This window comes from Streptomyces sp. NPDC044984 (assembly GCF_040646935.1).
Taxonomy (GTDB): Bacteria; Actinomycetota; Actinomycetes; order Streptomycetales; family Streptomycetaceae; genus Streptomyces.
The window spans coordinates 57,672-112,693 of sequence record NZ_JBEZBE010000024.1 but is presented as its reverse complement, the minus strand read 5'-3'; the positions used below and the strand labels follow the sequence as shown (position 1 = coordinate 112,693).

Genomic DNA, 55,022 nt, shown 5'->3' with positions numbered 1-55,022 from the left:
CCCCTGCCGTCCATCAGCCAGAACACGCTCAGCGCCGCCAGATAGCGGATCGCGAAACTCACCACCGCCGCCAGCAGCAGCGTCACCGCGAACGCCGCCCACGCGGTGACCTCCGCCGGCAGCGCCATCGGGAAGAACAGCCAGCCGAACACGAACGGCACCACCCCCCGCCCCAGCATCTGGAACGCCGCCCGCCCCACGTCACCCGCCAGCCACCACACCTGCAGATCCACCGGCCGGTACAGATCGACGGCGATCTCACCCGTACGGATGCGTTCCATCAGGTCCTTCTCCGCACCCCCGCCCTGGATCGCCAGCGTCGCGTACAGACACTGCCCCAGCCACACGTACGTGACCGCCTGCGCCTGGTCGTACCCGCCCAGACCCGGCCGCTCCTCCCACAGCGCCAGATACGTGTACACGAGGATCAGCCCGAACACCGTATTGGTGAACACCCCGGCCGCCGTCGCCACCCGGTACGACGCGTACCGCCGGAAACCCCCCACCGCGACGGCCAGGTACAACCGCGCCGAGCCCACGCCCCGCCCCCTCCCGCATCCGGCACCGAAGCGCAGGAGCCTAGTGCGCCCGCCGTACCCCCTGCCACGCATTTTCGTTGGGGCCATGTGTGTGACAAGCCGCGTGCGCGCGCCCCGCACGGCGTCAACGGGGACGCGTCACCGGAAGGGACGGTCTTGAATAAGACGCACACACCATGGCGCAGTGGAACGAACCAGGCGAAACGGGAGTCCGTGCACGACATGAGCGACGAGCCGCAGCCGCAGCAGCCCGGAAAGGGCTGGGCACCGAGAAGACCCCCGGCGGCCACCACCCCGAAGCGGCCCGGACGCACCGGACGGCACCGACTGCTCCCCATCTGGCGGATGCTCCTCGGCGGCCTCCTCCTCACCGCCGCACTCGTCGTCGGCGGCTTCCTCCTCGGCTACCACCTCGTCCAGATCCCCGCCGCCAACGCCCTCGCCACCCAGCAGGCCAACGTCTACCTCTACGCCGACGGCACCGTCATCGCCCGCGACGGCGAGGTCAACCGGGAGAACGTCGCCCTCTCCCAGATCTCCAAGGACGCCCAGCACGCCGTCCTGGCCGCCGAGGACCGCGACTTCTACACCGAGTCCGCCATCGACCCCCAGGCCATGGTCCGCGCCGCCTGGAACACCGCCACCGGCAAGGGCAGACAGTCCGGCTCCACCATCACCCAGCAGTACGTGAAGAACTACTACCTCCGCCAGGAACAGACCGTCACCCGCAAGGTGAAGGAGTTCTTCATCGCCATCAAACTCGACCGCGAACAGAGCAAGGACCAGATCCTCGAGGGCTACCTCAACACCAGCTTCTTCGGCCGCGGCGCCTACGGCATCCAGTCCGCCGCCCACGCCTACTACGGCATCGACGCCTCCGACCTCGACGCCGCCCGCGCCGCCTACCTCGCCGCCCTCGTCAACGCCCCCAGCCAGTACGACGTCATCACCCACCCCGAGAACCGCGACACCGTCGAACGCCGCTGGAACTACGTCCTCGACGGCATGGTCGACGAAGGCTGGCTCAGCGCCACCGAACGCGCCGGCCTGACCTTCCCCGTGCCCCAGCGGACCACCGTCTCCACCAGCCTGTCCGGACAGCGCGGCTACATCGTGAACATCGTCAAGAACCAGCTGATCGAGAAGAAGATCGTCGACGAGGCGGCCCTCGACGCCGGCGGCTACCGCATCACCACCACCCTCCACAAGGACAAGCAGGACGCCTTCGTCGACGCCGTCAACGACAAACTCATGGACCGGCTCGACCGGGAGAACCGCGAGGTCGACACCTACGTCCGCGCCGGCGGCGCCTCCATCGACGTCAAGACCGGCAAGGTCGTCGCCATGTACAACGGCATCGACTACGTCAAGCAGTACACCCCCAACGCCACCCGCCGGGACTTCCAGGTCGGCTCCAGCTTCAAACCGTTCGTCTTCACCGCCGCCGTCGAGAACGGCTCCCGCACCCGCGACGGCCGCCCCATCACCCCCAACACCGTCTACGACGGCACCAGCGAACGCCCCGTCCAGGGCTGGCCCGGCGACCGCTACGCCCCCGAGAACGAGGACCACCGCGACTACGGCGACATCACCGTCCGCGAGGCCACCGACAAGTCCGTCAACGCCGTGTACGCGCAGATGGCCGTCGACGTCGGCCCCGACAAGGTCCGCCGGACCGCCATCGACCTGGGCCTGTCCGAGAACACCCCCAGCCTCGACGACGCCGGACCCTCCATCGCCCTCGGCGTCGCCACCGCCAGCGTCCTCGACATGGCCGAGGCGTACGCCACCCTCGCCAACCACGGCAAACACGGCGACTACACCATGATCGAGAAGGTCACCCAGAACGGGCGGAACGTCGAACTGCCCGAACGCCACACCCGCCAGGCCGTCAGCCGCCAGGCCGCCGACACCACCACCTCCGTCCTGCGCGGCGTCGTCGAGAGCGGCACCGCCATCGCCGCCCAGACCGCCGGCCGCCCCGCCGCCGGCAAGACCGGCACCGCCGAGGAGGACACCGCCGCCTGGTTCGCCGGCTACACCCCCGACCTCGCCACCGTCGTCGCCGTCATGGGCCAGGACCCCGTCACCGCCGGCCACAAACCCCTCTACGGCGCCATGGGCCTGCCCCGCGTCAACGGCGGCGGCGCCCCCGCCGAGATCTGGGGCCAGTACACCCGCGAAGCCCTCGAAGGCGCACCGGTCACGGCCTTCACCCTCCGCCTCCAGCCCGGCGCCTGGAAGACCCAGCCGCCCCCCGGCGACGCCGACACCACCCCGTCCTCCTCGACCGGCGACCCGGGCGACGGCGACAGCGGAGACGGCGGAGACGGCGGCGAGACACCGGGCGAGACGGGGACGGGCGACGAACCCACCGGCCAGGACGGAGCGGAACCGCCCCAGGGACAGACCGACGGCGGCACCACCACCGGCGGCGACACCGGGGACGACAACGGAACGACCGACGGCTCGGGAACCACCGACGACACCGACGAGGGCGACACCAACGGGGACGACGACCCCGGCCCGGGCGGCCTCACCGGCGCCCTCACCCAGAACGGCCGCTGGGACTAGCCACCGGGACCAACCGCCGGGATCAGCCGCCGGGATCAGCCGCTGGAATCAAGGAACACCCGCGGCTCAGTGCCCGGACGTCGCCTTCAGCCCCACCACCGCCACCAGCAACAGACAGATGAAGAAGATCCGCGCCGCCGTCACCGGCTCACCCAGCACCAGCATGCCCAGCACCGCCGCCCCGGCCGCACCGATCCCCACCCACACCCCGTACGCCGTACCGATCGGCAACGTACGAGCCGCGTACGACAGCAGCAGCATGCTCGTCACGATGCCCGCACCGGTGAGCAGACTCGGAACCAGCCGGGTGAAGCCGTCGGTGTACTTCATCCCCACCGACCAGCCGACCTCCAGCAGACCGGCGACCACCAGCAGAACCCAGGCCATGACAGGCACCTCCGGGACACGAACGGAAACGGGGGTGCGTCGTCTTTGCCTTCACCCCGGTACGGCGCGTCTCGTCGGGGCCCTCTCGGGTCCCTCCACCCTAGCCCGAAAACAGGAAAAGGGCCGGTGACAACGGCCACCAGCCCCTTCCACCAACGAACTACAGGTACAACCCGGTCGAATCCTCGGAACCTTCGAAACGGTCCGCGGCCACGGCGTGCAGATCACGCTCCCGCATCAGCACGTACGCCGTCCCCCGCACCTCGACCTCCGCCCGGTCCTCCGGGTCGTACAACACCCGGTCACCCGGCTCCACGGTCCGGACGTTCTGCCCCACCGCGACCACCTCGGCCCAGGCCAGCCGACGACCCACCGCCGCCGTCGCGGGAATCAGGATGCCGCCCCCCGAACGCCGCTCGCCCTCACTCGTGTCCTGCCGCACGAGTACGCGATCGTGCAGCATCCGGATGGGCAGCTTGTCGTCATGGGAACCGTGCTCGTGTCTCTTGGCGCTCACGTCCTGAAACCTACCTGCATCCGCCCCGAACGCACGCGCCCGGGGTCATCGCCCGCGCCGACGGGACCCCAGGGCCAGCAGCCCCACGACCCCCACCACCAGCGCCACCACCGGAACCACCCGCTCCAGCCGGGGCGCACCCTCCTCGTCCACGAACTGCGCCTTCACGTCACTCACCACACCGTTGACCCGGACGTACGCCCGCCCCAGCGTGTGATCCACGTTCGAGACGACCCGGGCCCTGGCATCCCCCACGATCGTCTTCGGATGCACCCGCACACCGATCTCGTCCAGGGTCTCGGCCAGCACCGCACGACGGCGCCTGATGTCCGCCTCGATCTGCGCCGGGGTCCTGGGGTCCGCCGTGTCCGCCACCGTGCCGCCTCCGAAATCCACTGACACCTGTTGTGTACCTGTGCCGGACAGTCTGTCAGCTCCACGCCGCCGCGCACGGCCAGGACCCCCGGTTACCCTCGATCCCGGCACCCGATCCACGCAGCGCGCACGCACGAGGAGACCAGACCGATGAGCGACCGCCTCCAGCCCGGGGACGAGGCCCCCGCCTTCACCCTGCCCGACGCCGACGGCAACGAGGTGTCCCTGGCCGACCACAAGGGCCGCAAGGTCATCGTCTACTTCTACCCCGCCGCCCTCACCCCCGGCTGCACCAAGCAGGCCTGCGACTTCACCGACAACCTGGAGCTGCTCGCGGGCGCCGGCTACGACGTCATCGGCATCTCCCCCGACAAGCCGGAGAAGCTCGCCAAGTTCCGCGAGGCGGAGTCCCTGAAGGTCACCCTCCTCGCCGACCCCGACAAGACGGTCCTGGACGCGTACGGCGCCTACGGCGAGAAGAAGAACTACGGCAAGACCTACATGGGCGTCATCCGCTCCACGATCGTCGTGGACGAGGAGGGCAAGGTCGAACGCGCCCTCTACAACGTCCGCGCGACGGGCCACGTGGCCAAGATCATCAAGGATCTGGGCGTCTGACCGGGCTGCCCGGCCGCTAGCATGGCCGGGCAGCATCAGGCGGCCGTGGTGGAACTGGCAGTCACGCTGGGTTTAGGTCCCAGTGGGGTAACTCCCGTGAGGGTTCGAGTCCCTCCGGCCGCACCAGTGTTCAGTCGAGCAGTTCCCGCACCACCGGTACCAGCGCCCGGAACGCCTTCCCGCGGTGGCTGATCGCGTTCTTCTCGGCCGGTGTCAGTTCCGCGCACGTGCGCGTCTCGCCCTCCGGCTGGAGGATCGGGTCGTAGCCGAAGCCGCCCGTGCCGGCGGGGGTGTGGCGGAGGGTGCCCCGCAACTGGCCTTCGACCACGCGCTCCGTGCCGTCGGGGAGTGCCAGGGCCGCCGCGCAGGCGAAGTGGGCGCCCCGGTGTTCGTCGGCGATGTCGGAGAGCTGGGCCAGGAGGAGGTCCAGGTTGGCCTTGTCGTTGCCGTGGGTGCCGGACCAGCGGGCGGAGAAGATGCCGGGGGCGCCGCCCAGGACGTCGACGCAGAGGCCGGAGTCGTCGGCGACGGCGGGGAGGCCGGTGGCCTGGGCGAGGGCGTGGGCCTTGAGGAGCGCGTTCTCGGCGAAGGTGACGCCGGTTTCCTTGACGTCGGGGACGTCGGGGTAGGCGTCGGCGCCGACGAGGTCGTGGGGCAGGCCCTCGTCGGCGAGGATCGCGCGCAGTTCGGTGATCTTTCCGGCGTTGCGGGTGGCGAGGATCAGGCGGGTCATGGGCCCAGTATCCCGGCCTCGCCGACCGGTTCCTTACGGGGTGCAGACCTTGGTGAGTTCGCCGGCGGCGTCGGTGACGGGGCTGATGTCGGGGGTCTCGTCGCCGTTCTGGATGGAGGTGCGGACGTTCTGCACGGCCTTTTCGAGGTCGTCGACGGCCTTGCTGACGTCGGCGTTGTCGGTCTTGTCGCCGATGTCGGTGAGGTTCTTGTCTATGGATTCGAGGGATTCCTCGAGTTGGGTGACGTCGTTGCCGGCGTTCTCGACGGCCTGCTGCATGTCGGTGACGCTGTCGGCGATGGCGTCGGCGGTCTGGACGCAGTCCAGTGCCTTGTCGACGGCGGCGCAGCCGGTGGTGAGTCCGGCGGTCAGCGCGACGGCCGCCAGGGTGGCGGCGACGGCTGCGGTGCGGCGTCGGCGGCTCGCGGCCATGGAACGGTCCCTCCCCTTGTCGGGCCGGTGTGCGGCCCTGGTCGTTGGCCGGGCGCTCGGGGGTGAGCCGTGCGCCCGTACCTCTTCAGACGCGGCGGCGGCCGGTGCGGTTGCCCGCGTCGGCCGGTTGTCTTGGTGTGTCCTTTACCTTTCGAGGACGGTGTCAAGTGCGGCGCGCTGGGCGGCGGCGAGTTCGGTGCAGCCGGTGACGGCGAGGTCGAGGAGGGCGTTGAGTTCGTCGCGGGCGAAGGGTTCGGCCTCGGCGGTGCCCTGGACTTCGACGAAGCGGCCGTCGCCGGTGCAGACGACGTTCATGTCGGTGTCGGCCTTGACGTCTTCCTCGTAGCGGAGGTCGAGGAGGGGGACGCCGGCGACGATGCCGACGGATACGGCGCTGACGGTGCCGGTGAGGGGTTTGCGGCCGGGCTTGACGAGTTTCCTGCCCTGGGCCCAGGTGACGGCGTCGGCGAGGGCGACGTAGGCGCCGGTGATGGCGGCGGTGCGGGTGCCGCCGTCGGCCTGGAGGACGTCGCAGTCGAGGACGATGGTGTTCTCGCCGAGGGCCTTGTAGTCGATGACGGCGCGGAGGGAGCGGCCGATGAGGCGGCTGATCTCGTGGGTGCGGCCGCCGATGCGGCCGCGGACGGATTCGCGGTCGCCGCGGGTGTTGGTGGCGCGGGGCAGCATCGCGTATTCGGCGGTGACCCAGCCCTCGCCGCTGCCTTTGCGCCAGCGGGGGACGCCTTCGGTGACGGAGGCGGTGCAGAGGACTTTGGTGTCGCCGAAGGAGACGAGGACGGAGCCTTCGGCGTGCTTGCTCCAGCCGCGTTCGATGGTGACCGGGCGGAGTTGTTCGGGGGTGCGGCCGTCGATTCGAGACATGGCGTTGAGCCTAGCGTCAGCGGTGTGTGGGGAAGCGCCGCATGTGGAAGGGGCCCCTCCCGTGGTGGGAGGGGCCCCGGGGTGAAGCGGGGGGCTTCACATCATGTCTTCGATTTCGGCGGCGATGGGGTCGGCGTCGGTGCCGATGACGACCTGGATGGCGCTGCCCATCTTGACGACGCCGTGGGCGCCGGCGGCCTTGAGTGCGGCTTCGTCGACCTTGGCGGGGTCGACGACTTCGGTGCGGAGGCGGGTGATGCAGCCTTCGACCTCTTCGATGTTGTCGATGCCGCCGAGCCCGGCAACGATCTTCTCAGCCTTGGTGGCCATGTTCGTTCTCCCTGATCCGAACCGCTTTGTCGCAGTAACCCACAGTTGGCCCATCTTTGCGAGCGGTCCTGTCGTGGGGGCCGGATGATGGCGTCACGACAGTGGGACCGTCCTGCCTGACTGGTCTACACCACCGGGTGGACTGCCGCCAAACCCGCTGTCGCCGCTTCGCCAGACTGCTCTCCAGGGAGGGGGACCGGATGAGTGCCGGGAGTGCCGCCGGCGCCGGGAGTACGGCCTCTCCCGCGCGTGAACGCTGGAACCGTCTGTTCCAGGGTCTGCAGAAGATGGGGCGGAGCCTGCAGTTGCCGATCGCGGTGCTGCCGGCGGCGGGCATCCTGAACCGGCTGGGGCAGCCGGACGTGTTCGGGGACGAGGGTCTGGGCTGGACGAACGTCTCCAAGGTGATGGTGGGCGCGGGTGGCGCGCTGCTGGACGGTTCGCTGGGGTTGCCGCTGCTGTTCTGCGTGGGTGTGGCCATCGGGATGGCGAAGAAGGCGGACGGGTCGACGGCGTTGGCGGCGGTGGCGGGGTTCCTCGTCTACTACAACGTGCTGCGGCAGTTCCCGGAGGACTGTCCGGAGGGGTCGGAGGCGGTGCCGCAGGTCGGGTGCCGGCTGACCGACGGGTCGGGGACGGTGACCGCGTTCACGTACCAGAATCCGGGGGTCTTCGGCGGCATCGTCATCGGGTTGCTGGCGGCGTACTTCTGGCAGCGGTTCCACCGCACCAGGCTGGTGGACTGGCTGGGCTTCTTCAACGGCCGCCGGCTGGTGCCGATCCTCATGGCGTTCGTGGCGATCCTGTTCGCGGCGCTGTGCCTGTGGATCTGGCCGCCGATCGGCGGCGCGCTGGAGAGTTTCAGCGACTGGCTCAACGGCCTGGGCGCGTGGGGCGCGGGTGTGTTCGGGATCGCGAACCGGGCGCTGCTGGTGATCGGGCTGCACCAGTTCCTGAACGTGCCGATGTGGTTCCAGTTCGGCAGTTACACCAGGCCGGACGGCACGGTGGTGCACGGCGACATCAACATGTTCCTGGCGGGCGACCCGACCGCGGGCCAGTTCACCACCGGTTTCTTCCCGATCATGATGTTCGCGCTGCCGGCCGCCGCGCTGGCGATCACGCACTGTGCGAAGCCGCACCGCCGCAAGGAGGTGGGCGGTCTGATGCTGTCGGTGGGGCTGACGTCGTTCGTGACCGGCATCACCGAGCCGCTGGAGTACTCCTTCCTCTTCATCGCGCCGGCGCTGTACGTGGTCCACGCGGTGCTGACGGGCGTGTCGATGGCGGTGACGTGGGGGCTGGGGGTGAAGGACGGGTTCAGCTTCTCGGCCGGGCTGATCGACTACGTCATCAACTGGAACCTGGCGACCCGGCCGTGGCTGATCGTTCCGATCGGGTTGTGCTTCGCGGCGGTGTACTACGTGGTCTTCCGGTTCGCGATCACGCGGTTCGACCTGAGGACTCCGGGGCGGGAGCCGGAGGAGGAGGTGGAGGACGCGGCGAAGGCGTGATCTCGTAGGCTGGTGGTGGCTGTTCGAGCCCTCGGACCGTGGGGTCCGGGGGCTTTTCGGTGCGCCCTGGGGAGGGTCCCGTTCAGCGGTTCCGGGCGGGCACGGTGGGTAGCCCGGCGGTAGCAGGAATCATGGGTTCCTTATGCGGCCTTCATCGTGCTACAACAGGTCTACACCAGTAGTGGTGTAGACCACCACCGATGGAGGAAGTATGAGCACCGCCACCGCCTCGGCGGCCCCCGCAAAGAAGCGGGGATCCGGCCTGTTCCAGGGCCTGCAGAAGGTCGGCCGCAGCCTTCAGCTCCCGATCGCCGTCCTGCCCGCCGCGGGCATCCTGCTGCGCCTCGGCCAGCCGGACGTCTTCGGCAAGGACGGCCTGGGCTGGGGCAAGGTGGCGGACGTGTTCGCCACCGCCGGTGACGCCGTCTTCGCGAACCTGCCCCTGCTGTTCTGCGTCGGCATCGCCATCGGGTTCGCCAAGAAGGCCGACGGCTCCACCGCCCTCGCCGCGCTGGTGGGCTTCCTCGTCTACAAGAACGTCCTGACCGCCTTCCCGATCACCGAGGCCAAGGTCACCAAGGGTGCCGACGTCGCCGCCACCTACAACGACCCGAAGGTCTTCGGCGGCATCATCATGGGCCTGATAGCCGCGGTCGTCTGGCAGCGCTACCACCGCACCAAGCTCCCCGACTGGCTGGGCTTCTTCAACGGCCGCCGCCTCGTGCCGATCCTGATGGCGTTCATCGGCACCGCCGTCGGTGTCGTGTTCGGCCTGGTGTGGGAGCCCATCGGCGGTGTCATCACCGACTTCGGCGAGTGGATGACCGGGCTCGGCGCGGTCGGCGCGGGCATCTTCGGCGCGATCAACCGCGCGCTGCTCCCGGTCGGCATGCACCAGTTCGTCAACACGGTGGCCTGGCAGGAGATCGGTTCCTTCAAGGACGCCGCCGGTGCCGTCTGGCACGGTGACCTGCCGCGCTTCTTCCACGGCGACCCGACCGCCGGCCAGTTCATGACGGGCTTCTTCCCGATCATGATGTTCGCCCTGCCGGCCGCCGCCCTGGCCATCACCCACTGTGCCCGTCCCGAGCGCCGCAAGGCCGTCGGCGGCATGATGGTCTCCCTCGCGCTGACCTCGTTCGTCACCGGCATCACCGAGCCGATCGAGTTCGCGTTCATGTTCATCGCGCCGGTGCTGTACGTCATCCACGCCGTGCTGACCGCCATCTCGATGGCCGTCACCTGGGCGCTGGGCGTGCACCACGGCTTCAGCTTCTCGGCCGGCGCGATCGACTACTTCCTCAACTGGAACCTGGCGACCAAGCCATGGCTGATCATCCCGATCGGTCTGGTGTTCGCGGCGATCTACTACGTGGTCTTCCGCTTCGCCATCGTCAAGTTCAACCTGACCACCCCGGGCCGCGAGCCCGAGGAGGAGGTCGAGGACCTCACCAAGGCGTGAGCGGTCCCCGTACGAAGGGGAGGGCCCCGGAACCGAGTCGGTTCCGGGGCCCTCCCCTTCGCGCCGTGGGCGCTCAGATCACGTACGTCGCCCCCGGCGCCGCCAGCCCCACCGGGCCGTCGTACACCGCGCGGGCGTCGGTGAGGTTGACCTGCGGGTCGGTCCACGGGGGGATGTGGGTGAGGATCAGGCGGCGGGCGCCCGCGCGGGCCGCCGTCTCACCCGCCTCGCGGCCGTTGAGGTGCAGGTCGGGGATGTTCTCCTTGCCGTGCGTGAAGGCGGCCTCGCACAGGAAGAGGTCGGCGTCGCGGGCGAGGTCGTCGAGCGCGGGGCTCACGCCCGTGTCGCCGGAGTACGTCAGTGTCTTCCCGCCGTGTTCGATGCGGATGCCGTACGCCTCGACCGGGTGCGCGACGCGCTCGGTGTGGACGAGGAACGGGCCGATCTCGAAGGTGGACGGCTTGACCGTGTGGAAGTCGAAGACCTCGCTCATGGAGGAGGCCGAGGGGGTGTCGGCGTAGGCGGTGGTGAGCCGGTGCTCGGTGCCCTCGGGGCCGTAGACCGGGAGGGGGGCGCAGCGGCCGCCGTCGTGCCGGTAGTAGCGCGCGACGAAGTAGCCGCACATGTCGATGCAGTGGTCGGCGTGCAGGTGGCTGAGGAAGATCGCGTCGAGGTCGTAGAGACCGCAGTGGCGCTGCAGCTCGCCCAGGGCGCCGTTGCCCAGGTCGAGGAGCAGCCGGAAGCCGTCGGCCTCGACGAGGTAGCTCGAGCAGGCCGATTCCGCGGACGGGAACGACCCCGAGCAGCCGACGACGGTGAGCTTCATGAAGCAGAAACCTCCGCTGGCGGGTGTGGAGAGACGGGGGTCGTGCGGTTTGTCGAGCGTAAGGCGCAAAACCTTTGGTCGCTCCTCCGCCAGGGGCCGTTGTGGGCGAACTCACCTGTGGTGTCACCGGTTCGGCTGGAAGCGGCGCGTGCCGGGGCCGGAGGGGGCGCTCGGTGGTGGCTCGCGCCGGTACGGTCGGGGCATGGACACGGCCTGGTGGCTCGCGCTCGCCGCGGTGGTGCTGCTCGCCCTCGTCACCGCGCTCGTCGACGGGTGGGGGCGGGGGCACCGGTCCCGGAGGGGGCGGGGGTCCGGGCGGAGTGGCGGGCGGGGTGGTTCCGGGAACGCGTGAGGGGCCGGAGACGCTGGTCTCCGGCCCCTTGTCGTGCGTGGGTGCGACGCCGCGTCACGCCCAGAGCTGGCCCTGGAGGGTGTCGATGGCCTCTTCCGTCGTCGCGGCGGTGTAGACGCCGGTCGACAGGTACTTCCAGCCGCCGTCGGCGACGACGAAGACGACGTCGGCGCTCTCGCCGGCCTTGAGCGCCTTGGTCGCGACGCCGATCGCCGCGTGCAGGGCGGCGCCGGTGGAGACGCCGGCGAAGATGCCCTCCTGCTGGAGGAGTTCACGGGTGCGGGTGACGGCGTCGGCGGAGCCGACGGAGAAGCGGGTGGTGAGGACGGAGGCGTCGTACAGCTCGGGGACGAAGCCCTCGTCGAGGTTGCGCAGGCCGTAGACGAGGTCGTCGTAGCGCGGTTCGGCGGCGACGATCTTGACGTCGGGCTTGTTCTCGCGCAGGTAGCGGCCGACGCCCATGAGGGTGCCGGTGGTGCCGAGGCCGGCCACGAAGTGGGTGATGGACGGCAGGTCGGCGAGGATCTCGGGGCCGGTCGTCGCGTAGTGGGCGCCGGCGTTGTCCGGGTTGCCGTACTGGTAGAGCATCACCCAGTCGGGGTGCTCGGCGGAGAGTTCCTTGGCGACGCGCACGGCGGTGTTGGAGCCGCCGGCGGCCGGGGAGGAGATGATCTCCGCGCCCCACATGCCGAGCAGGTCACGGCGTTCCTGCGAGGTGTTCTCGGGCATCACGCAGACCATGCGGTAGCCCTTGAGCTTGGCGGCCATGGCGAGGGAGATCCCGGTGTTGCCGCTGGTCGGCTCGAGGATGGTGCAGCCGGGGGTGAGGCGGCCGTCCTTCTCCGCCTGCTCGATCATGAACAGGGCGGGGCGGTCCTTGACCGAGCCGGTGGGGTTGCGGTCCTCCAGCTTCGCCCAGATCCGGACGTCGGCGGACGGCGACAGCCGCGGCAGGCGCACCAGGGGGGTGTTGCCCACCGCGGCCAGCGGGGAGTCGTAGCGCATCGCCGATCAGGCCATACCGCCGGCCACGGCCGGCAGGATCGTGACGCTGTCGCCGTCGGACAGCTTGGTGTTGATGCCGTCCAGGAAGCGGACGTCCTCGTCGTTGAGGTAGACGTTGACGAAGCGGCGCAGCTGCTCGCCGTCCACGATGCGGGCGTGGATGCCCGTGTGCCGGGTCTCGAGGTCGGTGAAGAGCTCGGCGAGGGTGTCCCCGGTGCCCTCCACCGCCTTCTGACCGTCGGTGTACTGGCGGAGGATGGTCGGGATGCGGACCTCGATGGCCATGGCTGAGGGCTCCTGTCGGAAGTGTCTGTCGTGGGTTCGTCAGGGCGCGCGGCGGCGCGCGGCAGTTCGCCGCGGCTCACGGCCCACGGCGGCAGCGGAAGATCAACAGATGGCGCTGTTCAGCCTGCACAGGTCGACGTGCAGCCGCGCCACGAGCAGTGTGCCCGGCGCCGTTTCGCTCACGTCGTGGAGAACCATGGGGTCATCGTATCGATTCCCGGACCGGTCTCCGGAGTGTGATCTCACGCTTCGGACACCTTTCTTCCACGATACGAGATCTGGGTCTGTTCCCGGGGTCAGTAGGCCTCGACGACCTTCACTTCCTCCTCGGTGACCTCGCCCTCCAGGATGCGGAAGGAGCGGAACTGGAACTCGCCGGCGCCGTCGGTGTCGGCGGTGGAGACCAGGACGTAGTGGGCGCCGGGCTCGTTGGCGTAGGAGATGTCGGTGCGGGAGGGGTAGGCCTCGGTCGCGGTGTGGGAGTGGTAGATGACCACCGGCTCCTCGTCGTTGTCATCCATCTCGCGGTACAGCTTCAGCAGGTCCTGGGAGTCGAACTCGTAGAAGGTGGGCGAGCGGGCCGCGTTCAGCATGGGGATGAAGCGCTCGGGGCGGCCGGCGCCCACCGGGCCCGCCACCACGCCGCACGCCTCGTCGGGGTGGTCCTCGCGGGCGTGGGCGACGATCTGGTCGTACAGGGCCTGGGTGATGGTCAGCATGGGGCTCAGGATAAGCAGACGGGCCGTTCCGTACCGAGGGGTGGTACGGAACGGCCCGTATGCCGGACGCCTTGAGCGGAGGGGCGCAGGGGGTGCCACGAGTACCCCCTGCGGCCCGGCGTCCCGGGGGAGGTCAGCCGATCTTCTCGAGCCGGGGTTCGTTGCGCCGGGTGACCTGCGGGTTGCGGAGCCAGAGGAAGAACCAGCCGACACCGAGGGCGACGGCCCAGCAGACCATCACGTACAGGCAGATCCTGGAGTCCGCGTCGATCGCGATCAGGGCGGTGACGAAGAGCAGGAACGCGATGGCGATCCAGGAGCAGACGGAGCCGCCGGGCGCCGGGAAGGAGGAGGCGGGCAGCCGGCCCGCGACGACCTTGCGGCGGTAGAGGACGTGGCTGATCAGGATCATCAGCCAGGTCCAGATGCCGGCCGCGGTGGCGACGGAGGTGACGTAGCCGAAGGCCTTCTCCGGGACGGTGTAGTTCAGGACGACGCCGATGCCCATGAAGATCACCGAGGTGAAGATGCCGAGCGCCGGGGTCTTGGTGGAGGACAGCTTCTTGAAGACCTTCGGGGCCTCGCCGTTGTCGGCGAGGTTGCGCAGCATGCGGCCGGTGGAATACATGCCGGAGTTGCAGGACGACAGGGCGGCGGTGAGGACGACGAAGTTGACGATGCCGGCGCCGGCCGGGATGCCGATGACCGCGAACGCCTTCACGAAGGGGCTGACCCCCTCGGAGAACTCGGTCCACTTGACCACGCACAGGATGACGGTGAGGGCGCCGACGTAGAAGAGGGCGATGCGCCAGGGCAGGGTGTTGATCGCCTTGGGCAGGGTCTTCTCGGGGTTCTCGGACTCGCCCGCGGTGACGCCGACGAGCTCGACGGCGAGGTAGGCGAACATGACGCCCTGCAAGGTCATCAGGGACGAGCCGATGCCCTTGGGGAAGAAGCCGTCGAAGGCCCAGAGGTTGGAGACGGCGGCGGTGTCACCGGCCTGGCTGAAGCCGAGGGTGAGCACGCCGAGACCGATCACGATCATGCCGATGATGGCGGTGACCTTGACCATGGAGAACCAGAACTCGATCTCGCCGAAGAGCTTCACCGAGATCAGGTTGGCGCCGAACAGGATGACCAGGAAGACCAGGGCCGAGGTCCACTGCGGGATCGCCGGGAACCAGTAGTTGATGTAGATGGCGGCGGCGGTCAGCTCGGCCATGCCGGTGACCACCCACATGAGCCAGTAGGTCCAGCCGGTGAAGTAGCCGAAGAACGGGCCGAGGAATTCGCGCGAGTACTCGGCGAACGAGCCCGAGACGGGACGGTAGAGCAGGAGCTCGCCGAGGGCCCGCATGATGAAGAAGATGATGACGCCAGCGAGGGCGTACATGACGATCAGGCTGGGTCCGGCCTTGGCGATGTTCGCCCCGGCTCCCAGGAAGAGCCCGACGCCGATGGCGCCGCCGATCGCGATCATCTGGACCTGGCGGCTGTTGAGGCCGCGCTCGTACCCCTCTCCGGGTGCGGACTCCGTGCCGACCTGCGGTGAGGCCATGTGTGGTGCGCCTTTCTCCATGCCGACCCGGGCCGCTGTCGGCCTCGGATCGGGTCTCGATCCCCCCGGACTGATGGAGTTGGGCGGGCTCTGGGAGTCCGCCCGTGCCTGGCCGGCGGTCGCCGGCTCGGTGGCGCACCCGGCGGAACATACGGGTGGTGTTCGCCGGGCGGTCGTGAAGATCTATCACGGCCGCCATACTGATAACACCGGCGGTTTGTGGTGCGCTTCACAGAGAGAAGCGGACAAAAGGCACCTGAAAAGCCCATAGGCGGCGGGCTCTTTGACGCGATCGTTACCCGGATTTGAGTGTCCTCTGAGCGAACACGTCAGCGGACTTTTCCGGACATTCGACGCCGACTCATGGCATGAGGGTCACGGCGCGTGGGTCACGGCGCGTGGGTCACGGCGCGTGGGTCACGGCGCGTGGGTCACGGCGCGTGGGTCACGGCATGAGCGTCGAGACGAGGGTCTCCTGGAGTCCGCCGAGCCACAGGTACGCCATCACCATCGGCTTGCGCGGGTCCTCGGCGGGGAGGTGGAAGAGGAGGTCGCTGTCGTCCTCGTCGCTGATCTCCAGGCGGGAGCCGATCGCGAGGCGCAGGTCGTTGAGGGTGCCGAGCCACCGGCGGGACTCGTCCGGCGACAGTTCCAGCACCGCGCCGCCCTCGCCGGCCGGGGTGAGCGCGTCCAGGGAGCGGATCACCGCGAGGGCGTTGTCGCGCTTGCCGGCCCGCAGGTCGTTCTCGGTGTAGCGGCGGAACTCGGCGGAGTAGGCCCGCTGCTTCTCGGCCTCCTCGGCGCGCGGGGTGGCCTCGGGGTCGCCGTAGGCGTCCGGGAAGAGGCGGCGCAGCACGGGGTCGGAGGGGGGTTCGCTCGGCCCCTCGGTGAAGAGGCCGGCGAACGGGTCGCCGGAGGCGTCCTCGGCGGGCCCGGGGCCGATGAGCTCCGTCAGCTGTACGGCGAGGGACCGGATGATGGAGATCTCGACCTCGTCGAGGGCGACGGCCGCGCCGCCGCCGGGGAGCGGTTCGAAGGTTCCTGGCATGGCGGCGATTGGCTGCTTCCGGTCCTGCGGGCGGGGGCGGGTCATGTCCGGATCGGTCACTTCCGGTCGTGCTGGAGGGTGGCCCACAGTCCGTAGCCGTGCATGGCCTGGACGTCGCGTTCCATCTCCTCGCGGGTGCCGCTGGAGACGACCGCCCGGCCCTTGTGGTGGACGTCGAGCATGAGCTTGGTGGCCTTGTCCTTGCTGTAGCCGAAGTACGACTGGAAGACGTACGTCACGTAGCTCATGAGGTTGACCGGGTCGTTGTGGACGATGGTCACCCACGGGACGTCGGGCTCGGGTACGGCGAAGACCTCCTCCGCCGATTCGGTGCGTTCGATCTCCAGGGGCGCGGGTGACGTCACACAGCCCATGCTGCCACCGCAGGGGGGTGGTCGCACAAACCGGCCCGCTGTTCCGGTGCCCGGACCCGAAATCGTCAAAGTGACGAAATGGGGGTAGCATCCCTGCCATGAACACAGCGGACCTTGGGCTGCCGGTGGATGTCCCCTCGACAGCGCTCTTCACTGACCAGTACGAGCTGACGATGCTGCGGGCCGCGCTGAAGGCCGGCACGGCCGGGCGGCGCAGCGTGTTCGAGGTCTTCACCCGGCGGCTGCCCGACGGCCGCCGCTACGGCGTGGTGGCCGGCACCGGGCGGGTGCTGGACGCGGTGGAGAACTTCCGTTTCGACCCGGGCGTCCTCGGGTTCCTGCGCGAGAAGGACATCGTCGACGAGGAGACCCTGGACTGGCTGGCCGGCTACCGCTTCTCCGGTGACATCTGGGGCTACCCCGAGGGGGAGGTGTACTTCCCGGGCTCGCCGATCATGCGGGTCGAGGGCAGCTTCGCGGAGTGCGTGCTCCTGGAGACGGTGATCCTGTCGATCCTCAACCACGACTCCGCGATCGCCGCCGCGGCCTCCCGGATGTCGTCCGCCGCCGGCGACCGGCCGCTGATCGAGATGGGTGCCCGGCGCACCCACGAGCTGGCCGCGGTGGCCGCCGCCCGGGCCGCGTACGTCGGCGGCTTCGCCTCCACCTCCGACCTGGCGGCCGGCTTCCGCTACAACATCCCGACCGTGGGCACCTCCGCCCACGCCTTCACCCTGCTGCACGACAGCGAGCGGGACGCCTTCCGGGCCCAGGTGGACTCCCTCGGCGGCGGTACGACGCTGCTGGTGGACACCTACGACGTGGCCGAGGCGGTCCGCACGGCCGTGGAGATCGCCGGTCCTGAGCTGGGTGCCGTGCGGATCGACTCCGGTGACCTGCTGCTGGTGGCGCACCGGGTGCGGCAGCAGCTGGACGAGCTGGGCGCCACCGGCACGAAGATCATCGTGACCTCGGACCTGGACGAGTACGCCATCGCCTCGCTGGCGGCGGCGCCCGTGGACGCGTACGGGGTGGGCACCCAGCTGGTGACCGGCTCCGGGCACCCGACGGCCTCCATGGTGTACAAGCTGGTCGCCCGCGCGGAGTCCGCCGATCCGAAGGCGCCGCTGGTGCCGGTGGCGAAGAAGTCCACCGGCGGCAAGACCTCCGTCGGCGGCCGCAAGTGGGCCGCGCGGCGGCTGGACGAGCACGGGGTCGCCGAGGCCGAGGTGGTCGGCACCGGTGCGGTGCCGGGCGACCTGGCCGACCGGCAGCTCCTGGTGAAGCTGGTCGAGGGCGGCGGGGTGATCGCCCGGGAGCCGCTGGACGTGGTCCGCGACCGGCACGCGGCGGCCCGCGCGGGTCTGCCGCTGTCCGCCACACAGCTCTCCCGCGGGGAACCCGTCCTTCCGACGGAGTACGCGCACGGGCCGTCGGGTAGCTGAAAGCGTGCCCCCCGTGCGCGGGGCGGGGCTTCCGGTACGCGGGTGGGGGCTCCCGCCCGCCCTGCCGTGCCCCTGTCCGCGTCGTCCGTAATTCAATAGGCTCGGAGGTTCACCCGGCCGGGCCGTCCCCACCCGACCCCATAGCCGAAGGACACCGACCATGCGCCGCGCACTGATCGTCGTCGACGTGCAGAACGACTTCTGCGAGGGGGGCAGCCTCGCCGTGGCCGGCGGTGCGGATGTGGCCGCCGCCATCACCGAGCTGATCGGGCAGGCCCCCGCCGGTTACCGGCACGTGGTGGCCACCCGGGACCACCACATCGCGCCCGGCGGGCACTTCGCCGACAACCCCGACTACGTCCGGTCCTGGCCCGCGCACTGCGTCGCCGGGACGGAGGGGGTCGGCTTCCATCCGAACTTCGCCCCCGCGGTGACGTCGGGCGCGGTCGACGCCGTGTTCGACAAGGGGGCGTACTCGGCCGCTTACAGCGGGTTCGAGGGGGCCGACGAGAACGGGACGTCGCTGGCGGAGTGGCTGCGGGAGCGGGGGGTCGACGAGGTGGACGTGGTGGGGATCGCCACGGATCACTGTGTGCGGGCGACTGCGTTGGACGCGGCGCGGGAGGGGTTTCGCACCCAGGTGCTGCTTGATCTCACCGCGGGGGTGGCGGCGGAGACCACCGAGCGTGCGCTGGAGGAGCTGCGCTCGGCGGGGGTGGAGTTGTCGGGCAAGCCGGTTGTGCAGTAGCCCGGTGCCGGGGTGGGCCGGGGGGTGTGTCAGCTCGCGGCGCTGAGCCGGTGCCTCCCCCACTCTCGGCTCCGCTCGAGCGGAGGGACCCCCATCGCCCACCCGTGCCGCCCTGGGGGCACCTCCCGGGCCCTTGAGGCACTTGGGGGAGGCACGACTGCCCGCAGTTGCGTCTATGCCCGCGTGGGGGGTCTGAGCAGGGCTCTTATGGGGTGCCAGAGTTCCAGGGTCAGGGTGTCGGCGGTGGGGGCCGTGCGCCATATGAGGCCGTCGGGGTGGTGGAGGACCGCCGTGATCTCGTCGGGGGTGGGTGGGGCGGCGTTGCCCCGCAGGTAGATCGCTCGCAGGCCCAGGTTGCGGAGCCTGGTCAGGGCTCGTGCGCGGTTCTGGGCGTGGACGAGGACGCGGACTCCGGCCGGTGCGTCGGCGGCGGGGCTGGGCAGGTTCAGCGCCACCACCACCGTGCCGTTCGGCAGCTTGCAGAAACCTCCTGCGGCCATGTGGTCACATCCCCGTGTCAGCCGGTGTCAATAAGCGGGTCACAGGAGGCACCTAAACACGGATCGGCGGTGACCCGCCAGGGGGTCACCGCCGATCATGCTCTGACCTGCGAAGATGCTATTTACCTGCCCGCAGGGCCGACCTCGAGCTCGATCGTCGAGCCGTCCCTGGCCTCCTTGAGGATCTTGATCTTCGTGTTGGTGTCAGTGACCTTGACGCCGGCGGTCGGGTTCGACTCGTCGTAGTAGGTGCTGGTGCGGTCGTTGAAGACCGGCACGCCCTTCGACGACGGGATCCAGGTCGCCACGTCCGCCTTGTGCAGCGTCATGCCGTCGGTGCGGTACTTGCTGAACGGCGCGTCGTAGGTCTGGATGCGGTTGCGCATCAGCGTGCCGTCGGACCACTTCAGCGCGGTCGGGTGCGAGTCGATCGGCAGGACCAGACCGGCGCCCGGGTGCTGGCTGGTGTTGTTGTCCGCCTGGGAGGTGTCCCACTTCCAGATCAGCAGGCCGTTCTGGTACGCGTAGTGCTCGACCCAGTCCGGGCGGGACGTGAAGCCGAAGTTGTACGGGCCGACCTCGAGGGTCTTGTCGTACGACACGTACTGGCGGTTCTCGGCGATGTAGTACTGCGCGTAGTCCTTGGTGAAGGACGCGCCGACGCGGGAGAAGCCGGTCGCCGTCCAGGCGGCGTCCGCGCTCTCGGCGTTGTCGGAGAAGACCGGGGCGCCGTCCGCCGTCACGGTGATCGCGTCGGCCGTGAAGCCCTTGAGGGCCACGCCGCCGTCGCTCTGGTAGCGGAAGCGCAGGTCGATCTTCTGGCCGGCGTAGGCGTCGAGGGAGTACGCGAACTTCTTGTAGCCGTCGAGCGTGCCGTGCAGGGCGGGCTTGTCGCTGCCGTCGCGCGGGACCGGCTGGCCGTCGACCGTGCCGTCGATGGCGGTCCAGTTGGCGCCGCCGTCGGTGGACACCTCGGTGTAGAGGTAGTCGTAGTTGGCCTCGATGTCGTACCAGCCGTCGAAGGTGAGGGCGGCGGACGTCTTGCCGGTCAGGTCGACCGAACGGCTCAGGGTGTTCTTGAGGTTGTCACCGCTGCCGCTCCACCACTGGGTGCTGCCCTCGGCCGGCGGGACGATCTCGGTGGTCACGGCCTTCTTCGGCAGCGTGACGACCAGCGCCTGCTTGTTCTTGGTGTTGTACTCGGCGACGCCCAGCTTGTGCCAGGAGTTGACGCCGGCCTTGGCCGTGTCGTAGTTCAGCCAGCCGAGCTGCAGCTTGTCCCAGGCGGTCATGTCGCCGGGCAGGTCGCCGATCTCCTTCTTCCCGGTGCCGAGCCAGGAACCGGAGGACATCAGCGTCCAGAAGCCGGTGGAGTTCTCGCCGCCGGCGGTGTCGTAGTGGTCCGGCAGACCGAGGTCGTGGCCGTACTCGTGGGCGAAGACGCCGAGTCCGCCGTTCTCCGGCTGGACGGTGTAGTCGCCGACCCAGATGCCGGTGGAGCCGATCTGCGCGCCGCCGAGCTTGTTCTGCTCGGGGCCGGTGGCGCCGGCGTCGGTGCCGAAGGCGTACCAGCGGTGGGCCCAGATCGCGTCCTCGCCCTGGGCGCCGCCGCCGGCGGACTCGTCCTCGCCGGCGTGCACGATCTGGAAGTGGTCGATGTAGCCGTCGGGCTCGTTGAAGTCGCCGTCGCCGTCGAAGTCGTAGCGGTCCCACTCGTCGAACCGGGCCGCGTCCGCCTTGATCTGGGCGTCGGTGCGGCCGGCCGCCTTCTGCTGGGCGACCCAGGCGTTCAGGCCGTCGCTGACGACGTTCCACACGCTGGGGCAGTTGGTGTCGCCGCAGGCGTTGTTGCCGTAACGGGCCTCGTTGTACGGGACCTTGACCCAGTCGGAGACCTCGCCCTCGACCGAGTAGCGGCCGGAGGACTGCTTCTCGTAGTAGGTCTTGACCGAGTCGACGCCCTTGCCGGACCCGAAGTACAGGTCCTCGAAGTGCTGCTGGTCGTAGTCCTCCTGCCAGGCCGTGGAGTTGTCCGTCGCGCGGTCCGGCTCGGCGATCTGGTTGTGCAGCGGGCCGGCGTCGCCGCCGTAGCGGCTGTCGACCTTGTCGCCGAACTCGACCAGGATCGTGAAGATCTTGTCGGTCTTCTCGCGGCCGAGCTCTACGTACTTGCTGTCGCCCTTCTTGCTCTTCAGCTGGACGACCTTCGAACCGTCACGGTCCTTGACCGATGCCTTACCGGATATGACCTGGTTGAGGGCTTCCTCGCGCTGGGCCTCCTGCGTCTTGGTGAGCGGGCCCGCGAGGTCGTGCTCGACGTGGTCGTGGTCGGCCGGATCGTGCCGGTCCACGGCGCCGGGACGGTCGGCCTTGTCGGCCGGGTCGGCCTGGGCCACGGTGAACGCAGAGCAGGTGGCGGTGACCGCCGCGAGGGCCACGCCTGTCGCGGCCGCTCTGAACGTCCAGGGTCTACTGGTCACTTGAGATCCCCTCCCGCGTGCGTGCGCGCGGCCGAAGGAGGTTCCGTCTATGGAAGGTCCCGCACGCACGTGATCAACGCGTGTAGTCAAGTGACGACATTTGACTAGAGGTTCGCAAGAAAAAACAGTCCTTGACTTGAACAGTTCAATTGCATTATGCGGAGCCGGCGTCCGCTTACCGGACACACCCGGGCGAAACCCCGCGGGCGCGCACGACCGTCCACTTGATGGACGCCATGAATCCGTGCGCCCCCTGTGCACCGGCCCTGTCGGTCAGGTCACGCTTACCGTCCGTTCCGCTCGGGCACGCTCGCGGTTAGAGTCGTTTGGTGAAACCGCCCTGAACCGGTGGAAAGCCAGGCGGACAGCTCCCGACTCCCGAGGACACGATGGCCATGCCCCGTCCGACTGTCGCTCAGCTCGTTTACGGTTCGTGCACCGTGATCTTCTCGACGTTCGTCATGCTGCTGTTGTCCGGAGCGAGTTCGGTCGTGGGCGTCGCGCTCGTCGCCGTCTCGGCGCTCACCCTCGGACTGCTGGTGGCCATGACGGTTCCGTCCTTCGGGCCCCGGCGGCCCGCCGTGGCGGAACGGCCCGCGGCCCCGGAGCCGGTACGGCCGGTCCAGCCGGCGCAGCCGGTACGGGCCACCGTCGTCCCTCCGGCCCGCGAGCCGGTGCGGGAGCGCGCGGCGTCCTGACCGGGCGCCGCCCTCATCCGGTGCCGACCACCACGGTCTTGGCCGCCTTGTCGTGCAGGCCCTGCTTGTAGGGCCGGTCGAAGAAGCTCCAGCCGCCCGCGATCACGGTCCACACGCAGGCGCAGCAGAACGCGAACGGCAGCCACAGCACGAGGGCGCGGATCAGCGCGGTCTGCACGGAGGGGGTGGAGCCGTCGGCGAGGTCGGCCACCCGCATGCGCAGCCATTTCTTGCCCAGGGTCTGGCCGCCTCGGGCGGTCATGAAGGTGTCGTAGGCGATGTAGAGGACCGCGGCGACGACGGACTGCGCGAAGGAGTTGCCGACGTTGATCTCGTCGCCGTCGACGTTGTACTCGCTGACCCCGAACGGCCAGGTGAGCAACCAGACGACGATGCCGACGAGGATCATGTCGATGACGCGGGCGAGCGTGCGCCTGCCGCTGTCGGCGAGCGGGGGCATGCCGGCGAGGGGGTCGGAGGGGCCGGGGGGACCTCCGTAGGGGCCGCCGCCGCCACCGCCGTAGGGGCCGCCGCCGTACGGCCCGTCACCGCCTCCGGGTGGCGGGGGCGGGCCGCCGGGAGTGTCGTACGGGGAGCCCGGCCCCGGGGTCTCGGGGCCGCCCGGCGGGGGGTGCTTCTTGAACGGGTCGTCGTCCGGCGGCTGCCGACCGGAGCCGGGGGGCGGTTCGGTGGTCATGCCCCGAGTCGACCGTGAACCCTCCGGCCCCGCATCCGGCGAGCGGCCGTCCGGAGTAGCGGCGGTACGGGTGACGCGGACTCAGCCGGCGGCGACGAACGTGTGCGCGGCCTTGTCGTGCCAGCACTGGCGCCAGGGCTTGTCGAACAGGCACCACAGGACGCCGACGACACCGACGACGAGCAGCCCGGGCACGCTGTAGACGAGCCAGCGGCGCAGGGCCGCGCCGAAGGACGGCGCCTCGTGCCCCTCGATGTCCCGCACCTCGATGCCCAGCAGCCTCTTGCCCAGGGTGCGGCCCCACTTGACGGTCGGCAGCACCTCGAGGAGGACACCGGCGAGGAGGAGGACGGCGAGGACGATGCCCAGGTGCACGGAGGTGGTGCCGTCGAGCAGCCAGACGGTGACGGTCTCGCCGGACAGTTTGGCCGCGTCGATCTTCGCGTCGATGTGGTCCATGGCCTTGATGCCGAGCGGCACGGCGGCCACCGCGGTGACGGCGCCGAGGACGACGGTGTCCAGCAGCCGGGCGGCCAGCCGCCTGCCGAGCGCGGCGGGGCGGGCCGCGGCCTGACGCCGGGCGGCGGCCTGGAACACGTCCTCGACCGGCGGCTTCCAGGGCGCGACGGGCGGCTCCTCGCCGCCGGCCAGCCGGTGCACCTGCTGCGCCCAGGAGGACTGGCCCCCGCCGGCACCGCTCGACAGGGGCGCGGCGGCGGCAGCGGCCTGCGGGGGTACCGCGCCCGCCGCGTGCCCCGCCCCCGCCGGGCCCGCGGTCTGCGGGGGGACGGCCGGGGCGGTGGCCTGCTGGGGTCCGGACGGCGCCGTGGCGGCGGCCGTGGCGGCGCGGGCGGCCGCCGCCTTGCCGGCCCCGAACCCGGGCCGTCCGGAGGCGGTGGAGCCCGCCTGCTGCCCCGCGGCGTCCTGTCCCGCGCGCGGGGTGACGGCGCGGAAGGTCATGGTGCCCTCGTCCGCGTGTTCTCCGTCGGGGGCCCCGGCCTCCTGCCGCGGCTTCGGCGCCGGCCTGCGGAACACGAAGGTGTTGCCCGAACCGGCCGCGGTCCGCTCGTCCGGGGCGTCCGCGCCCGCGGGCCCGCCCTCCGGCGCGGAGGGCGCGGAGGGCGCGGAGGGCGCGGAGGGCGTGGACGGCGGGGCCGTGTGCGGCACCCTCGGGTCGGCGCCCCAGGACACCTTGCGGTCCTGGTCGCCGCCGAAGCCGGTCTGGTGGGAGCGGTCGGCGCCCCACGCCGAGGCGGGCTCGGGCCGGCTGCCGTGCTGGGACTCGGCCTGGGGCTGGGCCGGGGACCGCTCCTCGAGGGGGTCCTCGTCGAAGAAGTGCGGTCCGGTCTCCTCGACGGAGGGCCGCGCCGGGCCCGCGCCGGGCGGTGGTGCGAGCGACTCGCCCTCCTTGGGCGCCGGACGGCTCGTGCCCGGTACCCAGGAGGCACCGTTCCAGTACCGGACATATCCGGGAATGGACGGGTCCGGGTAGTACCCTTCGCGGGGCCTGTCGTCGCCGGGGGCCGGGGTTGGGGCACTCATTCCGTCGTCCCGTATCTGCTCGGTGGGGTGGGTCGGGGGGAACCACATCTATCAGACGGGCGGGGACCTGACCGCCCGTCCGGCCGGACCCCACCCCTTTCGGGCATCTTCTCGTTCAGAAGAGCTTGCCCGGGTTGAGGATGCCCAGCGGGTCGAAGACCTGCTTGACGGCCCGCTGCATCTCCAGTCCCACGGGGCCGATCTCGCGCGCCAGCCACTCCTTCTTCAGCACGCCGACCCCGTGTTCGCCGGTGATGGTGCCGCCGAGTTCCAGGCCGAGCGCCATGATCTCGTCGAAGGACTCCCTCGCCCGCCGCGACTCCTCGGGATCGGACGCGTCGAAGCAGACCGTCGGGTGGGTGTTGCCGTCGCCGGCGTGGGCGACGACGCCGATGGTGAGCCGGTGCTTCTCGGAGATCCGCTCGACGCCGTCGATGAGCTCGCCGAGCCGGGAGCGGGGCACGCACACGTCGTCGATCATCGTCGTGCCCTTGACCGCTTCGAGGGCGACCAGGGACGACCGCCGTGCCTGGAGCAGCAGTTCGGACTCGGCGGCGTCCTCGGCCGGCACGACCTGGGTGGCGCCGGCGGCCTCGCACAGCGCGCCGACGGCGGCGAGGTCGGCGGCCGGGTCGGTGGTGTCGAAGGCGGCGAGCAGCAGGGCCTCGGTGGACTCCGGGAGGCCCATGCGGGTCATGTCGTTGACGGCCTTGACCGTCGTACGGTCCATCAGTTCGAGGAGTGAGGGGACGTGCCCGCCGGCCATGATGCGGCACACGGCGTCGCAGGCGGCGGCGCCGGAGGAGAACTCGGCGGCCAGCACCAGCTGCCCGGGCGGTTTGGGCCGCAGGGCGAGGACCGCGCGGACGACGACGCCGAGGGAGCCCTCGGAGCCGACGAAGAGGCGGGTCAGGTCGTACCCGGCGACGCCCTTGGCGGTGCGGCGGCCGGTGGACATCAGGCGGCCGTCGGCCAGGACGACGTCGAGGCCGAGGACGTACTCGGCCGTCACCCCGTACTTCACGCAGCACAGCCCGCCCGACGCGGTGCCGATGTTGCCGCCGATGGTGCACATCTCCCAGCTGGAGGGGTCCGGCGGGTAGGAGAGGCCGTGTTCGCCGACGGCCCGGGAGAGGGTGGCGTTGACGACGCCGGGTTCGACGACGGCGATCCGGTCGACCGGGTTGATCTCCAGGACGCGGTCCATCCTGGTCAGGGAGAGGACGATGCAGCCGTCGGTGGCGTTGGCGGCGCCGGACAGCCCGGTGCGGGCGCCCTGCGGGACGACGGGGACGCGCAGTTCGGTGGCGGTGCGCATGACGTGCTGGACCTGTTCGACCGTGCGCGGCAGGACCACCACCGCGGGGCTGCCGGCCGGGCAGAAGCTCGCCATGTCGGTGGCGTAGGAGGCCGTGACGTCGGGGTCGGTGAGGACGGCCTCGGGCGGCAGGCCGCCGAGCAGCCGGTCGACGAGGGGGCCGGCCGCCACCGTGTCTTCATCGCGTCGCGCTTCGATACGGCTCATGATCACAGCGTGGCACCGGGGGCCATCGGTGTGAACCCCGCGTACGGCAGCCGCGTCACACCGGAGTGTGATCATCGTACGGACATGGGGTGGGGCGCACAGTGTGCGCCATGACTGTGTGCGCCACGGACGACAAGCCACATGAGCCCCGGCGGCGGGTCCGCCGGCGGGCGCTGCTCGCCTCGGCCACCGGGTGCGCGGTGCTGGGCGGGGTGCTGGTGCTGCTGCCCCGGTGGCAGCAGGCACCGCCCGCACCGGATCCGGGGGCGCGGGCACTGGTGGCGGTCACCAGCGGGGTGCCGGCCGCGCTGCCCGACCTGCAGGCACTGGTCGAGGAGCGCGAGCGGCGGGTGCGGAGGCATCCGGGGGACGCGGAGTCCTGGGCGGTGCTCGGGGCGGCCCGGGTGGAGCAGGGGCTGCGGCTGGCGGACCCGGCGTACTGGCCGCGGGCCGAGCAGGCGCTGCGCACCTCGCTGAAGGTGCGGGCGAAGAAGAACGCCCCGGCGCTGCGGGGGCTGGCCGCGCTGGCGAACGCGCGGCGGGACTTCGCCGGGGCGCGGAAGTGGGGTGAGGCGGCGCGGAGGCTGGAGCCGGAGCGGTGGACGACGTATCCGCTGCTGATCGAGGCGTCCGCCGGGCTCGGTGACGACGAGGAGGCGGGGAAGCTGCTGGAGAAGCTGCAGGACCTGCGCTCCGGCCCCGCCGTGATGGCGCGGGCGGCGGCCGTGTACCGGGACCGGGGGTGGCGGGAGGACGCGGCGGCGAAGCTCGCCGACGCGGTGTCGGCCGCCGGGGAGCCGGCCGAGCGGGCGGCGTACCTGGAGCGGGCCGGGCAGCTCGCCTGGGAGCGCGGCGACCGTCAGGACGCGCTGCGGCACTTCCAGGAGGCGGTGCGGATCGACCCCGATCAGCGGGCGGCGCAGGCCGGGCAGGGCAGGGCGCTGGCGGCGCTGGGGCGGATGACGGAGGCGCTGAGCGCGTACCGGATGGCGCTGGCGAAGCAGCCCCGGCCGGAGTACGCGCTGGAGCTGGGTGAGCTGTACGAGTCGTTGGGGCTGAAGCGGGCGGCGGAGGTGCAGTACGGGGTGCTGCGGGAGCGGGTGCGGCTGGCCGCGGCGCACGGGGGTGACGAGGAGGTGGTGCTGGGGCGGTTCGAGGCGGATCACGGGGACGCGGAGGGTGCCGTGCGGCGGCTTCGGGCGGAGTGGGAGCGGCAGCCGTCGACGGAGGTGGCGGACGCGCTGGGGTGGGCGCTGCACCGGGCCGGGGAGGACGAGGAGGCGTTGCCCTTCGCGGTGCGGGCGACCGAGGGGACGGAGGGCGGGGGTGTGCGGAGCGCGTTGTACGTGTTCCACCGGGGGGTGATCGAGCGGTCGCTGGAGCGGTACGGGGCGGCGCGGCGGCACTTGACGGAGGCGTTTCGGATCAACCCGTGGTTCTCGCCGTTGTGGGTGCCGCGGGCGAAAGCGGCGCTGGCCCGCCTGGGCGAGCCTTCCGCCCAGGCGGGGCCTGAGTCTTCCTGAGCCGGGGGGGTGGGTCGCGCGGCCCGGCGCTTACGGGGTGCCTCCCCCACTCTCGGCTTCTCCCCCACTCTCGGCTTCGCTCGAGCGGGGGGACCCCCATGAGCGGGGGGACCCCCATCGCCCACCCGTGCCGCCCTGCGGCACGACTGCCCGCGGGAGCGAGAGGGGCGTTACAGGTTGCCGCGCTTGGCCTGCTCCCGCTCGATCGCCTCGAAGAGGGCCTTGAAGTTGCCCTTGCCGAAGCCCATCGAGCCGTGGCGTTCGATGAGTTCGAAGAAGACCGTCGGGCGGTCCTGGACCGGCTTGGTGAAGATCTGGAGCAGGTAGCCGTCCTCGTCGCGGTCGACGAGGATCTTCAGCTCGCGCAGCGTCTCGACCGGCACCCGGGTCTCGCCCGCCCACTCGCCGAGGGTGTCGTAGTACGAGTCGGGGGTGTCCAGGAACCGGACGCCGGACGCGCGCATCTGGCGGACCGTCTGCACGATGTCGTTGGTGTTCAGCGCGATGTGCTGGACGCCGGCGCCGCCGTAGAACTCCAGGTACTCGTCGATCTGGGACTTCTTCTTGGCAATGGCGGGCTCGTTGATCGGGAACTTGACCTTGAGCGTGCCGTCGGCCACCACCTTCGACATCAGCGCGCTGTACTCGGTGGCGATGTCGTCGCCCACGAACTCCTTCATGTTCGTGAAGCCCATGACCTTGTTGTAGAACTCCACCCACTCGTTCATCCGGCCGAGTTCGACGTTGCCGACGCAGTGGTCGATCGCCTGGAAGGTGCGCCGGGCCGGCGGCTCGACGATCGGGTCGGCGGCGACGTACCCGGGCAGGTAGGGACCGTCGTAGCCGGAGCGCTCGACCAGCGTGTGGCGGGTCTTGCCGTAGGTGGCGATCGCGGCCAGGACGACGGTGCCGTGCTCGTCCTTGAGCTCGTACGGCTCGGCGACGGAGCGGGCGCCGTGCTCGACGGCGTAGGCGTACGCGGCGCGCGCGTCCGGAACCTCGATGGCGAGGTCGACGACGCCGTCGCCGTGCGCGGCCACGTGGTCGGCGAGGAAGGCGCCCCACTCGGTGGACTGCTTGATCACCGAGGTGAGGACGAAGCGGGCGGAGCCGCTCTCCAGGACGTAGGCGGCGGTCTCGCGGTTGCCGTTCTCCGGTCCGGAGTAGGCGACCAGCTTCATGCCGAAGGCGGTGGAGTAGTAGTGCGCCGCCTGCTTGGCGTTGCCCACGGCGAAGACGACCGCGTCCATTCCCTTGACCGGGAAGGGGTCGGCCTGCCGGGCGGTGTCGGGAGCGTGGTGTGTGGTCTGCGTCATAGGGGCAGGGTGGTGCAGCCCTGCAAGGTGCGCAATAGTTCGCCAGTTCACTGGGCAATGTGTCCAGTCGTATGCCCGTACCATCGGGCTTTCTGTACAGGATGACCACCGGGGAGGCCGGTATGGCGATCGATCATCTGGACGGGCGGATCATCCTGCTGCTGGCGCGGGAGCCGCGGATCGGGGTGCTGGAGATGTCGCGGCGGCTCGGGGTGGCGCGCGGGACCGCGCAGGCCCGCCTGGACCGGCTTCAGTCGAACGGAGTCATCCGCGGATTCGGCCCCCAGGTGGATCCGGCGGCCCTCGGCTACCCGGTCACGGCGTTCGCCACGCTGCAGATCCGGCAGGGTCAAGGAGCCGACGTGCGGGCCCACTTGGCGACCGTGCCGGAGATGCTGGAGCTGCACACCACGACCGGCACCGGGGACATGCTGTGCCGCCTCGTGGCACGCTCCAACGCCGACCTCCAGCGGGTGATCGACCGCGTCGTCGGTTTTGATGGCATCGTCCGGGCCTCCACGGCGATCGTCATGGAGAACCCCGTTCCGCTGCGGATCATCCCGCTGGTGGAGCAGGCCGCGCTCGGCGAGTGAACCGACCTGGCCGAGCTGGGGTGAGCCGCTGTGAACTTCTGGGAGTACCTGGGGAGCCGGCATCAGCAGCTGCTCGTCGACGCGTACCAGCACGCCAGTGTGGTCTTCCAGTGCATGGTGGTGGCGACCCTGCTCGGTGTGCTGATCGGGGTGGCCACCTACCGCAGCGACTGGGCGGGCAGCCTGGCCACGACCGCCACCGCCACCCTGCTGACCATTCCGGCGCTGGCCATGATCGGTCTGCTGATCCCGGTCGTGGGGCTCGGAGTGCCGCCGACGGTGATCGCGCTGACGCTGTACGGGCTGCTGCCGATCGTGCGGAACGCGATCGTGGGGCTGCGCGGGGTCGACCCGTCGCTGGTGGACGCGGCCAAGGGGATCGGCATGTCGCGCACGGCGCGGCTGGCGCGGGTGGAGCTGCCGCTGGCCTGGCCACCGATCCTGACCGGGATCCGGGTCTCCACGCAGATGCTGATGGGCATCGCCGCCATCGCCGCGTACGCCTCCGGCCCCGGCCTGGGCAACCTGATCTTCCGCGGGATCGCCTCGCTGGGCAGCAGGAACGCGCTGAACCAGGTGCTCGCGGGCACCCTCGGGATCATCGTCCTGGCCCTGCTGTTCGACGCCGCGTACGTGCTGATCGGGCGGCTGACCATTCCCAGGGGGATCCGTGCCTGATCTGCCTGATCTGCCTGATCTGCCTGACCCGTCCGGCCTGCCTGGTCCCGAGAGGCCCGGGACGGGGTCCGGGTCGGTCGGGGCGGCCATCGAGCTGGAGGGCCTGACCAAGCGGTACCCGGGCAGTGCGCTGCCGACCGTCGACAACGTCACCATGGACATCAGGGCGGGCGAGACGGTGATCTTCGTCGGCCCGTCGGGCTGTGGGAAGTCCACCACACTGAAGATGATCAACCGGCTGATCGAGCCGACGGGCGGCCGGATCCGCATCGGCGGCGAGGACGTCACCGACATGGACCCGGTGCGGCTGCGCCGCAAGATCGGGTACGCGATCCAGGCGAGCGGGCTGTTCCCGCACATGACGGTGGCGCAGAACATCGCGCTGGTGCCGAGGATGCTGCGCTGGCCGGCGGCCCGGGTGCGGGCCCGGGTGGAGGAGATGCTGGACCTGGTCGGTCTGGACCCCGGCGAGTTCCACGGCCGCTATCCGCGCCAGCTCTCCGGCGGCCAGCAGCAGCGGGTGGGTGTGGCGCGGGCGCTGGCGGCGGACCCGCCGGTGCTGCTGATGGACGAGCCGTTCGGCGCGGTCGACCCGATCACCCGGGACCACCTCCAGGACGAGCTGATCCGGCTCCAGCGGGAGCTGCACAAGACGATCGTCTTCGTCACCCACGACTTCGACGAGGCGATCAAGATCGGCGACCGGATCGCGGTGCTGCGCGAACGCTCCCACATCGCCCAGTTCGACACCCCGGAGGCGATCCTCACCAACCCCGCCGACGACTTCGTCTCGGGCTTCGTCGGCGCCGGGGCCGCGCTGAAGCGGCTCAACCTCACCCGGGTGCGGGACGTGGAGATCACCGACTATCCGACGGTGAGCGTCGACGACCCGCTCCAGCACATCTTCAACCGGCTCCGCTCCAGCGGCTTCAACGAGATCCTGCTGCTCGACAAGCGGGGCCGCCCCTACAAGTGGCTCAGGCGCGGCGACCTGACGCTCGCCAGGGGGTCGCTGGCCCGCGCGGGCACGCCGGTGCACGACACGGTGACCCGGGACGCGACGCTGCGGGACGCGCTGGAGGCGGTGCTCACCGACAACACGGGGCGGGTCGCGGTCACCGGGCGGCGGGGCGCGTACGAGGGTGTCGTGGACGTGGAGACGCTGATGAACTCCGTGCACGAGCTGCTGGAGGCGGACCGTCTGGAGGCGATGGACGCCCAGCACGAGCTCGAGGAGCAGCGGGCCGCACAGACGCACGCCGAGCAGGAGGGCTTCGGAGGCTTCGGCGGGGAGGCGAAGGCGTGAGGGCCTCCGCTTCCGGCCCTTCCGGCCCTTTCGGCTCCTCCGGTTCTTCCGGTTCTTCCGGCTCCTCCGGCTCCTCCGGGTGGCGGTCCGAGGGCGAGCACGAGGTGCGGGGGCTCGCGTTCCGGGACGAGGGCGGCGGGCCGCCGGACGAGGAGGGGGCCGCTCCCCCGCCCCCGGCCGCGAAGCCGCCCCGGGTGACCTGGCAGAAGCTGACGCTCCTGCCGGCGGTGCTGATCGCCGTGCTGCTCGCGACCTGGCTGTGGTTCGAGCAGGCGGACCTCGACGCGCTCACCCGCAACGCGCTGTCGAACGGGCAGGTGTCCAAGGCGCTGTGGCAGCACATCGAACTCACCGTGATCTCGACGTTCTTCGTGCTGGTCATCGCGATCCCGCTGGGCGTCCTGCTGACCCGCCGCATGTTCCGCAGGGCCACTCCGGCGGCGATGGCGCTGGCCAACATGGGCCAGGCCACCCCGGCGATCGGTCTGCTGGCGCTGCTGGTGATCTGGCTGGGCATCGGCCGCAAGGCCGCCCTGATCGGCATCATCGCCTACGCCGTGCTGCCGGTGCTGTCCAACACCATCGCCGGTCTGAAGGCCAACGACCCGACGCTGCTGGAGGCGGCGCGCGGCATCGGCATGTCCCCGCTGGGCGTGCTCACGCGGGTGGAGCTGCCGCTGGCCGTCCCCCTCATCCTCGCCGGTGTGCGGACGGCGCTCGTCCTGAACGTCGGCACGGCGACGCTGGCGACCTTCGGCGGGGGCGGAGGGCTGGGCGTGCTGATCACCACCGGGATCACCAGCCAGCGGATGCCGGTGCTGGTGGTGGGCTCGGTCCTCACCGTCGTCCTCGCGCTGCTGGTGGACTGGCTGGCCTCCCTGGCGGAGCTGCTGCTGCGGCCGCGGGGCCTGGAGGCGGGCCCATGAGACGGCGTACGTGTCTGCTCCTGGCCGGGGCGCTGCTGGCGGCCGCCTCGGGCTGCGGGCTGACCAGCGGCTCCCCCATGGTCGACGACGTGGAACCGGGCTCCATCGGCAGGGGGAAGCCGCTGGAGGGCGCGAAGCTCACCGTCACCTCGAAGGAGTTCACCGAGCAGCTGATCCTCGGCGCGATCATGGGCATCGCCTTCCAGGCGGCGGGCGCGGAGGTCGTCGACCGGACCGGCATCCAGGGCTCGGTCGGCTCCCGGGAGGCGGTCGTCAAGGGCGAGGCGGACGCCGGGTTCGAGTACACGGGCACGGCCTGGATCACGTACCAGGGCAACAGCAGGCCGATCCCGGACCCGCGCGAGCAGTGGGAGGCGGTGCGGGACGCGGACGTGCGGAACGGGGTGACCTGGCTGGAGCCGTCGGAGCTGAACAACACCTACGCCCTCGCCATGAGCCAGGCGAACTACGAGAGGTACCGCACCCGGACCCTGTCCGAGGTGGCGGAGCTGGCGAAGTCCGACCCGGGTGCGGTGACGCTGTGCGTGGAGGGCGAGTTCGCCAACCGCGCGGACGGACTGCCGGGCATGGAGAAGGCGTACGGCATGGACGTCCCGGCGCGCGACGTCACGCAGATGGACACCGGGATCATCTACACCCAGACCGCCGAGGGCGCCTGCACGTACGGCGAGGTCTTCACGACCGACGGACGCATCAAGTCCATGAACCTGGTGGTGCTGGAGGACGACAGGAAGTTCTTCCCCAACTACAACGCGGCGCCGACGGTCAACTCCGACACCTTCGAGAAGTGGCCGGCCATCGCGGAGGTCCTCGCCCCGGTGACGGCGAAGCTCGACAACACCGTGGCGCAGGACCTCAACGCGAGGGTGGACGTCGACGGGGAGGACCCGCACGAGGTGGCGCTGGACTGGATGGTGGAGGAAGGATTCGTCAAGGAGCGCTAGCAGGCGGGGACTTTCCCGGTGCCCTTCTCCAGCGCGACGAGGGCGTCGACGGCGCTCTTGAGGGTGGTGACCGGGATGAGGCGCAGGCCCTCGGGGAGTTCCGCCCGGGCGTCGGAGCACTCGGCCTTCGGCACCAGGAAGACGGTGGCGCCGTCCCGCTTGGCCGCCTGCGTCTTCAGGGGCACGCCGCCGACCGCGCCGACGGTGCCGTCCGCGTCGATCGTGCCGGTACCGGCGATGACCCGGCCGCCGGTGAGGTCGCCGCCGCTGCCGTCGCCGTTCAGCTTGTCGACGATGCCGAGGGAGAACAGCAGGCCGGCGCTGGGGCCGCCGACGTCGGCGAGCTTCAGGGAGACCTCGATGTCGTCGTCCTCGCGGTTCAGGTGGTTCAGGGCGGCCCGGGTGGCCTCGTCCTGGGACTCCTTCATCTGCTCGCGGTTGTACCGCTCGATCTCCTCGACGCTGTCCCCGCTGGGGTAGACGGAGTCACGGGGCATGACCGCCCGGTCCGTGCCGAACCAGCTGTCGATCACGTCCGGGAGGTCGACGCGGGTGTCCGGGGAGGTCGCCACGATGGTGGTCATCCGCAGCTGCCCGCTGGTTTCGCGGACGGGTGCGCCGGTGATCGTGATGACCGGGGTGCCCTTGTTCTCGCCGAGCACGTCCGCGGTCATGCCGGGGTGTGCGATGGAGAAGGGGAGCGGCGCGAACGCGGCTGTGGCCAGCAGGGCCACGACGGGGGCGGCCAGGACGGCGAGGGCTTGGGGACGCGTGAGGCGGGAGAGCACAGGGGTCATCGTAGCCGCGGGCAATCGTGCCGCCCCGCGGCACGATTGCCCGCGGCTGCGCAGGCGTCAGCGCAACGCCTCCGCCACCTCGCGGGCCGCGTCCATCACCCTCGTGCCGACGCGTTCCGGTACGACCTCCGACAGCATGACCACGCCCACGCTGCCCTCGACCCCGGTCACCCCGAGCAGCGGCGCGGCCGCCCCGCACGCGCCCGCCTCCAGCTCCCCGTGCGTCAGCGTGTACCCGGGATCGTCCGCCCGCTGCTGCCGGGCCGACAGGATCGCCTTCCCCGCGGCACCCCGCTCCAGCGGGTGCCGGAACCCCGCCCGGTACGCCACGTGGTAGTCCGTCCACGACGGCTCCACCACGGCCACCGCCAGCGCCTCCGCCCCGTCCACCAGCGTCAGGTGCGCGGTCGCCCCGATGTCCTCCGCCAGCGACCGCAGCGCCGGCATCGCCGCCTCCCGCACCAGCGGGTGCACCTGCCGGCCCAGCCTCAGCACACCCAGTCCGACCCGGGCCCGCCCGCCCAGATCACGGCGTACGAGAGCGTGCTGCTCCAGCGTGGCGAGCAACCGGTACACAACAGTCCGGTTCACCCCCAGTTTGTGGGAAAGCTCGGTGACGGTCAGCCCGTGGTCCGTATCGGCCAGCAGCTTGAGGACACGCAGTCCCCTGTCGAGCGTCTGAGAGGTCTCCGCGGTCACGACGCCCACTCCTTAGTGGTGAGGTCGGCGGCCCCCTCGCGGCAGATGCGTCACCGAGTCCCGTCGGTCACGCGCTTCAGAGGCCGCCGATCGGCCGGCGGCCCGGACGTGACCCGGGCACAGTCGCTTCACGGCTGCGCTCCGCGGCGGCGCTGCCACGGGGCGTGTGCGTAGCGGGACAGTAGCGAGCCGGTCCGGTCAGCGGAAGCCTCCGTCCAGAATCCGGGCACTCTCACAGGGAAGTCGTTCCGTTTGTCCTCATACGTACACGCAGCGTCACCGCATGCGCGTGGCCCACTCCTGCACCTTCTCGATCCGCTGGCGCAGCTGTCCCGCCGTGGCCTCGGCCGAGGGCGGGCCGCCGCAGACCCGGCGCAGCTCGGTGTGGATGACGCCGTGCGGTTTGCCGCTCTGGTGGACGTACGCGCCGACGAGGTTGTTGAGCCGCTTGCGCAGCTCCATCATCTCCTTGTGGGAGACCACGGGCCGCCGCTCGGCGGGCAGTTCGAGCAGATCGGCCTCGGTGTCCGGCTTCTTGCGGCTGTGCGCGATCTGCCGGGCCTGCCGCTTCTGGAGCAGCAGCTGCACCTGGTCGGGTTCGAGGAGCCCGGGGATGCCGAGGTAGTCCTGCTCCTCCTCGCTGCCGGGGTGGGCCTGCATGCCGAACTCGGCGCCGTTGTACATCACCCGGTCGAAGACGGCGTCGGACTCCAGCGCCTCGAAGGGCAGCATGTCCTGCTCGCCGGTGTCCTCGTCCTGCTCCCGGTTCGCCTCCTCCATCTCCTTCTCGGACTCGGCGTACGGGTCCTCCTCGCCCTCCTTCTTGGGCTTGTCGAGGACGTGGTCGCGCTCGCGCTCCATCTCGTTGGCGAAGCCGAGCAGGTCCGGGATGGTCGGCAGGAACACGGACGCGGTCTCGCCGCGCCGCCGGGACCGCACGAAACGGCCGACGGCCTGGGCGAAGAACAGCGGGGTGGAGATGGTGGTGGCGTACACGCCGACCGCGAGGCGGGGGACGTCGACGCCCTCGGACACCATGCGGACGGCGACCATCCAGCGGTCGTCACCGGCGCTGAAGTCGTCGATCCGCTTCGAGGCGCCGGCGTCGTCGGACAGGACGACGGTGGCCTTGTGGCCGGTGATCTCGCGGATCAGCTTGGCGTAGGCCCGCGCGGAGTCCTGGTCGGCGGCGATGACGAGGGCGCCGGCGTCCGGGATGGCCTTGCGGACCTCGGTGAGGCGCTGGTCGGCGGCGCGCAGCACGGCCGGCATCCACTCACCGCGCGGGTCCAGCGCGGTGCGCCAGGCCTGGCTGACGGCGTCCTTGGTCATGGGCTCGCCGAGGCGCGCCTCGATCTCGTCGCCGGCCTTGGTGCGCCAGCGCATGTTGCCGCTGTACGACATGAAGATGACGGGGCGGACGACGTTGTCGGCGAGGGCGGAGCCGTACCCGTAGGTGTAGTCGGCGGACGAGCGCCGGATGCCGTCGTCGCCCTCCTCGTACGTCACGAAGGGGATGGGGTTGGTGTCGGAGCGGAACGGCGTACCGGTGAGCGCGAGCCGCCGGGTGGCCGGCTCGAACGCCTCCAGGCAGGCCTCGCCCCAGGACTTGGAGTCACCGGCGTGGTGGATCTCGTCGAGGATGACGAGGGTCTTGCGCTGCTCGACCCGGTTGCGGTGCAGCATGGGGCGCACGCCGACACCGGCGTACGTGACGGCGACGCCGTCGTACTCCCTGCCGAGCGGGCCCGCGCTGTACTCGGGGTCGAGCTTGATGCCTATCCGTGCGGCGGCCTCGGCCCACTGCTTCTTCAGGTGCTCGGTGGGCGCGACGACGGTCACCTGCTGCACGACGTGGTGGTGCAGCAGCCAGGAGGCCAGCGTCAGCGCGAACGTCGTCTTGCCGGCGCCGGGCGTGGCGACCGCCAGGAAGTCCCGGGGCTGCGTCTGGATGTACTTCTCCATCGCCCCCTGCTGCCAGGCGCGCAGCTTGCCGGCGGTGCCCCAGGGGGCACGTCCGGGAAAGGCCGGGGACAGATGGTGCGAGGCGGTGCCGGCGGTGGTAGTCACGATCTCCGAGGGGGTGGTTCGGGCGGCGCATCTGCGTAGGACGACCGGGCCACCCTACCGATGGCCCGGTGGTGTCGACGCCGCTACGCGGCCGCACCACCCGAGGGTGGGACCCACATCACAACCGCCTCAGCCGCTCCGCGATCCCCCTCACATCACTTTCCGTCCCGGAGGCCACGTCGACGACCAGCGTGTACGCCGTGTCCTGGTCCACGCCGGCGAGGTCGACGCCGTTCACCGCGAGGAAGGTGGCGGTGGCCAGCCAGGCGGTGCGCTTGTTGCCGTCGACGAACGGGTGGTTCGTCGCGACGGCGTGGAGGAGGGCGGCGGCCTGCTCGTGCAGATCCTCGTACGCCGCGGTGCCGAACATTCGGGCGCGCGGGCGGTGCACGGCCGAGGCCAACAGCCCCGGCGCCCGCGTCTCGGGCGGCTGCCCGCCGAAGGCGACCTCGGCGATGGCCGTGACCTCGTCGACGGTGAGGTGCCGGGTCATTCGCCGAGCCTCCTCAGCAGCTCGGCGTGCTCCCTCGCGATGCGCTCGGCGACGGCACGTACCGACATGCCCTCAGCGTGCAGGTGGCGGCGCAGCGCTTCCTGCGCGACCTCCTCCGGAGCGCGGTCCTGCGCGTCAGCGAGGTCGTGGAGGGCCTGCCGTACGGCGGGGTCGAGGCGAAGAACGAGTTCGGACATGACGGAAGGCTACTGTCCGCGATCACATGGCGCCGAACGGTTCACGATGCGCGCTCCCGCACCCGCGTGGCCACCCACGCCCCCGCCAGCGCCACCGCCGCCATCGGCAGGAACACCGCGGCGAAGGCGGCCGGGTGGGAGCCGGTGGCCTCCGTGGCCGCGTGACTGACCGTGCCGCCGCCCAGGGCCGCGAAGGCCGCTCCCCCGGCGGCCAGCAGGATGACGTTGGACAGGCCGTCGGAGATCTGCAGGGCGGCGGAGTTGGTGCCGGCCTCCTCGGGGGCGGAGAGCTGGAGCAGCAGCACGCTGGTGGAGGAGATCACCAGGCCCATGCCGAAGCAGCCGAACGCCCAGGCGACCGCCACCGTCCAGGCCGGCACGGCGTCGACCAGCACACTGGGCGCCGCGGCGATGGCCGCCGCCACCAGCACCATCCCGAGGGTCATCAGACGCTCCCGGTACGGCTCCAGGCGGGGCCGGGACTGCACCCAGGAGCCCAGGGCCCAGGTGCCGCCGCCGGCCGCGAGGGAGAAGCCGGCGAGGGTGGGGCTGAGCCCGCGCTGGGTGACCAGCATCAGCGGGACGAAGGACTCCGCCGCGATGAAGGAGCCGGCGGCGACTCCGCGCAGCAGGACGACCGAGGGCAGTCCGCGCGCCGCCCGGTACGTGCCGCGCGGGAGCAGGCCGAGCACGGCGGGGACGAGCAGGGCCACGCCCAGCGCGCCCGGCAGCAGCGACAGCCGGCGCAGGTCCTGGGCGGCGTACTGGAGCAGGCCCGCGCCGAGGGAGATCGCCAGGGCCAGGCGGATGCGGCGGCCGTCGAAGGAGGCGGGCGCGTCCGCGTCCCCGTCCACCGGGCCGGACGCCAGGCGCCGTATCTGCGGCAGCGCGAGCGCCAGCGGGAACACCACGAGCACCGGGATGCCGAGGAACACCCAGCGCCAGCCGAGGTGCTCCGTCACCGCGCCGGAGGCCAGCGGGCCGACGATCGACGGCACCACCCAGCTCGCCGCGAACGCCGCCATGATCGCCGGTCGCAGCCGCTCCGGGTAGGCCCGTCCGACGATGACGTACAGCGCGACGATCACCAGTCCGCCGCCGAGTCCCTGCACGGCCCGCCCCAGGATGAACAGCCACATCGCCCCGGCCGTCCCGGCGAGCAGCAGTCCGGCCCCGAAGGAGGCGATACCCCAGGTCAGCGGCGCGAGCGGACCCCGCCGGTCCGACCACTGGCCGGACAGCACCATGCCGAACAGACTGGTCGTGAAGTACCCCGAGAACGCGAACGCGTACAGCGACACCCCGTCCAGCTCGCGCGCCGCCACCGGCATCGCCGTACCGACCGCCGTCGCCTCGAAGGCGATCAGCAGCACCACGGAGACGACACCGATGCTCAGCGCCCGGTAGGGGCCGCTCAGCACGGTCTCGTCGGGGGTGGTGGGCGAGGGGATGGCGTCGGCGGGCTCGGTGACATCGGTGTCACGCGGGTTCGGGGCGGTCATGGTCGCCAGCGTAAGGGCCACGACACGGCTTGACCCCTGTCGGGGGTCGGGACCGGCACCGGGACCTTGGTCGTAGGACCGGGACCCTTCGTCCATGAACGGCGTGTGGCGGTCGTATTGCGGCCCTTGGCGTTTCCTTGAGCGCCGCCTCCGGACCGCCGTACGGTCGTCCCACCGGTTCGGAACGGCGAGGCACCGCACGGTGCCTCGCTCCCCGACACGGCCGTGTGCCCGAGTGGCCCAGGGACTCGCCTGCAAAGCGAGGTACGCGGGTTCGATTCCCGCCACGGCCTCCACACGGGCGGGGTGCTCTCCGGAGCCCCCGCCCGCCTCGTCAGCCCACTGAAGGGGCGCGGAGAACTACGCGCCGACCACGTCAGCGCCCGAAGGGGCGCGGGGCTGTATCGACATGCGGCTCCGCCGCGTGGACGCGACCGGCCACGACGGCGCCGCACCCGACCGACAAACCCAACAACCGCGCCCCGGCGGAGCGCTACAGCACCCCGCCCGCCTCGTCCTGGAAGAGCTCCGTCCAGTAGTGCCAGTCCGCGTCGGGGGTGGTGCCCGTGGGGTCGATGGAGGACAGGACCTGGATCATCGTCAGCGCCAGCTGGTCGTAGGTGTCGCTGGTCAGCGCGTGGCCCGACGCCTCGTCGATGGCGTGCTCGCGGTGGAGCAGCCAGAGGGTGAAGGCGAGCGTGGAGATGTCCGTGTTCAGCGGGTGGAGGACGCCTTCCGGTTCGCTCCAGTTGAGCACCGCGCCCGTGGCGCCGTCGACGACCAGGCTGTTGTCCTCGATCAGGTACCCCAGGCGTATCAGGTGCTCGGCGCGGGCGGGGAGGCGGGCGTCGGGGAGCTCGCGTTCGTCGGCGTAGTACTCCGCGAGGGTGCGCAGCGGCAGGTCGGTGTCCAGCTGGAAGAGGAAGCCGTCCTCCGGCAGGCCCGTCTCGCGCAGGAAGCGGCGGGTCGGCTCGTGCTCGAGCGTCGCGGGGAAGTCGACCTCCTCGAAGCGGACCACTCCGCCCCGGCCGAACTCCCCGTCCAGCAGGCGCGGGGGGAGGTCCAGGGCCAGCCCCGAGGCCGTGCCGGGCCCCGCCACCAGGGCCAGCGGCCTGATCAGCGCGGCCATCTGCCAGAACGGCGCCGGCTCCCCGTCCGCGCCCTCCTCGAAGACCGCCAGCAGCTGCCGGGAGGCCTCCGCGACCGCCTTGGTGCCGTACCGGCCCGCGTACGCGGCGAACTGGCCGCGCAGCCCCGCCAGTTCGTCCGTCGCCGCCGCGAACCGCACCAGCGTCGGCAGGGACGGGGCGAGCGGGCGGCGGTCCATCAGGTCGGGGCGGTCGTGGAAGAAGAACGTCGTGGACACCTCGCCGGTCGCCCCGTCGAGCAGCACCGACTCCGTCTCCAGACCGGCCGGGCCCAGCAGTCCGCCGATGACCAGCTGGTCGCGCAGCTCCGCGGGGAGCCGGTCGCCGGGATCGCCCGTCGAGTCGCCCACCGTGCGCGGGCCGCCGGGCCGGGTCAGCTCCGCGAAGCTGAACAGGCCGCTGTCGGCGGGCAGTCCGGGACCGGTCAGCCAGCCGCGCGTGGACGCGTGCGTGACAAAGGGATCGAGGTCGGCGTCGGTCAGCGTGATCGTCGCCGTGGCAACGGTGTCGGTCGTGCTCATGATTCCCCCGCGATACGTGTGCTCGGTCCCGGGCCCGCGAACGCCCCGCCCCGGGCAGGACGGCCCGGGCCCTTCCGGATCCGACAGCCGTCCCCCACTGCTCGGAACACTACGCGGCACCACTGACAACGCCCCGGACCGAGGGCGGAGCGTGCGACGCCCCCGTCACAGAAGACGCCTGAGCGACCGTTCGCGTTGCCTTCCCGCGGGAATCGCCCGGAACGACGCTCAGCCCCCGGTCACCACCGCGGCCTGCGGACGGATCGGCAGACGGTTCACCGGGCGGCCCGTGGCGGCCCGTACGGCGGAGGCGATCGCCGCCGGCGAGGTCACCACCGGCACCGCGCTGACCGCCTTCGCGCCGAACGGCGCGACCACGTCCCGCTCCTCGACCAGCTTCACGATGTGGATGTCCGGAGCGTCCAGCGCCGTCGGGAGGGCGTACCCGGTCAGGTCGGGGTGGCGGACCAGTCCGCGCGGCGTGCGCAGGTTCTCGGTGAGCGCCGCGCCCAGGCCCTGGGTCACGCCCGCCTCGATCCGGGCGGCCAGCTGCGCCGGGTTCAGCACCCGGCCCACGTCCTGGGCGACCGCCAGCTCCACGACCCGCACGGAGCCGAGCTCGATGTCGACGTCGACCACCGCGCGGATCGCGCAGAAGGCCATGCCGACGAAGGCGTCGCCCTGGCCGGCCCCGTCCAGCGGCTCCGTCGGGTGCGGACGGCACTGGGCGGTGGCCCACAGCTCCTTGCCGTGCAGCTCCTCGGCCACGGTCGTGGACAGCACGCCGTCGTACGAGGTGATCTTGCCGTCGGTGATCTGGAGCAGCTCGGTGGACATGCCGAACTTGTGCGCGAGGGGCTGGAGGAGCTGGGTGCGGACCATCTTCGCCGCGCGCTCCACCGCGCCGCCCGACACCCACGTGTGCCGGCCCCGGCAGCCCGGGCCGGCCGGGGGCTGGTCGGTGTCGACGGGCACCACGTGCACCTCGTCGACGCCGAGGGTCTCCTGGACGATCTGCCGGGCCAGGGTGGAGAAGCCCTGGCCGCTCTCCACGGCCGCGCACAGCACCGTCGCCACGCCGCCCTGGACCCGCACGGTGGCCGTGGACACCTCGTCCGCGCCCTCCGCGCCGAGCATGTGCACCATGCCGAGGCCGTAGCCCACGCCCCGGCGCACCGCGCCCGGTTCGCCCGCGCCCTCGGGGCCGCCGGGCAGCAGCCACTCGTCCTCGGGGGTGTCCTTGGGCAGCGGCGGCAGCGGGAAGTCCCGCACCGCCTCCAGGAGTTCCGCGACCGGGGCCGGGCAGGTCACGGTCTGGCCGGTGGGCAGGACGTCGCCGGTGGCCAGCACGTTGCGCAGGCGCAGCTCCGCCGGGTCGACGCCGAGCTTCTTGGCCAGCTTGTCCATCTGCGCCTCGTAGGCGGCGCACACCTGCATCGCGCCCTCGCCGCGCACATGGCCGGAGGGCGGGTTGTTGGTGCGGACGGCCCAGCCCTCGATGAAGGCGTTCGGGACGACGTACGGGCCGCAGGCGAAGGCGACGGCGGCGGCCAGGGCGTCGGAGGAGGTGTCGGCGTAGGCGCCCGCGTCGAGGAGGATCTGCGCCTCGACCTTCACCAGTCTGCCCTCGGCGTCGGCGTGGTGGCGGTAGCGCAGCAGCGTGGGGTGGCGGTGGGTGTGGCCGAGGAAGGACTCCTCGCGCGTGGCGGCGAGTTTCACCGGACAGCCGGTCCGCAGCGCCAGCAGGCCGAGCGGGAGCTGGAAGCTCCGGTCCTCGCGGTCGGCAGTGGCGCCGGGCACCCCTGTGACGACGACCTTCACCCGTTCGGGTGCCAGGCCGAACGCGGCGGCGGCGGTGTCCCGGTCACCGTGCGGGTCGGTGGAGGCCAGGTACAGCTCGACGCCGCCGTCCGGGCGGGGCACGGCGAGACCGGCCTCGGCGCCGATGGGGGCGGGGTCCTGGCGGCCGATGCGGTACAGGCCCTCGACGACGATCTCGCCGGCCGCGTCGGGGTCGCCGTGGCGCAGCGGGATGTGCCGGATCAGGTTGCCGTCGGGGTGCAGCGGCTCGGCCTCGAAGGCCTGCTCGGGGTCGGTCACCGGGTCGAGCACCTCGTACTCGACGATGACGGCGGCGGCGGCCATCCGCGCGGTGTCCGGGTGGTCGGCCGCGACGGCGGCGATGGGCTCGCCGTGGTGGCGCACGACCTCGGAGGCGAAGACCGGGCGGTCGGCCGTGCCGCGGCCGTGCAGCGGGTCGCCGGGGACGTCCTCGTGCGTGACCACCGCGCGGACGCCGGGCATCTCCCGCGCGTGGGTGGTGTCGATGGACACGATGCGCGCGTGCGGGTGCGGCGAGCGCAGCACGGCCGCCCACAGCAGGCCCTCGGCCCACAGGTCGGCGGCGTACGGGAAGGTTCCCTCGGTCTTGGCGCGGGCGTCGGCGGCCGGGAGGGAGACGCCGAGTCCGTGCGGGAGGGGTTCCGGCCCGGGGGCGGCCTCCGCGGCCTGCACGGCCTGCGCGGTGGCTGCTTCGTCGGTCACGCCTGGCCTCCGTCCTGGCCGTAGGGCTGGTCATGGGGCTGCTCGTCGGGTCCGGGGGTGCCGAACGCGGCGGGGTTGACGCCGCCGGCGCCGGGGCCCGCCTGGTGCGGGATGCGGGGCGGGTCCGCCTCGCCGTCGGAGTCGTCCTCGGCGGCCGCGGCGTGCGCCTCGCGTTCGGCGACGACCTCCTTGACGGCGTTCACCACGCCCCGGTAGCCGGAGCAGCGGCAGAGGTTGCCGCACAGGGCCTGGCGGGTCTCCAGCTCGGTGGGCGCGGGGTTGCCCTCGAGGAGGTCGTGCACGGTCATCGCCATGCCCGGCACGCAGAAGCCGCACTGCACGGCGCCGCACCGCGCGAGCGCCCGCTGCACGTCGGAGGGCCGGCCGTCCTGCGCCAGTCCCTCGACGGTACGGACCTCGCTGCCGGCCGCGGTGACGGCCGGGACCAGGCAGGACGCCACGAGCCGGCCGTCGACCTGCACGTTGCAGGCCCCGCACTCGCCCTGCGAGCAGCCGTCCTTGGCGCCGGCGAGACCGAGCCGCTCGCGCAGCACGTAGAGCAGCGACTCGCCGATCCAGGCGTCGGTGACGGGCCGGTCGGTGCCGTTGACGCGGAGCACGTAGGAGGCGAGGGGGTGGTCGTCGTGCGGTGGCGGCGCGTCGTCCGCCGCGTGCGGCGCACCCGGTTCGCCACGGTCACCCTGGTCGCCCCGGTCACCCTGGTCGCCCTGGTCGCCCGAGGCGTCCGGAGCATCCGGGACGTCCGGAGCACCGGGTGCCGTGTCGGCGTTCGGGGACTCGGCGTCGGCGGGCCCCGTCGCCGGCTCCGCGTCCGGAGCGGGCCCGGCGGGGGCCGTGGAGGGCTCCGACGGGTCCTCGGCGGCCTCGGGAGCCCCGTGGGCGCCCGTGGCGCCCTCAGGTGCCTCACCGGCCCCGGAAGCGGGCTCCGGGGCGTCCTGGCCGCCGGGGTGCGGATGCTCCCGGAGTCCGGCCGGGGCGTCCTCGGCGGCCTCCGCCCCGGACCGCCACTGCGGCTCCGCGTACTCCTCGGCGGCGAACGGCTGGGGAACACCGGCCGACCGGGGCCCGGCGTGCCCGGACTCCCCGCCGTACCCGGCCTCGCCGGACGGCTGCCGGGATGCGGTGCCGTCGCCCGGACCGGGCTCGCCGTGGGGTTCCGGGGCGTGCGCGGACGTGCCGGAGGACTCCGGCGGGACGCCTGCGTCCGGCCGTCCCTGCGCGTGCTCGTCGGCCGGCGGTACGGGCGTGCCCTGGGCGGGCGTCCCGCCGTACACGTCCTGGGCGGGCGGGAGACCCGCTCCGTGTCCGGACGCGGGACCGGCGTCCTGCCGTCCCTGCGCGTGCTCGTCGGCCGGCGGTACGGGCGTGCCCTGGGCGGGCGTCCCGCCGTACACGTCCTGGGCGGGCGGGAGACCCGCGTCCCGGCCGCCGGGTTCGGCGTACGGCAGTGGTGCGGCGGGAGGCAGGGGCTGCCCGCCGTACGTGCCCGCGCCGGGCGGCTGCCGGTGCGCGGGGATGTCGGTGTGGGACTGGGGGCCGGGCTCCTGCCGGTCCTGCGCGGGGCCGTGTTCGCCGCCCCGCGGCTCCTGGTCCTCGTCCTGCGGGACCCCGGGCACGCCGGGCCCCCACGGACGGCCGATGGCCTGAGCGGGCGCCCAGGGGGCGGGGGCGCCGCCCGGGAGGGTGGCCGGCGGGGTGCCGCCCCACTGCTCGACCAGGGCGGACGTGGTGAACTCGCCCGACTCGTCCGGCAGGTCGCCGTCGGCCACGGGGATCGACCACTGGCCGGTGACGTCGTGTCCCGGCGCCGGGTTCTCCGCGGCCCGCTCCTCGAAGGCCCACTGCCCGGTCGCGCCCGGGTCGTACGTGAACCGGTCCCCCGGCGCGGCACCCGCCCCGGGCTCGTGCCACTGGGCGCCGTCGACGGGCGCGCCGGGCACCCCCCAGGAGCCGGTGGCCGCCGGGTCGGTGCCCGCGCCGGCCGCCGGGTCGACCGTGATCTGCGGCGGCACATAGCCGTGGCCGGGCGCGGCGAGCGGGCTCTCCATGGAGTCCAGCAGGGCGTCGATGCCGCCCTCGGGGAGGTTCACGAAGGCCGTGGCGCCGTCGTCGTAGTCGCCCTGGGGCAGCGGGTCCCAGCGGCTGCCGCCCGGGGGCGTGCCCTGTCCGTGCTGGTCGTCGGTCACGACAGCGCCCTCCCCAGTGCTCGTCGGGCCAGCGCGGCGACGGTGCGCCGCAGGTGCAGTACCGCGGGCGGAAGCGGTGGGACGGTGCCGTCCTCGCCGGGTGCGGCGTCGGGGATGCAGGCCGCGGCGACGTACTCCCCGAACGCGTTCAGTGCCTCGGGCACGATCGCGCGGTCGTTGTCCCAGTCGATGAGCTGCGCGACCCACTGCTCGGCGTCCAGGGGCCTGAGCGGCATCGGCGCTATGGCGCCCACCGCGCAGCGCACCCCGCGCCGCGCGGGGTCGAGCACGAGGGCGACGGAGGCGACCGCGCGGCCGGGGCCGGTGCGGCCGGTCGCCTTGAGGAAGACCTGGGGGGCGTGCAGCAGCGGCACGCGCACGTAGCCGATGAGTTCGCCGGGGCGCAACAGGTCCATCCCGGCCAGCAGGTGCGACACCGGGAGTTCGCGGCGGGCCCCGCCCGGGCCCGCGATGATCAGCGTCGCCTCCAGCGCGGCCAGCACGGGCAGCGCGTCCCCGGTGGGGGCGGCGGAAGCGATGTTGCCGCCCAGGGTGCCCGCGTTGCGGATGTGCGGCGGTCCGGCGGCACGCGCGGAGGCGGCGAGCGCCGGGATGAGGGCGGCGAAGTCGGGGCGGCCCATGCGGGCGTGGGTGAGACCGGCGCCGAGCAGCGCGTGTCCGTCCAGGTACTGCCAGCCGCGGATCTCGCTGATCTTGCCGAGGCCGACCAGCGCGGCGGGCCTGAGCTGACCGGAGTTGACGGCGGCCATCAGGTCGGTGCCGCCCGCGACGGGCACGGCGGCGGGCATCGCCGTGAGGGCCGCCACCGCCTCGTCGAGCGTCGTGGGCAGCGTCACGGCCTGCGCCGCCTGCGGTGCGTGCGTGCTCAAGTCCGGCTGCCCCTTCCCGCTGCCCCACCTGGTCCCACCTGTGCTGCCGTACCGTACGGCCTGACAGGGCGGACGTGGCAACTCTGGCACATCTTGGCAGGTGCCGAGGACAGGGGTCCGCTAGGAGGCGTTCGCCCACCTCACCCCGGGCACGGACGGTTTCACCCCGCACCACCGGTACGCTTCCGATTGTCACTTTTCGGTGACCTTTGCACCCGTTTCGCATGACCCGTTCGACACGGGGCGAACGGGTGCGCGCACTCCGTTCGGGTTCCCGGCGCGGGGCGTGTCCCCGGCGCGGGGGCGGTCCGCCCGCGCGCCGGGAACCCGGACGGGCGGGCTACCGGTTCGGCGGCGGGCCGTCGATCGGGCGCCCCAGGACGCCCGGGCGCCGCTGCCAGGGCAGCGGTCCGGTGGGCGGCCGGTAGGCGACCCCGAGGGCGTCCAGTCGCCGGTAGTGGGCGGTCATCCGCCGTTCGAAACCGGCGAAGTCCCGGTCGGCGGGGGCGGGCAGGTCGCTCCAGGCGACCTCGGCGAGCGCGGCGAGCCGGGGGAACGTCTGGTAGTCGACGCGCCCCTGGTCCTCCATCACCTCGGTCCACACGTTGGCCTGGGTGCCCAGCACCCGCGCGGCCTCCTCGCCCGTCAGCTCCGGCGGCACGGGCTCGAACCGGTAGACGTCCTCCAGGGTGCGCACGTACCCGATCGGCACCGGCTCGTCGGGGCCCGCGTCCTGACGGTAGTCGAGGTACACGTACTGCTGGGGGCACATGACCACGTCGTGCCCCGCGCGGGCGGCGGCGACCCCGCCGGAGCAGCCGCGCCAGGACGACACCGCGGCGCCCTGTGCCAGGCCGCCCTCCAGGATCTCGTCCCAGCCGATCAGTCGGCGTCCCCGCGCGGCGAGCCACTGGTCGAAGTGCCCGATGAACCAGGACTGGAGCGCGTCCTCGTCGGCCAGTCCGAGGTTGCCGATCTGTTTCTGCGCGGTGTCCGACGCGCGCCACTGGTCCTTGGGGCATTCGTCGCCGCCGATGTGCACGAACGGTGAGAACGGGCCCGCGTCCGCGGGGAAGAGTTCCAGGACTTCCTCGAGCACCCCTTCGTAGAAGCGCAGGGTGTTGTCAGTGGGGGCGAGTACGTTCGGATTGATCCCCCAGGTGTCCCAGACGGTCAGGGAGGCGGTGTCGATGACATCGGAGTTGCCGAGTTCCGGATACGCGGCGATGGCGGCCTGCGAGTGGCCGGGTACGTCGATTTCCGGGACCACGCTGATATGCCGCTCGGCGGCGTAGGCGACGATCTCGCGGATGTCGTCCCGGGTGTAGTGACCGCCGTGCGGCCTGTCGTCCCACAGCGGTGACGCGCGGTGCCCGATTTTCGTCCGGGCGCGCCAGGATCCGGTCTCGGTGAGCTTCGGATACCGCTGGATCTCGATGCGCCAGCCCTGGTCGTCCGTCAGGTGGAAGTGGAGGACGTTGAGTTTGTGCGCCGCCATCAGATCGAGATAGCGCAGCACGCCTTCCTTGGGCATGAAGTGCCGGGCGACGTCGAGCATCAGTCCGCGCCAGCGGAAGCGGGGGGAGTCCTCGATCGTCACGTGGGGCACCGCCCACGCCCGGTCGCGGCGGACCGGGGCCCTGCGGAACGCGTCGGGGCCGAGGAGCTGCCGCAGCGTCTGGGCGCCCAGGAAGGCACCGGCCGCGCCGCCGCCCGCGACGAGGACCCCGCTCCCGTCGCTGACGAGACGGTACTCCTCCGGGCCCAGCCCGGGGTCGAGCCGGAGTGCTATGCCGTCGCCCTCCGCCTCGTCGGGCTCCCGCCCCTCACGCAGCGGCAGGCCGGTCGCCTGCCGGAGGACGGTGCGCAGCCAATGACCGACGTCCTCCGTCCCGTCACCGGCGTACACCTGGGAGTGCGCCGTCAGCCGCACCTCGCCGGAACCGGCGACGACGCTGCGGGGCGCTGGAATCAAGTCAGTCACGTCAGTCCTTTACCGCGCCGCCCAGTCCGGAGACCAGACGCCGCTGTACGAGTACGAAGAAGACCAGTACCGGAATCGTCATCACCGTGGACGCCGCCATGACCCCGCCCCAGTCCGGCTCGTCGGGTTTGTAGAAGACCAGCAGCGCCATCGGCAGGGTCGACTGCGAGATGTCGCTGATGATGAAGGACTTGGCGAACAGGAAGTCGTTCCAGGTGGAGATGAAGGAAAACACGCTGGTGGCCACCAGGCCCGGCAGGACGAGCGGGAAAAGGATCTGCCACAGAAAACGCGCGCGGCTCGCCCCGTCGATGTAGGCGGCCTCCTCCAGCGCCTCCGGAACGGCCTTCACGAACCCCCGGAGCATCCAGATCGCGAACGGCAGGGAGAACGCGATGTGCGGCAGGATCAGCGACCACAGCGTGTTCAGCTGGCCGAAGTCCCGCATGACGAAGAACAGCGGGATGGTCAGCGCCTCCACGGGCACCATCTGGGCCACCAGAAACATGATCAGCAAGGTGGTCCGCAGCCGGAACCGGAATCGCGTCACGGCGGTCGCGGCGAGAAAGGCGATCAGCGCGGAGGCGACCACCACGGCGACCGCGACGACGACGCTGTTGAGGAAGTAGCGGCCGAATTCCTGCTGCCCGAACACCCGCCGGAAGGAGTCCAGCGTGGGCGCGAGCGTCCAGGGGCGCGGCTCGGTCGACTCGATCTCCCCGGCCGGTTTGAAGGCGCTCAGCACCATCCAGTACAGCGGGAAGGCCACCACGGCGGCGGTCAGCAGCGCCGCCGACTCGGCCGCCAGCCGCCCCGGACGCCGCACGAACCGGCGCACAGGATTCACCCGGGGTTTCCCGTCCTGGCTCACAAGGCTCACAGTTCCTCCCCCTGGCGGCGCAACAATCGCAGGTACACCAGCGTCACGGCGAGGAGGATCAGCAGCATCACCACACCGATCGCCGCGCCGAGGCTGTACTGCGAGGACGCGAACGCCTGCTGGTAGGCGTAGACGTTCAGGACCAGGTTCTGGCCGGCGATGCCGCCGCCGCCCGTCATGACGTAGATCTGGGTGAAGACCTTGAAGTCCCAGATGACCGACTGGATGGTGACCACCACCAGGATCGGCCGGAGCATCGGCGCGAGCACCGAGCGCCAGATCCGCCACTGCGAGGCCCCGTCCAGGGACGCGGCCTCCAGCACCTCGGACGGTACGGCGCGGATCCCGGCGTAGACCGTCACCATCACGAACGGGAAGGAGCACCAGACCACTTCGAGCAGGACGAGGAAGAAGGCGCTGAACCTCCCGTACGTCCACACGTGGTCACCGAGCCCCAGCACCCGGTTGACCGGCCCGAAGTCGGCGTCGAAGAGGAACAGCCAGACCGTGGACCCGGTGATCGCCGGGGTCGCCCACGCGCCGAGCGCGGCCAGCATCAGCGCGAGCCGCGGTACGGCCCGCACCCGCGTCAGCAGCACGGCGAGCGCGCACCCCACGGCCAGCGTGCACACCACGCACGCCGCCGCGAACACCACGGTGGCCAGCAGCACCTGCCAGAACTGCTCGTCGCCGAAGAGCTCGGCGTAGTTCCCGAACCCTTCGAAGGTGGTGGGCTCGCCTCCGCTGACCTGGGCCTGGGTGTAGTGGAAGAGCGAGATCAGCCCGAGCTGGTAGACGGGGTAGGCGAGCAGCCCTCCGAGGACGACGAGAGCCGGCGCGAGATAGAGCCACGGTGTGCCGGAACCGCGCCCCGAGGGGCGCGGGGCCGTGCCGGACGTGCGGCCACCGCCGCGTGGACGCGAGGAACCACGAACCGCCGGCAGCCGCACACGATCGGCGCTCCGCGAGCTGGTGGGCGCCGTCATCCGACGGACCCGAACGCCTCGTTCATCTTCTTCGCCGCGTCCGCCGAGGCGGCGGCCACGCTCTTCCTGCCGGAGACGATCTCCTGGAACATCGTCGGCAGCACCGCCGACGCATCGATCCGCGCCCATGCCGGCGAAGCCGGAACGAACTTCGTGTCGGCCGCCAGCGTCTCGACGAACGGCTTCACGAAGGACTCCTTCGCGGCCACCTGCTCCCGCACGTCGGAGAAGGTGGGCAGGAAGCCCATGCCCTCGAAGAGGGCGCCCTGCGCCTTCTTCGACGCGAGCCGCTTCATCAGGTCGACGGCGAGGGTGCGGTGCGAGGTGGACCTGAGCACGCCGAGGTTGTTCCCGCCGGCGAACGCGGGCGCGATGGAACCGGCCTCCACACCCGGCAGCGGCACGACGGCGTACTTGCCCCCGGCCTTCCCGGCCTCCACGGCCGCGTGGCTGAAGTCGCCGCCGATCGCCATGGCCGCCTTGCCCGAGGCGAAGGCGGTCACCGTGTCGTTGCCGCCCATCCCGGCGCACTTGGCGGCCGGGCAGTTGTCGTCGCCGAAGAGCGAGGTGTACGCCTCGATGCCCTTGCGGGAGTCGGCGCTGTCGATGGCGGAGGCGTACGAGCCCTCCTCGCCGGTGGCGAGTTCGCCGCCGTGGGCCCAGATGAAGGGCATCGCGCCGTAGGTGTAGGCGCCGCCGACCGCGATGCCGTACATCTCCGGTCTCGCGGTGCGGATCTCCTTCGCGGTGGAGATCAGCTCGGCCTGGGTCCTCGGGACGTCGAGGCCGAGTTCGTCGAAGACGTCCGTGCGGTAGTAGAGCGCGCGGACGCCGACGAAGTACGGGACCCCGTAGACCTTGCCGTCGACGGTGACCGACTGCCTGGCGGTCGGGTCGGTGTCCTCGGCCTCGTCCCAGGCCCCGAACTCCTCGGTGATGTCGGCGAGTCCGCCGTCCTTCACGTAGCCCGCGGTGTCGGTGTTGCCGTACTCGATGAGGTCGGGCGCGGACCCGGGGTCGTTGAAGGCGGCCTTGATGCGCTGGGCGCGGGTCTCCACGGGGATGTACTCGACGGTGACGTCGGCGCCCTCGTGCGCCTTCTCGAACGCGGCGAGGACGGAGTCGACGACCTGTTCCTTGGGCTTGTTGTTGACCTCCTGGAAGAGCCAGACGCGGAGGGTGCCGGTCTTCTCGTCCTTGTCGGAGGAGGAGGTGCCGGAGGTCTGGGGCGCGCAGGCGGCGGTGGCGAGGACGGCCGCTACGGCGACCAGGCGGGCGGACAGCTTCATGGAGTTGCTCCTCCGAGCGCGTTGCAACATATGCAATGGCGGTTTCGCTGTGCACAACACACCGGAGGCTAAGGACTGGGTGAACCACGCCACAAGAGGTCTCCACCACTCTGTGACCGGCGGACGCATCCTGCGCAACGCGCGGACAGCACAAAGGCCCCCAGGGCGCGCGAAACGCACCCCGGGGGCCTCGAGGAGACCGGACCGACGGAGGGAGGGGACGGACTACTTGTCGCCCTTGCCCTTGTCGTCGCCGCCGGCGCCCATGGACTCGTAGATCTCCTTGCACATGGGGCACACCGGGTACTTCTTCGGGTCGCGGCCGGGCACCCACACCTTGCCGCACAGCGCCACGACGGGGGTGCCGTCGAGGGCGCTCGCCATGATCTTGTCCTTCTGGACGTAGTGGGCGAAGCGCTCGTGGTCACCGTCGCCGTGGGAGGTCTGCGGCGTCGGCTCGACGAGGGTCCCCGTACCAGTCCCGCGCTCGGGCTCAAGAGTGCTCATAACAGCCAAGGGTACTGAAGCTCACACGCATCAGTTGAGCGACGGGTCGTCCGGATACGTGGCCACCATCGCCAGCTCGTTGCGCTGGCGGCGCAGCACCTCGCGCCAGAGCCGCTCCGGGGACGGGGAGGAGACGTCGCCGGGCTCCGACTCCACGACGTACCAGGCGCCGTCCACCAGCTCGTCCTCCAGCTGTCCGGGGCCCCAGCCGGCGTATCCGGCGAAGATGCGCAGCGAGCCGAGGACGGAGGCGAGCAGCTCCGGCGGGGCCTCCAGGTCGACCAGCCCGATCGCACCGTGCACCCGGCGCCAGCCCGGCGGCGCGGCCTCCCCACCCGTCCCGCCGGGGACGACGGCGACGCCGAGGGCCGAGTCCAGCGACACCGGACCGCCCTGGAAGACGACACCCGGCTCGCCGGCCAGGTCCGCCCAGCCCTCCAGGATGTCGCCCACGTCCACCGGCGTCGGGCGATTGAGGACGACACCGAGGGAGCCCTCCTCGTCGTGGTCGAGGAGGAGCACCACCGCGCGGTCGAAGTTCGGGTCCGCCAGGGCGGGAGTGGCCACGAGCAGCCGCCCTGTGAGCGAGGACACCTCGGTCATGCCAGACATGATCCCGCATCTCGCTCCCGCGTGGGGAGGCAACGGGGGTACGGGAGTGAACGCAGCTCAGGGCGGACTGGAGCATGCACGGCGCACGACGGGGACGGTGACCCCGTGTGCCCGACACCGAACCCTTCGTGTTGTGACAGACCCATGACGTTCCGGGGCCCTCCTCGGGCTTACGGAAGGGGGGCCGGGGGCGACTACCCTTTCCCTTCTGGCCCCTGCCCCACTCCCCACGGAACGCGAGATTCATGACCGTCAACGACGTCGATGACGTACTGCTTGTCCACGGCGGAACCCCGCTGGAGGGCGAGATCCGTGTCCGCGGTGCGAAGAACCTCGTACCGAAGGCCATGGTCGCCGCGCTGCTGGGCAGCGCACCGAGCCGTCTGGGCAACGTCCCGGACATCCGTGACGTCCGGGTCGTACGGGGTCTGCTGCAGCTGCACGGCGTGACGGTCCGTCCGGGCGAGGAGCCCGGCGAACTGGTGCTCGACCCCACGCGTGTGGAGAGCGCCAACGTCGCTGACATCGATGCCCACGCCGGGTCCTCGCGGATCCCGATCCTGTTCTGCGGCCCGCTGCTGCACCGGCTCGGGCACGCGTTCATCCCGGGACTCGGCGGCTGCGACATCGGCGGCCGGCCCATCGACTTCCACTTCGACGTGCTGCGGCAGTTCGGCGCGACCATCGAGAAGCGGGCGGACGGCCAGTACCTGGAGGCCCCGCAGCGGCTGCGCGGCACCAAGATCCGGCTGCCGTACCCCTCGGTCGGCGCGACCGAGCAGGTGCTGCTGACGGCGGTCCTCGCGGAGGGCGTCACCGTCCTGTCCAACGCGGCGGTGGAGCCGGAGATCGAGGACCTGATCTGCGTCCTGCAGAAGATGGGCGCGATCATCGCGATGGACATCGACCGGACCATCCGCATCACCGGTGTGGACAAGCTCGGCGGCTACACCCACCGCGCCCTGCCCGACCGCCTGGAGGCCGCCTCCTGGGCGTCCGCCGCGCTGGCGACCGAGGGCAACATCTACGTCCGCGGCGCCCAGCAGCGCTCGATGATGACGTTCCTGAACACCTACCGGAAGGTCGGCGGCGCCTTCGAGATCGACGACGAGGGCATCCGCTTCTGGCACCCCGGTGGGCAGCTGAAGTCCATCGCGCTGGAGACGGACGTGCACCCGGGCTTCCAGACGGACTGGCAGCAGCCGCTGGTGGTCGCCCTGACCCAGGCGACGGGCCTGTCCATCGTCCACGAGACGGTCTACGAGTCCCGGCTCGGCTTCACCTCCGCGCTCAACCAGATGGGCGCGCACATCCAGCTGTACCGCGAGTGCCTGGGCGGCTCCGACTGCCGCTTCGGCCAGCGCAACTTCCTCCACTCCGCGGTCGTCTCGGGCCCGACGAAGCTCCAGGGCGCGGATCTCGTCATCCCCGACCTGCGCGGTGGCTTCTCCTACCTCATCGCCGCCCTCGCCGCCCAGGGCACCTCCCGCGTCCACGGCATCGGCCTGATCAACCGCGGCTACGAGAACTTCATGGAGAAGCTCGTGGAACTGGGCGCGAAGGTCGAACTCCCGGGCAAGGCCCTCGGCTGACAGCAGCCTCCGCACATACGTCGATGGGGCGGTCACCCGGATCCGGGTGACCGCCCCATCGGCGTGAGTGGAGGCGCCCCGAAGGGGCGCGGGGCTGCGGACACGTGCGGCTCCGCCGCGCGAGCGCGACCAGCCGCGACCGGCCCGCAGTCGCCCACAACTCTCTCAAAAAGGCAAGGTCACTTGCCCTTGGCGGCTTCCTTGAGCTTCGAGCCCGCCGAAACCTTCACGCTGTAGCCCGCCGGAATCTGGATCGGCTCTCCGGTCTGCGGGTTGCGCGCGGTGCGCGCGGCCCGGTGGGTGCGCTCGAAGGTCAGGAAACCGGGGACGGTGACCTTCTCGTCGCCCTTGGAGACGATGTCGCCGACGACCTCGGCGAACGCGGCCAGCACGGCGTCGGCGTCCTTGCGGGTCACCTCGGCGCGGTCGGCCAGCGCGGCCACCAGCTCACTGCGGTTCATGTTGTTACTCCCGTGTTCTTCTTGCCGTTGAGGCGTGCCACGCGGCGGAGCCGCATGTCGGGCACGGCCAAGCCGATGCTGCCAGGTTCCTCGGTGGGTCCCCGGACCCGGGTCCCTCGTCAGACCCTCGCGCCCAGGGACGCATCCTGCCTCTACCTGCGGCGGTAATGC

Annotated in this window: 54 protein-coding genes, 2 tRNA genes and 1 riboswitch (1 of these 57 only partly in view); of the genes, 17 read left to right on the top strand and 39 right to left on the bottom strand. The window is 71.5% G+C overall.

Annotated features, from left to right (window positions below):
- Positions 1 to 539: the 5' portion of an ABC-2 family transporter protein gene (locus tag AB0A94_RS25160; protein ID WP_361747780.1), read on the bottom strand. 262 nt of this gene lie to the left of the window's left edge; 539 of the gene's 801 nt are visible here — the first part of the coding sequence; its start codon is at positions 537 to 539; its stop codon lies off the left edge, out of view.
- A gap of 222 nt (positions 540 to 761) precedes the next feature.
- Between AB0A94_RS25160 and AB0A94_RS25155 the strand changes: the two genes are divergently transcribed.
- Entirely contained in the window at positions 762 to 3,113 is a 2,352-nt protein-coding gene (locus AB0A94_RS25155) for a transglycosylase domain-containing protein (protein WP_361747778.1), read from the top strand.
- Positions 3,114 to 3,179: 66 nt separating this feature from the next.
- Here the strand turns inward: AB0A94_RS25155 and AB0A94_RS25150 are convergent, their stop codons facing one another.
- The 3 genes from AB0A94_RS25150 to AB0A94_RS25140 form a co-directional block, all read right to left on the bottom strand.
- Positions 3,180 to 3,500, bottom strand: a complete 321-nt coding sequence (locus tag AB0A94_RS25150; protein ID WP_030825380.1) for an SMR family transporter — start codon at positions 3,498 to 3,500, stop codon at positions 3,180 to 3,182.
- Between the two features lie 33 nt (positions 3,501 to 3,533).
- Positions 3,534 to 3,595: riboswitch (guanidine-III (ykkC-III) riboswitch) on the bottom strand.
- Between the two features lie 65 nt (positions 3,596 to 3,660).
- Entirely contained in the window at positions 3,661 to 4,017 is a 357-nt protein-coding gene (locus tag AB0A94_RS25145) for a co-chaperone GroES (protein ID WP_361747776.1), read from the bottom strand.
- Positions 4,018 to 4,062: 45 nt separating this feature from the next.
- Positions 4,063 to 4,392, bottom strand: coding sequence for a DUF3618 domain-containing protein (locus AB0A94_RS25140; protein WP_361747835.1), 330 nt, complete (start codon positions 4,390 to 4,392; stop codon positions 4,063 to 4,065).
- Between the two features lie 150 nt (positions 4,393 to 4,542).
- Here AB0A94_RS25140 and bcp point away from each other — a divergent pair, with 150 nt between their 5' ends.
- Together bcp and AB0A94_RS25130 are read left to right on the top strand one after the other, a co-directional pair.
- Positions 4,543 to 5,010, top strand: a complete 468-nt coding sequence (bcp, locus tag AB0A94_RS25135; RefSeq protein WP_361747774.1) for a thioredoxin-dependent thiol peroxidase — start codon at positions 4,543 to 4,545, stop codon at positions 5,008 to 5,010.
- Positions 5,011 to 5,049: 39 nt separating this feature from the next.
- A tRNA-Leu gene (locus AB0A94_RS25130) sits at positions 5,050 to 5,136 on the top strand.
- 4 nt (positions 5,137 to 5,140) lie between these two features.
- Here the strand turns inward: AB0A94_RS25130 and rdgB are convergent.
- From rdgB to AB0A94_RS25110, 4 genes are all read right to left on the bottom strand, one after another.
- Positions 5,141 to 5,743, bottom strand: coding sequence for an RdgB/HAM1 family non-canonical purine NTP pyrophosphatase (gene rdgB / locus AB0A94_RS25125; RefSeq protein WP_361747772.1), 603 nt, complete (start codon positions 5,741 to 5,743; stop codon positions 5,141 to 5,143).
- Between the two features lie 33 nt (positions 5,744 to 5,776).
- Positions 5,777 to 6,175 carry a hypothetical protein gene (locus AB0A94_RS25120; RefSeq protein ID WP_361747770.1) on the bottom strand — a complete coding sequence of 133 codons (399 nt, stop codon included), beginning with the start codon at positions 6,173 to 6,175 and terminating at the stop codon, positions 5,777 to 5,779.
- 144 nt (positions 6,176 to 6,319) lie between these two features.
- A complete protein-coding gene (rph, locus tag AB0A94_RS25115) occupies positions 6,320 to 7,057 on the bottom strand; it encodes a ribonuclease PH (RefSeq protein ID WP_361747767.1) in 738 nt (245 codons plus the stop codon).
- Between the two features lie 96 nt (positions 7,058 to 7,153).
- Positions 7,154 to 7,387: a PTS glucose/sucrose transporter subunit IIB gene (locus AB0A94_RS25110; protein WP_030868674.1), complete on the bottom strand. Its 234-nt coding sequence runs from the start codon at positions 7,385 to 7,387 to the stop codon at positions 7,154 to 7,156.
- A 200-nt stretch (positions 7,388 to 7,587) separates the two neighbouring features.
- Between AB0A94_RS25110 and AB0A94_RS25105 the strand changes: the two genes are divergently transcribed.
- Both AB0A94_RS25105 and AB0A94_RS25100 read left to right on the top strand, forming a co-directional pair.
- Positions 7,588 to 8,901, top strand: a complete 1,314-nt coding sequence (locus AB0A94_RS25105) for a PTS transporter subunit EIIC (RefSeq protein WP_361747765.1) — start codon at positions 7,588 to 7,590, stop codon at positions 8,899 to 8,901.
- A 211-nt stretch (positions 8,902 to 9,112) separates the two neighbouring features.
- Positions 9,113 to 10,363, top strand: coding sequence for a PTS transporter subunit EIIC (locus AB0A94_RS25100; RefSeq protein WP_361747763.1), 1,251 nt, complete (start codon positions 9,113 to 9,115; stop codon positions 10,361 to 10,363).
- Between the two features lie 73 nt (positions 10,364 to 10,436).
- On the opposite strand, the gene AB0A94_RS25095 is transcribed toward AB0A94_RS25100, so the two are convergent.
- On the bottom strand, positions 10,437 to 11,189 hold the full coding sequence (locus AB0A94_RS25095) for an MBL fold metallo-hydrolase (RefSeq protein WP_361747761.1): 753 nt from the start codon (positions 11,187 to 11,189) through the stop codon (positions 10,437 to 10,439).
- 202 nt (positions 11,190 to 11,391) lie between these two features.
- Between AB0A94_RS25095 and AB0A94_RS25090 the strand changes: the two genes are divergently transcribed.
- Positions 11,392 to 11,541: a hypothetical protein gene (locus AB0A94_RS25090; RefSeq protein WP_361747839.1), complete on the top strand. Its 150-nt coding sequence runs from the start codon at positions 11,392 to 11,394 to the stop codon at positions 11,539 to 11,541.
- A gap of 54 nt (positions 11,542 to 11,595) precedes the next feature.
- Here AB0A94_RS25090 and AB0A94_RS25085 read toward each other — a convergent pair whose 3' ends face one another.
- The 7 genes from AB0A94_RS25085 to clpS all read right to left on the bottom strand — a co-directional run bounded on the left by AB0A94_RS25085 (position 11,596) and on the right by clpS (position 16,530).
- Positions 11,596 to 12,546 carry a cysteine synthase gene (locus AB0A94_RS25085; RefSeq protein ID WP_361747759.1) on the bottom strand — a complete coding sequence of 317 codons (951 nt, stop codon included), beginning with the start codon at positions 12,544 to 12,546 and terminating at the stop codon, positions 11,596 to 11,598.
- Between the two features lie 6 nt (positions 12,547 to 12,552).
- Positions 12,553 to 12,831, bottom strand: coding sequence for a MoaD/ThiS family protein (locus AB0A94_RS25080; protein ID WP_361747757.1), 279 nt, complete (start codon positions 12,829 to 12,831; stop codon positions 12,553 to 12,555).
- Positions 12,832 to 12,933: 102 nt separating this feature from the next.
- The gene (locus AB0A94_RS25075) at positions 12,934 to 13,029 is read right to left on the bottom strand and encodes a putative leader peptide (RefSeq protein ID WP_361747754.1); all 96 of its coding nucleotides are present in this window, start codon (positions 13,027 to 13,029) and stop codon (positions 12,934 to 12,936) included.
- Positions 13,030 to 13,127: 98 nt separating this feature from the next.
- Positions 13,128 to 13,550, bottom strand: a complete 423-nt coding sequence (locus tag AB0A94_RS25070; protein ID WP_361747753.1) for a M67 family metallopeptidase — start codon at positions 13,548 to 13,550, stop codon at positions 13,128 to 13,130.
- A 133-nt stretch (positions 13,551 to 13,683) separates the two neighbouring features.
- On the bottom strand, positions 13,684 to 15,108 hold the full coding sequence (locus AB0A94_RS25065) for an amino acid permease (protein ID WP_361747751.1): 1,425 nt from the start codon (positions 15,106 to 15,108) through the stop codon (positions 13,684 to 13,686).
- Between the two features lie 445 nt (positions 15,109 to 15,553).
- Positions 15,554 to 16,156: a DUF2017 domain-containing protein gene (locus AB0A94_RS25060; protein ID WP_361747749.1), complete on the bottom strand. Its 603-nt coding sequence runs from the start codon at positions 16,154 to 16,156 to the stop codon at positions 15,554 to 15,556.
- A gap of 56 nt (positions 16,157 to 16,212) precedes the next feature.
- Entirely contained in the window at positions 16,213 to 16,530 is a 318-nt protein-coding gene (gene clpS / locus AB0A94_RS25055) for an ATP-dependent Clp protease adapter ClpS (protein ID WP_190164178.1), read from the bottom strand.
- A 98-nt stretch (positions 16,531 to 16,628) separates the two neighbouring features.
- Here clpS and AB0A94_RS25050 point away from each other — a divergent pair, with 98 nt between their 5' ends.
- Entirely contained in the window at positions 16,629 to 17,975 is a 1,347-nt protein-coding gene (locus AB0A94_RS25050; RefSeq protein WP_361747747.1) for a nicotinate phosphoribosyltransferase, read from the top strand.
- Positions 17,976 to 18,135: 160 nt separating this feature from the next.
- Entirely contained in the window at positions 18,136 to 18,723 is a 588-nt protein-coding gene (locus AB0A94_RS25045; protein ID WP_361747745.1) for a nicotinamidase, read from the top strand.
- A gap of 173 nt (positions 18,724 to 18,896) precedes the next feature.
- Here the strand turns inward: AB0A94_RS25045 and AB0A94_RS25040 are convergent, their stop codons facing one another.
- Together AB0A94_RS25040 and AB0A94_RS25035 are read right to left on the bottom strand one after the other, a co-directional pair.
- Positions 18,897 to 19,223, bottom strand: a complete 327-nt coding sequence (locus AB0A94_RS25040; protein ID WP_361747743.1) for a hypothetical protein — start codon at positions 19,221 to 19,223, stop codon at positions 18,897 to 18,899.
- Positions 19,224 to 19,345: 122 nt separating this feature from the next.
- Positions 19,346 to 21,703, bottom strand: a complete 2,358-nt coding sequence (locus tag AB0A94_RS25035; RefSeq protein ID WP_361747741.1) for an immune inhibitor A domain-containing protein — start codon at positions 21,701 to 21,703, stop codon at positions 19,346 to 19,348.
- A 389-nt stretch (positions 21,704 to 22,092) separates the two neighbouring features.
- Here AB0A94_RS25035 and AB0A94_RS25030 point away from each other — a divergent pair, with 389 nt between their 5' ends.
- Entirely contained in the window at positions 22,093 to 22,401 is a 309-nt protein-coding gene (locus AB0A94_RS25030; protein WP_361747739.1) for a hypothetical protein, read from the top strand.
- Between the two features lie 13 nt (positions 22,402 to 22,414).
- On the opposite strand, the gene AB0A94_RS25025 is transcribed toward AB0A94_RS25030, so the two are convergent.
- The 3 genes from AB0A94_RS25025 to AB0A94_RS25015 all read right to left on the bottom strand — a co-directional run bounded on the left by AB0A94_RS25025 (position 22,415) and on the right by AB0A94_RS25015 (position 26,171).
- Positions 22,415 to 23,098 (bottom strand): RDD family protein, encoded by a 684-nt coding sequence (locus AB0A94_RS25025; RefSeq protein WP_361747737.1) that lies wholly within the window; start codon positions 23,096 to 23,098, stop codon positions 22,415 to 22,417.
- A gap of 81 nt (positions 23,099 to 23,179) precedes the next feature.
- A complete protein-coding gene (locus tag AB0A94_RS25020; protein ID WP_361747735.1) occupies positions 23,180 to 24,640 on the bottom strand; it encodes an RDD family protein in 1,461 nt (486 codons plus the stop codon).
- Between the two features lie 115 nt (positions 24,641 to 24,755).
- Positions 24,756 to 26,171: an FAD-linked oxidase C-terminal domain-containing protein gene (locus AB0A94_RS25015; RefSeq protein WP_361747732.1), complete on the bottom strand. Its 1,416-nt coding sequence runs from the start codon at positions 26,169 to 26,171 to the stop codon at positions 24,756 to 24,758.
- Between the two features lie 104 nt (positions 26,172 to 26,275).
- Here AB0A94_RS25015 and AB0A94_RS25010 point away from each other — a divergent pair, with 104 nt between their 5' ends.
- Positions 26,276 to 27,688 (top strand): tetratricopeptide repeat protein, encoded by a 1,413-nt coding sequence (locus AB0A94_RS25010; protein WP_361747730.1) that lies wholly within the window; start codon positions 26,276 to 26,278, stop codon positions 27,686 to 27,688.
- A 170-nt stretch (positions 27,689 to 27,858) separates the two neighbouring features.
- Here AB0A94_RS25010 and hppD read toward each other — a convergent pair whose 3' ends face one another.
- Positions 27,859 to 29,004: a 4-hydroxyphenylpyruvate dioxygenase gene (gene hppD / locus AB0A94_RS25005; protein WP_217130757.1), complete on the bottom strand. Its 1,146-nt coding sequence runs from the start codon at positions 29,002 to 29,004 to the stop codon at positions 27,859 to 27,861.
- A 122-nt stretch (positions 29,005 to 29,126) separates the two neighbouring features.
- Here hppD and AB0A94_RS25000 point away from each other — a divergent pair, with 122 nt between their 5' ends.
- The 5 genes from AB0A94_RS25000 (at position 29,127) to AB0A94_RS24980 (ending at position 33,472) form a co-directional block, all read left to right on the top strand.
- Entirely contained in the window at positions 29,127 to 29,597 is a 471-nt protein-coding gene (locus AB0A94_RS25000; RefSeq protein ID WP_361747728.1) for an Lrp/AsnC family transcriptional regulator, read from the top strand.
- A 30-nt stretch (positions 29,598 to 29,627) separates the two neighbouring features.
- On the top strand, positions 29,628 to 30,275 hold the full coding sequence (locus AB0A94_RS24995; RefSeq protein WP_361747726.1) for an ABC transporter permease: 648 nt from the start codon (positions 29,628 to 29,630) through the stop codon (positions 30,273 to 30,275).
- A gap of 37 nt (positions 30,276 to 30,312) precedes the next feature.
- Positions 30,313 to 31,581 carry a betaine/proline/choline family ABC transporter ATP-binding protein gene (locus tag AB0A94_RS24990; RefSeq protein ID WP_361747834.1) on the top strand — a complete coding sequence of 423 codons (1,269 nt, stop codon included), beginning with the start codon at positions 30,313 to 30,315 and terminating at the stop codon, positions 31,579 to 31,581.
- Between the two features lie 104 nt (positions 31,582 to 31,685).
- Entirely contained in the window at positions 31,686 to 32,507 is an 822-nt protein-coding gene (locus tag AB0A94_RS24985; RefSeq protein WP_361747832.1) for an ABC transporter permease, read from the top strand.
- On the top strand, positions 32,504 to 33,472 hold the full coding sequence (locus tag AB0A94_RS24980; RefSeq protein WP_361747724.1) for a glycine betaine ABC transporter substrate-binding protein: 969 nt from the start codon (positions 32,504 to 32,506) through the stop codon (positions 33,470 to 33,472). The genes AB0A94_RS24985 and AB0A94_RS24980 overlap by 4 nt, the downstream gene beginning before the upstream one ends.
- On the opposite strand, the gene AB0A94_RS24975 is transcribed toward AB0A94_RS24980, so the two are convergent.
- The 6 genes from AB0A94_RS24975 to AB0A94_RS24950 all read right to left on the bottom strand — a co-directional run bounded on the left by AB0A94_RS24975 (position 33,469) and on the right by AB0A94_RS24950 (position 39,230).
- On the bottom strand, positions 33,469 to 34,260 hold the full coding sequence (locus tag AB0A94_RS24975; protein ID WP_361747722.1) for a S16 family serine protease: 792 nt from the start codon (positions 34,258 to 34,260) through the stop codon (positions 33,469 to 33,471). The genes AB0A94_RS24980 and AB0A94_RS24975 overlap by 4 nt on opposite strands.
- Before the next feature lie 66 nt (positions 34,261 to 34,326).
- Complete coding sequence (locus tag AB0A94_RS24970; protein WP_361747720.1) at positions 34,327 to 34,968, bottom strand: helix-turn-helix domain-containing protein; 642 nt, start codon at positions 34,966 to 34,968, stop codon at positions 34,327 to 34,329.
- Positions 34,969 to 35,244: 276 nt separating this feature from the next.
- Positions 35,245 to 37,041, bottom strand: a complete 1,797-nt coding sequence (locus AB0A94_RS24965; protein ID WP_361747830.1) for a DEAD/DEAH box helicase — start codon at positions 37,039 to 37,041, stop codon at positions 35,245 to 35,247.
- A 115-nt stretch (positions 37,042 to 37,156) separates the two neighbouring features.
- Entirely contained in the window at positions 37,157 to 37,531 is a 375-nt protein-coding gene (locus AB0A94_RS24960) for a type II toxin-antitoxin system death-on-curing family toxin (RefSeq protein ID WP_361747718.1), read from the bottom strand.
- Entirely contained in the window at positions 37,528 to 37,728 is a 201-nt protein-coding gene (locus tag AB0A94_RS24955) for a hypothetical protein (protein ID WP_361747716.1), read from the bottom strand. The genes AB0A94_RS24960 and AB0A94_RS24955 overlap by 4 nt, the downstream gene beginning before the upstream one ends.
- Before the next feature lie 41 nt (positions 37,729 to 37,769).
- Complete coding sequence (locus AB0A94_RS24950; RefSeq protein WP_361747714.1) at positions 37,770 to 39,230, bottom strand: MFS transporter; 1,461 nt, start codon at positions 39,228 to 39,230, stop codon at positions 37,770 to 37,772.
- Positions 39,231 to 39,451: 221 nt separating this feature from the next.
- Between AB0A94_RS24950 and AB0A94_RS24945 the strand changes: the two genes are divergently transcribed.
- A tRNA-Cys gene (locus AB0A94_RS24945) sits at positions 39,452 to 39,526 on the top strand.
- 197 nt (positions 39,527 to 39,723) lie between these two features.
- On the opposite strand, the gene AB0A94_RS24940 is transcribed toward AB0A94_RS24945, so the two are convergent.
- From AB0A94_RS24940 to AB0A94_RS24895, 10 genes are all read right to left on the bottom strand, one after another.
- Positions 39,724 to 40,899, bottom strand: coding sequence for an SUKH-4 family immunity protein (locus tag AB0A94_RS24940; RefSeq protein WP_361747712.1), 1,176 nt, complete (start codon positions 40,897 to 40,899; stop codon positions 39,724 to 39,726).
- A gap of 228 nt (positions 40,900 to 41,127) precedes the next feature.
- Positions 41,128 to 43,443 carry a molybdopterin cofactor-binding domain-containing protein gene (locus tag AB0A94_RS24935; protein WP_361747710.1) on the bottom strand — a complete coding sequence of 772 codons (2,316 nt, stop codon included), beginning with the start codon at positions 43,441 to 43,443 and terminating at the stop codon, positions 41,128 to 41,130.
- The gene (locus AB0A94_RS24930) at positions 43,440 to 45,650 is read right to left on the bottom strand and encodes a 2Fe-2S iron-sulfur cluster-binding protein (protein ID WP_361747708.1); all 2,211 of its coding nucleotides are present in this window, start codon (positions 45,648 to 45,650) and stop codon (positions 43,440 to 43,442) included. Before AB0A94_RS24930 ends, AB0A94_RS24935 begins: the two co-directional genes overlap by 4 nt.
- Positions 45,647 to 46,540 carry an FAD binding domain-containing protein gene (locus AB0A94_RS24925; RefSeq protein WP_217130770.1) on the bottom strand — a complete coding sequence of 298 codons (894 nt, stop codon included), beginning with the start codon at positions 46,538 to 46,540 and terminating at the stop codon, positions 45,647 to 45,649. The genes AB0A94_RS24930 and AB0A94_RS24925 overlap by 4 nt, the downstream gene beginning before the upstream one ends.
- Positions 46,541 to 46,880: 340 nt before the next feature.
- Positions 46,881 to 48,524 (bottom strand): beta-N-acetylhexosaminidase, encoded by a 1,644-nt coding sequence (locus AB0A94_RS24920; protein WP_361747706.1) that lies wholly within the window; start codon positions 48,522 to 48,524, stop codon positions 46,881 to 46,883.
- Position 48,525: 1 nt separating this feature from the next.
- Complete coding sequence (locus AB0A94_RS24915) at positions 48,526 to 49,371, bottom strand: carbohydrate ABC transporter permease (protein ID WP_361747704.1); 846 nt, start codon at positions 49,369 to 49,371, stop codon at positions 48,526 to 48,528.
- Between the two features lie 29 nt (positions 49,372 to 49,400).
- Positions 49,401 to 50,390: a sugar ABC transporter permease gene (locus tag AB0A94_RS24910; protein ID WP_361747702.1), complete on the bottom strand. Its 990-nt coding sequence runs from the start codon at positions 50,388 to 50,390 to the stop codon at positions 49,401 to 49,403.
- Entirely contained in the window at positions 50,387 to 51,679 is a 1,293-nt protein-coding gene (locus AB0A94_RS24905; protein WP_361747700.1) for an extracellular solute-binding protein, read from the bottom strand. The genes AB0A94_RS24910 and AB0A94_RS24905 overlap by 4 nt, the downstream gene beginning before the upstream one ends.
- Positions 51,680 to 51,904: 225 nt before the next feature.
- Positions 51,905 to 52,186, bottom strand: coding sequence for a DUF3039 domain-containing protein (locus AB0A94_RS24900; protein WP_073931595.1), 282 nt, complete (start codon positions 52,184 to 52,186; stop codon positions 51,905 to 51,907).
- Positions 52,187 to 52,216: 30 nt separating this feature from the next.
- Positions 52,217 to 52,789 carry a YqgE/AlgH family protein gene (locus tag AB0A94_RS24895; protein WP_361747698.1) on the bottom strand — a complete coding sequence of 191 codons (573 nt, stop codon included), beginning with the start codon at positions 52,787 to 52,789 and terminating at the stop codon, positions 52,217 to 52,219.
- Between the two features lie 254 nt (positions 52,790 to 53,043).
- On the opposite strand from AB0A94_RS24895, the gene murA reads away from it, so the two are divergent.
- Positions 53,044 to 54,390, top strand: a complete 1,347-nt coding sequence (gene murA, locus AB0A94_RS24890; RefSeq protein ID WP_361747696.1) for a UDP-N-acetylglucosamine 1-carboxyvinyltransferase — start codon at positions 53,044 to 53,046, stop codon at positions 54,388 to 54,390.
- A gap of 179 nt (positions 54,391 to 54,569) precedes the next feature.
- Here the strand turns inward: murA and AB0A94_RS24885 are convergent, their stop codons facing one another.
- Complete coding sequence (locus AB0A94_RS24885) at positions 54,570 to 54,851, bottom strand: HU family DNA-binding protein (RefSeq protein ID WP_004987462.1); 282 nt, start codon at positions 54,849 to 54,851, stop codon at positions 54,570 to 54,572.
- Between the last annotated feature and the right edge of the window lie 171 nt (positions 54,852 to 55,022).

What these genes read in the sequence shown, in the direction of transcription:
- AB0A94_RS25110 (WP_030868674.1), bottom strand. Translation starts at nt 7,387, where the DNA reads ATGGCCACCAAGGCTGAGAAGATCGTTGCCGGGCTCGGCGGCATCGAC.
- AB0A94_RS24940 (WP_361747712.1), bottom strand. Translation starts at nt 40,899, where the DNA reads ATGAGCACGACCGACACCGTTGCCACGGCGACGATCACGCTGACCGAC.
- AB0A94_RS25095 (WP_361747761.1), bottom strand. Translation starts at nt 11,189, where the DNA reads ATGAAGCTCACCGTCGTCGGCTGCTCGGGGTCGTTCCCGTCCGCGGAA.
- AB0A94_RS25030 (WP_361747739.1), top strand. Translation starts at nt 22,093, where the DNA reads ATGGCCATGCCCCGTCCGACTGTCGCTCAGCTCGTTTACGGTTCGTGC.
- AB0A94_RS25010 (WP_361747730.1), top strand. Translation starts at nt 26,276, where the DNA reads ATGACTGTGTGCGCCACGGACGACAAGCCACATGAGCCCCGGCGGCGG.
- AB0A94_RS25000 (WP_361747728.1), top strand. Translation starts at nt 29,127, where the DNA reads ATGGCGATCGATCATCTGGACGGGCGGATCATCCTGCTGCTGGCGCGG.
- hppD (WP_217130757.1), bottom strand. Translation starts at nt 29,004, where the DNA reads ATGACGCAGACCACACACCACGCTCCCGACACCGCCCGGCAGGCCGAC.
- AB0A94_RS24900 (WP_073931595.1), bottom strand. Translation starts at nt 52,186, where the DNA reads ATGAGCACTCTTGAGCCCGAGCGCGGGACTGGTACGGGGACCCTCGTC.
- AB0A94_RS24895 (WP_361747698.1), bottom strand. Translation starts at nt 52,789, where the DNA reads ATGACCGAGGTGTCCTCGCTCACAGGGCGGCTGCTCGTGGCCACTCCC.
- murA (WP_361747696.1), top strand. Translation starts at nt 53,044, where the DNA reads ATGACCGTCAACGACGTCGATGACGTACTGCTTGTCCACGGCGGAACC.
- AB0A94_RS24905 (WP_361747700.1), bottom strand. Translation starts at nt 51,679, where the DNA reads ATGAAGCTGTCCGCCCGCCTGGTCGCCGTAGCGGCCGTCCTCGCCACC.
- AB0A94_RS25065 (WP_361747751.1), bottom strand. Translation starts at nt 15,108, where the DNA reads ATGGCCTCACCGCAGGTCGGCACGGAGTCCGCACCCGGAGAGGGGTAC.
- AB0A94_RS24950 (WP_361747714.1), bottom strand. Translation starts at nt 39,230, where the DNA reads ATGACCGCCCCGAACCCGCGTGACACCGATGTCACCGAGCCCGCCGAC.
- rph (WP_361747767.1), bottom strand. Translation starts at nt 7,057, where the DNA reads ATGTCTCGAATCGACGGCCGCACCCCCGAACAACTCCGCCCGGTCACC.
- AB0A94_RS24955 (WP_361747716.1), bottom strand. Translation starts at nt 37,728, where the DNA reads ATGTCCGAACTCGTTCTTCGCCTCGACCCCGCCGTACGGCAGGCCCTC.
- AB0A94_RS25155 (WP_361747778.1), top strand. Translation starts at nt 762, where the DNA reads ATGAGCGACGAGCCGCAGCCGCAGCAGCCCGGAAAGGGCTGGGCACCG.
- AB0A94_RS24910 (WP_361747702.1), bottom strand. Translation starts at nt 50,390, where the DNA reads ATGACGGCGCCCACCAGCTCGCGGAGCGCCGATCGTGTGCGGCTGCCG.
- AB0A94_RS25040 (WP_361747743.1), bottom strand. Translation starts at nt 19,223, where the DNA reads ATGGCCGCAGGAGGTTTCTGCAAGCTGCCGAACGGCACGGTGGTGGTG.
- AB0A94_RS25075 (WP_361747754.1), bottom strand. Translation starts at nt 13,029, where the DNA reads ATGGTTCTCCACGACGTGAGCGAAACGGCGCCGGGCACACTGCTCGTG.
- AB0A94_RS24980 (WP_361747724.1), top strand. Translation starts at nt 32,504, where the DNA reads ATGAGACGGCGTACGTGTCTGCTCCTGGCCGGGGCGCTGCTGGCGGCC.
- AB0A94_RS24885 (WP_004987462.1), bottom strand. Translation starts at nt 54,851, where the DNA reads ATGAACCGCAGTGAGCTGGTGGCCGCGCTGGCCGACCGCGCCGAGGTG.
- AB0A94_RS25020 (WP_361747735.1), bottom strand. Translation starts at nt 24,640, where the DNA reads ATGAGTGCCCCAACCCCGGCCCCCGGCGACGACAGGCCCCGCGAAGGG.
- AB0A94_RS24960 (WP_361747718.1), bottom strand. Translation starts at nt 37,531, where the DNA reads ATGACCCGGCACCTCACCGTCGACGAGGTCACGGCCATCGCCGAGGTC.
- rdgB (WP_361747772.1), bottom strand. Translation starts at nt 5,743, where the DNA reads ATGACCCGCCTGATCCTCGCCACCCGCAACGCCGGAAAGATCACCGAA.
- AB0A94_RS25105 (WP_361747765.1), top strand. Translation starts at nt 7,588, where the DNA reads ATGAGTGCCGGGAGTGCCGCCGGCGCCGGGAGTACGGCCTCTCCCGCG.
- AB0A94_RS25045 (WP_361747745.1), top strand. Translation starts at nt 18,136, where the DNA reads ATGCGCCGCGCACTGATCGTCGTCGACGTGCAGAACGACTTCTGCGAG.
- AB0A94_RS25090 (WP_361747839.1), top strand. Translation starts at nt 11,392, where the DNA reads ATGGACACGGCCTGGTGGCTCGCGCTCGCCGCGGTGGTGCTGCTCGCC.
- AB0A94_RS25070 (WP_361747753.1), bottom strand. Translation starts at nt 13,550, where the DNA reads ATGCTGACCATCACCCAGGCCCTGTACGACCAGATCGTCGCCCACGCC.
- clpS (WP_190164178.1), bottom strand. Translation starts at nt 16,530, where the DNA reads ATGGGCTGTGTGACGTCACCCGCGCCCCTGGAGATCGAACGCACCGAA.
- bcp (WP_361747774.1), top strand. Translation starts at nt 4,543, where the DNA reads ATGAGCGACCGCCTCCAGCCCGGGGACGAGGCCCCCGCCTTCACCCTG.
- AB0A94_RS25025 (WP_361747737.1), bottom strand. Translation starts at nt 23,098, where the DNA reads ATGACCACCGAACCGCCCCCCGGCTCCGGTCGGCAGCCGCCGGACGAC.
- AB0A94_RS25060 (WP_361747749.1), bottom strand. Translation starts at nt 16,156, where the DNA reads ATGCCAGGAACCTTCGAACCGCTCCCCGGCGGCGGCGCGGCCGTCGCC.
- AB0A94_RS25085 (WP_361747759.1), bottom strand. Translation starts at nt 12,546, where the DNA reads ATGCGCTACGACTCCCCGCTGGCCGCGGTGGGCAACACCCCCCTGGTG.
- AB0A94_RS25120 (WP_361747770.1), bottom strand. Translation starts at nt 6,175, where the DNA reads ATGGCCGCGAGCCGCCGACGCCGCACCGCAGCCGTCGCCGCCACCCTG.
- AB0A94_RS25150 (WP_030825380.1), bottom strand. Translation starts at nt 3,500, where the DNA reads ATGGCCTGGGTTCTGCTGGTGGTCGCCGGTCTGCTGGAGGTCGGCTGG.
- AB0A94_RS25050 (WP_361747747.1), top strand. Translation starts at nt 16,629, where the DNA reads ATGAACACAGCGGACCTTGGGCTGCCGGTGGATGTCCCCTCGACAGCG.
- AB0A94_RS25080 (WP_361747757.1), bottom strand. Translation starts at nt 12,831, where the DNA reads ATGGCCATCGAGGTCCGCATCCCGACCATCCTCCGCCAGTACACCGAC.
- AB0A94_RS25100 (WP_361747763.1), top strand. Translation starts at nt 9,113, where the DNA reads ATGAGCACCGCCACCGCCTCGGCGGCCCCCGCAAAGAAGCGGGGATCC.